The following is a 57,671-nucleotide window of genomic DNA, read 5'->3' on the forward strand; positions in this document are numbered from 1 at the left end:
GGAATCTGCTTGTCAATAGTTTTTTTAAGTTTTTTGTTTTTACTTTTCTTGTCGTTTGGTGACGACTTTATCAATATAACAGATTTTTTAATCTCTGTCAATAGCTTTTTAGAAAATTATTTGTTATTTTGTCAAAATATATTGATAGCCAATTCTTCCTTAGAAATATCAGTAATAGATAATGTATCATACTAATACACTACTAGTCAATGGTACTTTTACCCACATAAATATGTTATCTAACACATATTTATATTTATATCTTCCTCTTTTTTTATCTTTGCTTGTATCAATATCTCATGTTTGGGAAAACTCTATAAATAAGAAAGTTCTACTTCAGAGTTTCTATATAGAGAACTTAACCTCTATGACTTTTAAGCAAGTTGCCTAAATCTTTATGACTTAACCCGATTTATGATAGCTTCTGTCATAAATCAGAAGTCTTTATTATAGTGACTTATTTGGGAGGGGTAAGCAATGTCTATAAATTCTAATTCTATTTTTGCGAAATCTATGCTCAGCGATATTATCTATGAGCATTTAAAAAAATACTATGATGCTACATATGATGACCTCATAGTTCTCTGTATCGGAACTGATAGATCCACAGGAGATTGTTTAGGTCCTCTAATAGGATATAAGCTTTCACATGTTTCAAGATTATATTCTAATGTTCATGTTTTAGGTACATTAGAAGCTCCAGTTCATGCTAAAAATCTTATAGAAAATATTGACCGTATATATTCTTCATATAATAATCCATTTGTAATAGCTGTTGATGCATGTTTAGGTAAATTAGAAAGAGTAGGTTATATTAATGTAGCTAAGGGACCTTTAAAGCCTGGGGCAGGTGTGAACAAAGATCTGCCGCATGTTGGGGATATGCATATAACTGGCATCGTAAATATCGGTGGATTCATGGAATACATGATTTTACAAAATACTAGATTAGGCACAGTTATGAAGATGGCTGATATTATTTCATCCAGTTTTATCACTTCACTTTGGAAGTTCTTCAAGCAAAAAGAAAAGCTGACAACTAACTAAGTCTAATTTGTTGTCAGTCAAATAAAGGACTATATAATTTATTTTTAATTATATTATCTATTTCTTCTGTTGTTTTTCCTGCTGCATTAATTAAAATAGTTCCACTATTACTTGATATATCTATTCCACTGTTCATATTAGCTAAATTATTATGATATTCAATATCATATCCATCTGCCATATAAACTATAGCTTCGATATCACTACTGTTATTAAGGTCAACTACTTCATATCCAAGACTACTTAAACTATCTCTTAAGTTATGAAGTCCATCTTGTACTATAATCTTTTTTCTCATAAAAAAACCTCCAATATACTATAGATATATTTTTATCATTAGAGGTTTTTTTATTCTTATTTATTTGTATATACTTCTATTTTTTGCTCATCTATTATAAAATTCACTTCATCCTTTACCGGAATTACATCGCCATCTATATTTAATAATAGTTCCTTATCAAACCTTAACTTCACCTTTTTAGAACTATATACTTTAACTAAGTCAGTTAAATTTACATGTGTTCCCTTAAAGACTAAAGGAAAAAATCTAAGAAGCTTAAGTTTACTTACCTTTTTAACAATAATTATATGAAAGCTTCCGTCATCTAATACAGCCATAGGGCATATTTTCATTCCACCGCCATAATATTTTCCGTTTGCAACTGCAGTCAGCATAGCATCTATTTCCATAGTCTCATTATCAAGCTCTACTATAAGCTTCTGAGATTTATATACCATCAAAGTAATGATTAAACCTATTGTATAAGCTATTTTCCCTCTTATAACCTTCTTTACATCTTCAGTTCTTTTTACTATATCTGCATCTAAGCCTATACTAGCAACATTTAGAAAGAACTTACCGTTTATCCTGCCATAATCAATATGCTTTTTTTCACCACCTAACAAAGTATATAAAGCTTCTTCGGGATCCAAAGGAATATTCAAACTTCTAGCTAAATCATTTCCCGTTCCCCCTGGTATGATACCTAAGGTTCCATATCCTTTCTGAATGATTCCCATGGCAACTTCATTAATAGTTCCATCTCCGCCTACAGCAATTATGCTATCATAGCCTTCCTCTAAACCTTTAACAGTTAAGCTTGTTGCTTCCTTTGGTTGGCTGGTTATAGATACTTTATATTTTATATTAGTCTTGTCCATTTTTTCTTCAATAAGTGGAATCAGTTTTATAGCTCTGTCTCTACCTGCTATAGGATTTACTATAAATAACATTTTCAACAATATCACCAGCCCTATTTATAGTCTGTTAGGATACTATCTGTTTCTTTGCTCTATCTAAAGCTTGTATTTCCTCTACTGATAGTGGATAATTAGAATCGCCCTTTACTACTGGCTTTGCATAAGTTTTACTTTCATTTCTTCCATATATACTAGTTATGATAAATCCATTAAGCTTATCATCTAATAGTGCTACAGAAAAACTCAAATCACTTCCCATATCATTAAAAGCATTGTATCTTATAAATCCAATTCGCTGTAAACAAAACTGTAGTCTATCATCTAGATTCTCACAGCGTTTCTTAATTTCTGCAATCTCTTCTTTTGTGCTTCTTATTTCTTCAATATGCTCAAAAAGTATGCTTTCTAAAGAATGGGTAGTAGACCCCTGTACTAAGCGATCATATTTCTTCGTAATACTAGAAATCTTGATTCTGCTTATAATGAACAATAATAGCAATATAAAATTAAGCAAAGACATTACTATGACTATTTCTGTAATATAATCAGTGAAAATACTAAATATAAGTTCCATGTTTTCTCCTTTCCATTAATAATCTATATATGTATTCTACTTTAATTCTATTATAATATGAAAAATCCTGCTATGAAATTAATTTTTGATTACAATGAAAGCAAAAAAATAAAAGAAAATCTCATGTCTGATGTAACTTCAAACCAAGCACATAAATGAACAATATCCATTTAGTGCTCTAAGATTTTCCTTTATAACTCGATTTTCTGAATATCTTTGTCAGAAATTAAACGAGAACCAAATTTTAACAACTGAATGGAAGTAAACAAACTTGTGCTTTTAAATTACAAATTTTATTTAACTTCACACTACATTTCCTTTGATATAGTCTTTATTGCGAAAATAGCTGTCTCTATATCATTAAGAGTATTGAATGGTCCCACACTAAACCTGATGCACCCTTGCTCATAACAATTTATGGTCTTGTGTGCAAGAGGTGCACAATGTAGTCCTGGTCTCACTGCAATATTAAATACTTCGTCTAATATATAGCTTACTTCTGAAGAATCTTCTTCTCCAATATTAATTGAAATCACTGGAGCCTGCTTTTCTATATCACAAGGTCCATAGATTTTGATACCATCTATTTCTCTTAATCCATCTATAAAGGTTTTTGCCAATTTTCTTTCATGTTCTCTTATATTCTCTATACCTTTATCAAGGATGTATTTTATTCCTGCTCCTAGCCCTACTATTCCAGGCATATTAGGAGTCCCACTTTCGAACTTATCAGGATAAATATCAGGCTGGATTAAAGAATCAGATCGGCTTCCTGTTCCCCCTTCTTTCATTTGGGATATTTCTAAACCCTGTCTTATATAAACTCCTCCAGTACCCTGAGGTCCAAGTAAGCTCTTGTGGCCTGGAAATGCTAATATATCGATATTCATATCTATTACATCTATATCGTATACTCCTGCTGTTTGAGCAACATCTACCATATAGATTATGCCATGCCTTTTGGCAAGACTTCCAATCTCCTTTACTGGAAATATTGTTCCTGTAACATTAGATGCATGTGTGGTTACAATAAGCTTTGTATTGGTTTTAATATTAGCTTCAATATCCTTAACATCAATACTTCCAGTTTCATCGCATTGTATTATGGAAGTTTCTATACCGTTATTTTCCAATGCTTTTAAAGGTCTCAATACAGAGTTATGCTCCATTGATGTGGTTATAACATGATCATTGGGCCTCAATAATCCTTTAATCGCAAGATTTAATCCATCAGTTGCATTTGAAGTAAAGATAATTCTCATAGGATCTTCTATATTAAAGAAATTTGCTAAAAGCTCTCTAGTTTCATAAATAGCTCTTCCTGCCTTCAAAGCTAGTTTATGACCAGACCTGCCAGGATTTGCTCCATATTCTCTCATGGCTTCCATCATTGCATTATACACCAGTTCCGGTTTAGGAAAAGATGTTGCTGCATTATCTAAATATATCAAGGTTTACACCCCCAAATGATAATTTATACATATAGTATATTATATACCTATACTATTATAATACTTATATAGATAGAAAACTTGAATAATTAACTTTTTTGCAAGACTTAACAGCCCCTATAGTATGATGCAGCTAAGTAGTATAGTAGCTTTTTCTATTTACTATTTTTCTTCTTAAAATATAGTATAGCTTCAAGCACTGAACCTCCTATTGCCCTAGCTTTTTCTGAGATGGAATAGCAGTGTTCTATAATTCCTCTAGGATCAATATCAGCAATCTTTAATCCTTTGTATACTTCCAGTCCTTCCATAATTAGTCCTCTTAGAACACCATCAAGAGTAGCTCTTACGGGAACATCATCTACATAGGCGATAACATCTTGTTTTTTTACTAGTTCCCCTATTTTAGAAACATGTCTAATAACTCCATCTGCTGGAGATTTAACTACTCTTTCTTTTCCATATCCACTGATCAGTCCTGGAATACCTGTATTAGGCTCTGCTGTTCCTTCAAATATTAAATAACCTAAATAATGTCCCCTATTAGTTTCAATAACCACATCCACATCAATTCCTGCTTCAAAACCTGGTCCTAATCCTATAGTAATTGGAGCTAGGTCTTTACTAGTCCCTAAATTCTCTTTAGCAAGTATTCCATCTACTAATACATCTGCCTTGATGTTATTTAAGATATCTAACTTCTCATCAATAATAATAGGTATATTTTCTTCCTCCCAGCATTTATGTATATCTTCTATTTTATTTACTTTAATAGCTTTTACATCCTCTACTACTACTTGTCCATCAAATACTGCTTGTGCAAATGAAACAGTTCTCCTTATGACTGTAGGCTTTTCTATTTCTAGGAGTAAAACTTTAAATCCACTTCTATGAAGTCTATGTGCTACTCCTGTTGCAATGTCTCCTGCACCTCTAATTATTACTATATCATTCATTATTTTTCATCTCCATTTCAACTAAGTGTTGATATTCATCCCAAGTATCTATATCTAATCCCACTTTATAATCATCTATAGGCACATATTCTACTTCGTGAGGATTCTCCTTAATTATTATTCTTCCACCTTTATCTCCTTCTACTTCTAAAAGCTTATCCCTTAATTTTGATGAAAATATTGTGGGACTTCCTTTTTTTCCGTTGTAGCTTGGTACTATGATTTTTTTCTCACTATTATTAAACACTTCTATAATTTTATTTATTGTTTTAAAGTCCAGCAAAGGCTGATCCCCTACAATGAACATAAAAGCCCGAGTATTTAAGTTTGATGCTCTAATCCCTAACTTCATAGACTCACTTTGTCCTTTTTCAGGGGATGAATTAAAAACTGTCTTTATATTATATCTGTGACCTAAATCTCTAATAGATTCATTTTGATAAACTAATATAACCTCATCTAGCTTAGATTCCTTTGTAGCCTTTATTACCTTTTCTATTACTAGCTCTCCTCCAAAGTTTAGAGTCAACTTATCTCTGTTCATTCTCCTAGAGAATCCTGAAGCCATTATTATGCCTGTTATCATTTTAACACCTCTTAATATCATTAAGTCTTTTATTAGCCATACTACCAGCTACTAAGCCATCTATTGAAAAACCTTTATTACTAATGATATTTTCTATTTTCCTCGCTTTCTGCATCTGAAGCTCGTTGTCTGCTTTATTTAGCAATAAATACTTCTTATTGGTAGAAGGAGCACCTTTAAAAAGACCATCCTTTGATACTATTAATTTACTTATAACCTCTTCAGTTATAATATCTCCTATACTGCTGGCAGTTACTTTAGAAAATATTTCTGGTCTATGCACATTGGCTTCATCTATTAACTTGCCCAACGAATCTATTCCTATAACACCTATGGTTTTAGATGTTAAGTCTGGGATTACAGGTTCATGAGCTGCAGGAGCTTTTATAGGTCTTTCTTTAGAACCATCAGCCTCTACTAATATAAAGTCAAAAAAACCTTGCCTATATATAGTATCAATAAAACTACTGTCTACTCCTAAAAGTTTATTTTCAGGTGAAATACTTCTGCCTAATACAGTAATATTCCCTTTTTCTAAATTATGGTCTATATTCTGCCCACTTTCTAATATAATCAAATTATCATATAAATCTGAACTAGGATTATAAATTGCTGTAGTAGTAGTGATAAGAACTCTTCTACTTAGTCCCTTCAGTTCTGATGCTAGCTTAAAGATAGTTGTGGTTTTGCCACCTCCACCTATTACAGATATCATTTCCCTTGAGTTAATATCTATGTCAAAATATTCAATGATACTCATAGATGTTCTACTTCCCAAATGGACAAACTGGATAATGGCATACTTTACAATTTAGACAAAGACCTCCATGCCCTAGCCTTGTTATTTCCTTTCTTGAAAGAACTTCTCCTGTCATTATTCTAGGCAAAATCAAATCTAGAACTGTTGTCTTATGATACATGCCACAGGCTGGTACTCCAAGTATAGGAATATTTCCTTTATAAGCTAGCATGAACATAGCCCCTGGAAGAACTGGAGAGCCATATGTGATTACTCTATCAGATATATTTCTAATTGCTGTAGGAGTTAAGTCATCTGCATCAACTGACATACCTCCTGATGTAAGAATTATATCAGCACCTTGCCCTATTAATTCATTTATGGAAGCCTGTATCATGTCTATGTCATCTGAAGCATATTTGACTCCTAGCAAAGTCCCTCCATAAAATCTTACCTTTTGTTCTAGTACAGGACCAAACTTGTCAGTTATTCTACCATGATAAACCTCTGAACCTGTGACTACTATACCTGCTTTTAAAGGTTTTAGTTCTTTTACAGAAACAATGCTGCCTAAGTCTTTACAAATCTTTTCAATAGTTTCTATTTTATCTTTATTAATAGAAAGAGGTATTATCCTCGTCCCTGCCACTGATTGGTCCTTGTCTACAACAGTATTGTTATGAAGGGTTGCAATGATTATCATCTCAATATCATTAACTTCATCTAAAGCATCTAAGTTTATCTTCAATAATCCTCTCTCTTTTGCCTTTAGGGTTACCTTGCCTTCTGAAGGCTGTGTAGTATATACTCCCTCACCAGATATAGCCATACCTATTCTAATAGCCGCATCATCTTCATGTAAATCATTCTCTGAAAGCTCTAATACGTTTATATGGTTTTTCCCCATATCTTTTAGCATAGGAATGTCTTCTGGTCTTATAATATGCCCCTTCTTAAATGCTGCTCCCTTAAATTGACCTGGTACTATTTTAGTTAAATCATGTGCCAGCACCATTCCAATTGCATCTTCTACATTTACTATTTTCACATTTATTCCTCCTAGTTTTTCAAACTCTTTCTTAATTAAGTTACAGTCCAATTTCCTTTAAGACTAAAACCAAGCTGTAATAAGAAGCGATATATGTTCAAATATATAACGCTATGGCAAATAGGTAGAGGATTAACTCTACCTGTATTGTTCTTATCAGTTATTAAATCTAATAAAGTTACATAATTAAAACTTTAATAGGGAATTGATTGATACTCCTACTTGATATAATATATCATTTTCATCTAACATGGCAAGGAATTTAAATAGCTGATTGTCTTCAACTCTTCTTTTTATAGGAGTTGTGACATATAATTTTTGTTTTGATCTAAGCTGCTCAAAAGATGAATCTAAATCATATAAGTTCAATCCAATAGACTGTTTATCGTTGCTATACTTTACGTTACCCTTATTATCTGTGATATACAATACATCTACTCCAGTTTCCTTTATCAATGTGTTTAATAAGTTATTATCAATTACCTTACCTTTAGTTCTGTCTATTATATACCTTACATCCTTGAGCATCTTGCCTTCCATTACTTTAGTAGTTACATACTCTTGCATTTCGTCTGCGGTGCTACTGAGCTCATCGATTATATTATTTAAAGTTGTCAGTTTCTCATTCTGTAACACTACTTGTGCTGATGTCTCCTGCATCTCTGAGGTTATATCCTTTGAAAAATCTGTAACCTCATCTATGTTCTTTTGAATTTCAATACTCTTATTGCTTATTTCCTTTATGTTATCACTCATTAAATTTATCTTTTCTACACTGGACTTAAGATCTTCTTGTACTTTGTTAAAGCTATCCACAGTTTTTTCTATGTAGCGATACTCTTCCTCTACATGAACAGTTTCTCTCTCCATGTCCTTAGAGATATTTAATATTTCTTCTTTTAAAGTAGCTATGACTTCTTCTATTCTTGCTGATGCTTCGCTTGTTTCTTTTGAGAGTTTGCTCACCTCTGTAGCAACTACCCCAAACCCTTTGCCGTGCTCTCCTGCTCTTGCAGCCTCTATAGATGCATTTAAAGCTAGCATATTAGTTTGTTCTGCTATTGAATTAATTAAATCTATCATGCTGACTACATCTTCATAATAATCTATTAGCTTGTCCACGTTTATTGCCGTATTCTTTACTAAGTTTTTTGTAACTTCAATCTTCTCTTTTACTGTAGTTGTGTCCTCTATTCCCATCTGAACTCTTTTAATTGAATCTATAGTAAATGCAGCTGTGCTTTCCATTTCTTTGTTTATTTTATGTAGAGTATTTACAATATCATGGGTTTTATCAGATACATTACTCAACATATTAAGCTGCTGCTCAGTACTTTGACATGTAACTTCTGCAGAGGTAGCCACTACCTCCATGGCTGACTGTGTCTCGCATGAAATTACATTAATTTTCTCAGACATATTAGCTATTTGAATAGAAATATCTACTTGACGTTTAAAATTAGATTTAGTCTCTTCAAGCATTTTTCTAATTTCTTTTATAGCTTCATTGTTTGAATTTTTGACCTTCTCATCAATCTTTATCATTAAATCATTTTTATTCATACTTTTAAGAAAGAAAAGCATCTGCTCCATAACCTTATCATAGATTTTATTTAATACCAAAGCAGTAGCTAATGATATGAGAATAATCGCTATCAAACTTATAATCCAACTTTTAAAAAATGCAACCAAAGATACTAATATGCTAAGACTTATAAATAGTATAATAAATGTTCTTATGATGCTAAGAATACTTCTTTTGCTCATAATTCTTCCCCCTTGAATAAACTCAATCTTTTTTGTCTTGAATTAACCGTTGTCTAATATGAAGAGGGAATAAAATAATTATTCCCACTTCTTGGCTAAGCTATTTATTCTTTTACTGATAAATCAATAAAATCAAACTTAGAAACGTCAAATAACCCCTTGTCAGTGACCTTGATTTCTGGAATAACTGGTAGTGCTAAGAATGATAGTGTCATAAATGGATCTATATCTCTGTTTACCCCAAGTTCCTCATAGGCTATGTTTAGCATCTCAGCAAGTTTTTCATTTACATTTTCCATTGACTCATCAGACATGATGCCTCCTATAGGAAGATTTAGACTCTTTAAAACTTTTCCTTTAGAAGCTATGGCAATACCTCCTCCAACTCTAGCAACTTCTTTTATTGCCAATAACATATCTTCGTCACTATCACCGATGGAAATCAGATTATGGGAGTCGTGAGCAATTGTTAGTGCTATTGCTCCGTTCTTAAGTCTAAAATCTTCAACGAGACCTAATCCAACATTTCCTGTAGCATTATGTCTTTCAATAACAGCAAGCTTTAGAATATCTAGTTTACTATTGTTCTTAAACTCTCCATTCTTCACATCTACTTTTCTAACTACTTTCTGAGTAACTAAATTATGAGGAAGTAGTCTAATAACATTTGCTATATCCTTGTCTAGTCTTATCCTTAAATCTTCCTTGCTTACTTCCTTAATTCTTACAGTATCAGTGACATTTGAGTTATCAAAATCCTTTACATCAAATAAAGGCTTTTTGTTTTCACCTACTATTATACCATCTTTATATACCTGAAGTACATTAAAATTCTTTAAATCATCTACTACTATTAAATCCGCATTATATCCTGGTGCTATGGCTCCAATATTTTTTAACCTATAGCATTCAGCAGCATTTATGGTTGCCATTTGTATAGCAGAGATTGGATCAATACCATTTTTAATTGCAAGTCTAACATTATTATCTATATGACCTGTCAATAGTATATCTTCTGGATGCTTGTCATCTGTGCAAAATAAGCACCTTCTCATATTTTCTCTTTTTAATCCTCTCACTAACTCCTTAAGGTTTCTAGCTGCTGAACCTTGTCTTATTAAGATATACATTCCAAGTCTAAGTCTGTTTAACATTTCTTCTACTGTAGAACATTCATGTTCTGTCAATACTCCTGCTGCTACATAAGCATTTAATTCCTTATCCTTTATTTCAGGACCATGACCATCTATAAGCTTGTTGTGTTCTCTAGCTAGCTTAATTTTATCAATAATCTCTTCATCTCCACTAACAACAGCTGGATAACTCATAAGCTCCCCTAGACCTAAGACTCTTTCATGATCTATAAGCTCAGCTAAATCTTCTGCTAATAGCTTAGCCCCGGAGGTTTCAAAGTATGTTGCCGGTACACATGAAGGAAGCATAAAATATGCATTTAATGGTAACCCTTCACTTGAATCTAACATATACTTTATTCCTTCTATTCCTTTAACATTAGCTATCTCATGTGGATCTGCTATAATAGTTGTAGTTCCTCTTGGAACTACTGCTCTTGCAAACTGTGTAGGGGATACCATGGAAGATTCTATATGAACGTGACCATCAATAAGCCCTGGTGCTACAAACTTCCCTCCTAAATCAATCTCTTTTTGACCCACATAGTTACCTATTCCTACTATTTTTCCTTGATGTATAGCCACATCTCCTTCCACAATCTCATGTGAAAATACATTTACTATTTTAGCATTTTTAAGAACCATCTCTGGCTTTATTCTACCATATGCTAAGTCTATTTTTTGCTTAATTTCAGATCTCATAAAATCAACCCCTTATACAATTATATTCTTTCATGGTTTCATTACATCAATAAAAATAAAAGTTTTTATCAATATATTAGAAATTAAGGAGACTTCTTTGAATTTCTCTGACGAAAAGAAAACCTTTAATAATAAAAAACATAAAAACAAGACTTTACTATTAGTTATAAGAAAAGCTTCTATCGAGCATTAAAAATCAAGGAGGCTTTTCTTGAAGCTCAATGAAGAAAAGTTCTTGCTTATATAGATTATAAAGTAAAGTTTTCTTATTGGTTATAACAATGCATTCAGAAGAAAAAATTTTTCTCCTGAATGCTAGTTAGTTCATATGTTATTACATAATCATTGTTTATCTATCTTTATTCTGTTCATTTAAAGCCTTTAAGAGTTTTTCTGGTGTAACTGGTATTTCAGTCATTCTGACACCTACAGCATTGTAGATTGCATTTAGTATTGCCGGTGCCACATAAACTAACACAGGCTCTCCTATACCCTTTGCTCCAAATGGACCAGTGGACTCAGGATCCTCTACTATAATCTTATCTACTTCTGGCATATCCATAGCTGTAGGTATTAAATAATTTGTAAATCTGTTATTTTTCACTTGTCCTTTTACTACATTTAAGTTCTCTAATATAGCATATCCATAGCCCATTGCAAAGCCACCATCAATTTGTCCTTCAATTAGAATTGGGTTTATAGCTTTACCAACATCTTGAGCTACTGTAGCTTTTATTATTTCAACATATCCTGTCTCTGTATCGACTTCAACCTCTACTCCACATGCTCCAAAGGTATATGGCCAATATGGTGAGCCTTGGCCTGTTTCGTCATCCATTTGGGTGGAATGTGCTATAAAGGTTGCTTCTTTTCTTAATAATTCATCACCTATTTTTTCAGCTATTTCTTTGAAGGATACTTTGTTACTTGGGAAAGTTTTATTATACACATATCCTCCCTTAACAACTAAACCAGTATCACTATTTACTCCTAGTATCTCTACTGCTGTTTTTACTATATCAAGCTTTAATGACTCTGCAGCTCTTTTTATGGCATTACCTGTATTATATGTCTGTCTGCTGGCTGCTGCTGTTCCTGAATCAGGTGTAATACTAGTATCTTCATTTATAAAAACAATATCTTCTACTTTAAGTCCTAAGACCTCTGCAGGTATCTGGCTCATTATTGTCTTTGCACCCTGTCCAACCTCTGTAGCCCCAACATAAATTGCTACCTTGCCATCTTTTCTTAACTCAGCAATGGCATTTGAAACATCTGGGAACCCATTACCATATCCTGTTCCATAAAACATTGTTGCAAAACCTATTCCTCTCTTTTTCATTGAGCTACACCACCTTTAAATCTTTCTATAAAGTTCATCTTTTTCTCTACTTCGTCTATGCATCTCTCTAGAGGAACACTCTCACTTAATATTTGTCCCGTAGCCGTTTCAGAATCTACTCTAAATATGTTCTTTAATCTAAATGTAATTGGATCCATACCTAATTTTTCTGCTAATATATCCATCTGTTGCTCATAAGCAAGAGGTGGTTGAGTAGCTCCAAAGCCCCTCATAGCACCTGCAAAAGGATTATTTGTATATACAGCATAGCTATCTACTTTCACATTTGGTATCTCATAAGGACCAGAAGCATGAACTCCTGCTTTTCTCATAACATTTATAGCCCATGAAGCATAAGCTCCTGTATCTCCTATTAATGTAGCTTCCATAGCTAATAGTTTGCCATCTTTTGTGGCACCTGTCTTATATTTCATTTTAACCGAGTGTCTTTTACAGTGTGCTTCAAAGGATTCTTCTCTTGATAGTATTATTTTTACAGGCCTACCTGTAAGCTTGGTAGCTATTGCCAGATGAATCTGTACAGTTATATCCTCCCTGCCTCCAAAAGCACCTCCAACAGCAGGGTTGATTATTTTAACTTTTTCTGTTGGCATACCTAAAGCTTCAGCAACTTCTATTTGATCAAAGTGAGGATATTGAGTTGCAACTGCAACAACTACTGTTCCATCTTCCTCCATATATGCAACTCCAGCTTCAGGCTGTAAGAAGGCATGATCAATCATTGGTACATAGTACTCGTTTTCCGCTATTACATCACATTCTTTAAATGCTTCTTCTACATTTCCTTTTCTAATTTTATAATGATATACTACATTGCTATTACCTTCATGAATTTGTGGTGCTGTTTCCTTCATAGCTTCTTCAGGGTCAAATAATGCTTCTATTTCTTCATATTCAACTTTAATAGCTTTGAGAGCCTCATATGCTATTTTTTCAGACTCAGCAACTACTAATGCTATCGGATCTCCTATTCTTCTTACTTTTTTATTGCAGAATACTTCGTGGTCTTTAAATAAAACTCCATGACTATTGTGACCAGGCACATCTTTTGCTGTTAATATCCTTACTACACCTTCTATTTTTAACGCTTCAGTTAAATCTAATGTAAAATATGCATGAGGTTTTGTAGATCTTAGAGTTTTAGCATATAGCATATTATCCATATAAATATCTTGGGGATATACTGCTTTTCCTGTAACCTTAGAAAGTCCATCTACTCTAATTACACTTTTACCTACTACATCTAGTTTCACTTCTACTCCCCTCCCTTTAAATCTTTAGCTGCCTTCTCTACAGCATTTACTATTTTATTATAACCAGTACAACGGCAGAGGTTTCCAGATATGGCTTCTCTTATTTCACTTCTATTTGGTGAAGAATTTTTATCTAATAATGCCTTTGCTGATAATACCATTCCAGGTATACAGAATCCACATTGAACTGCACCTTCATCTAAAAATGCCTGTTGAATAGGATGTATCTTTTCTCCCTTGCTTAAACCTTCTATAGTAAGTATTTCTTTTCCTTCTGCTTGAAAAGCCATTACAAGACATGAAGCCACAGTTTCACCATCCATAATTACTGTACATGCTCCACACTCGCCTTCTCCACAGCCTTCTTTTGTTCCTAGTAGCCCTAATTTATCTCTTAAGACATCTACGAGCCTCATATCTTCTTCGATTTCCACTTTATGAACTATACCATTTACATTAAGCTCTATTTTTTTCATAGCTTTCCCCTTCCTTCGATTAAATCAACATGTAAATCAAATGTTTTGCCTAATAGCATTATTTAGAGCACTTCTTAATACTCCCTTAATAGCTGAGCTTTTAAATTCAACTGTAGACCTTCCAGCTAGTCTTTCTGCAACTTTTTGCTGCATTAGCTTAAGTCCATCTTCGATGACTTCTTCAGTTAAGTTCTTACCTTTAAAGAATGCTTCAACTTCTCTTTCTCTCATACCAAATCTTCCTAGAGAACCGTTAGCTATTCTGATATTTCTACAAGAGCCATCAATATCAAATTCAGCAAATACACTAGTACATATTCTAGAAATAGCTAAAGCTTTTCTAAGTCCTAGTTTACTAAATGAAAGTACTTGTCCTTCACTGGGGTTATCAAACTTCACAGATACAAGTAATTCATCATCCTTTAATGCAACCTTTCCTTTATCTAAAAATAACTCTTCTACTTTAACTTCTCTTTGTCCACTCTTGCTTTTTATAACTGCAATTGCATCTAATGCAAGAAATGGTGGAACTGTATCAGCTGCAGGAGAACCGTTGCAGATATTACCTCCAATTGTACCTTTATTTCTAATCTGAGGTGAACCTACAGAATGTGCTGCCTCTTTTAGTCCTGCAAGTCTGCTACTCAATAATTTTGACTCAGCTATTTCCGTAAAGGTAGTAGCTGCACCTATCTCAACTTTATCTCCTTCCACCTTAATAAATGACATTTCCTTTATACTAGATACATCTATTAAAGCTTCAAAATCCACCTTATGGTTTTTAATCTCTATAACTAAGTCTGTCCCCCCAGCAATAACTTTACCTTTTTCTTTATATTGATCTAAAAGTTCAACAGCCTCTTCAACAGTATTGGGTTTATGTGCGTATTTTATAGTCATATCTATCCTCCTTAATCTAATTGGTAAAAATATTATAACCTAACATATAATATATAACCAAAATGTTCAAATGCTATGTTTTAGAAAAAACTACATAATCCTTAATTAAGATGGTTAAGAAGTTTATTGTAAAACCATAGTTTCGTAATTTATTATTCTAATGTCATAGTTTTACAATAAAAAGTGAACTCAGAATAGTATGCAGAATAAAACATGGGGTAAAGCTTATAGATATACATATTGATAGAAATTCTGAATTCAATTTTTATTGCAAGTAAATATTCTTTAAACTAATAACCTAACTCTTAGGTTTTGACTTAAAGGTCCGCTCCCTAAGAAGGGAGCGGAACTAAATTCATGAAATCTAATTTTATAGGAAAATATATTTTAATATAAACAATACTGATAATATATAAACAACTGGTGATACTTCTTTTCCTCTTCCAGCTATAAGCTTTAACACTGCATATGATACCATACCAAATACAATACCTTCAGCAATACTATATGCTATTGGCATCATAATAATAGCTAAAAATGCTGGTATAGCTTCTGTATAGTCATCAAAATCAACCTTTAATACAGATGACATCATAGATAATCCAACTAATATAAGTGCTGGTGCAGTAGCTGCTCCTGGAATTATACCAAATATTGGTGCTAGGAATAATGCAAGTAAGAATAATATAGCTGATGTTAGTGCAGTAAGTCCTGTTCTACCACCCTCAGAAACTCCTGATGCACTTTCAACAAATGTTGTAACTGTACTTGTTCCTAATAGTGCTCCTGCAGTAGTTCCTACAGCATCTGCAAATAATGCTGGTTTAACTCTTGGTAAAGTTCCATTTTCATCAAGCATATCAGCTTTTGATGCAACTCCAACTAATGTTCCTATAGTATCAAACACGTCTACAAATAGGAATGTAAATATTACTATTAACATATCAAGACTAAATATATTTGAAAAGTCAAGCTTAAAAGCTACTGAAGCTAGTGAAGGAGGCATTGAGATAAAACTACTTGGTAGCTTTGTAACTCCTAAAGGTATAGCAATAATTGTAGAAGCTAAAATACCTATTAGCATAGCCCCTTTAACTTTTTTGTGTAGAAGAATACCTGTTATTATAACTCCTAAAATAGTTACTATAGCTGCTGGTTGTGTAAGGTCTCCTAATTTTACTAATGTAGCTGGATCTCCTACGATAATACCTGCACTTTGGAATCCTAGGAAAGCTATAAATAGACCAATACCTGCTGAAACTGCATTCTTTAAGTTCATTGGTATTGCATTTACTATTGCTTCACGTACATTAACAAAGGACATTAATATGAAGATAATACCTTCTATAAATACTGCTGTTAATGCAAATTGCCATGAATAACCCATAATACCACAAACTGTGAATGCAAAGAAAGCATTTAATCCCATACCAGGTGCTAATACAAATGGATAATTAGCATAGAAAGCCATTATTAGAGTAGCTATTGCTGCTGATAATGCTGTAGCAGTAAAAACTCCACCCTTATCCATACCTGCTGCTGAAAGCAAATCTGGGTTTACAGCTAAAATATAAGCCATTGTCATAAATGAAGTAATACCAGCAATGATTTCTGTTTTAACATTTGTCTTATTCTCGCTTAGCTTAAAAGTCTTTTCTAAAAAACCTGTTTGAGCTTTACCGTTACTCATTATTAAACCCCCTATTTTTTTATTTTTCCCTTTGAAACTTTCCCTTGTATAAAAAATCTCTTAAATAACTCCCTCCCTTCTACACATTTTATAGATTCTCTAAGACAATTAGTGTCTTAGAACTCATAATTAAGCAGTTAAATTATTTTTTATTCATACTTAATTATGAGCCTGTACATTAATATTTATTATCACGTCAGTTAGTATAATTAAACAGGTATAGTGTTGTGATTATTATTACGACTAGTAAGTGCATATTTCTATTATGCACTTACTAGACATAATAATGAAAACGTTTTGCTGTTATTATCATACCCAAGTCTCTACATTAAAATGTAAAGACTTGGGGTTAAATGTTACCTAACTACTGGATCAAGTATTTCAAAGTTATCTACGTCAAGTAAGCCTTTGTCGCTTATTTTCCATTTTGGACTTGTAGATAAAGCTAAAAACGAAACGTGCATAAATGGAGCATGTAACGTTCCACCTAGCTGATTTTTTACAGTTGCCTCTAAAGCTGCTATTTTAGCACTTACTTCTGGACCAGTTAATTCATCTGTTATAAGTCCTCCAACTGGAAGTGCTAGTTCATCTAATATTCTACCATTATTAGCTACAGCAACTCCGCCGCCCATTTCTATAACTCTATTTACAGCAACTACCATGTCTCTTAAATTAGTTCCTGTTACTGTTATATTATGCGTATCATGGGCAATTGACTGAGCAAATGCACCTTGCTTCAATCCAATTCCTTTTACCATTGTCTTACCGATGTTTCCATTACGTCCATATCTTTCTAAGTTGGCTAAGTATATTACGTCTTGGTTGACATCAGCTTCTACTACACCTCTATTAACTCTAACTTGAGCTTCACCAGTTCCTGTTAGGTTTTGATCAGGTATAGCCTGGATATATCTAACTGTAGCAGTATTTCCCTCTGCCCTAATTTCTAAATCTGCTTCAGTAATAGGCGCTCTTTTCACTGAGTTTTTAACTACATCAGGATAAGTGTATTTTGGTAAATCTATTAATAGCTGTCCCTGTGAAGCTACTAATTGTCCTTTTATAAATACAGCCTCTACAGTCATTTCTTTAAGGTCACTGATAACAGCTATGTCTGCTACTCTTCCTGGTAAAAGAGCTCCTCTATCATCTAGACCCCAATAAGTTGCAGGGTTGATTGTTGCCATTTGTATAGCTTCTATTGGGTCTACCCCTTCTCTTATTGTTCTTCTGATAATATCATTCATATGACCATATTTTTCTAAGTCCTCTGCAACCATGTCGTCTGAAACTAAGATAAGTCTTCTTGAATCTAGTCCCTCTTCAGTCACAGCTCTTATACATTCAGCCATATTTCTTTGAGTAGAACCTTCTCTCATAAATACATATACGCCCTGTCTTAGCTTTTCAATACACTCTTCCTTAGTTGTTGTTTCGTGGCAGGAACAAGTTCCACCACAGCATATTATGTGAGCTGCTAAGTCAGCACCAAATAATTCCGGAGCATTCCCATCAACTGGCTTTCCTAAACTCTTAGCATAAGTAGTTGAAGTCAATAAGTCTGTTATTATTTCTGGTGTATTTTTATATACATGCTTAGCAAGAGAAAATCCTTGTAGTTCTCCTATACCGAATATGTTTGGATAATTTAATAAGTCCTCCATATCCTTAGAATTTACATCAACACCTGCTGTCTCTAAACTTGGAGCATCAGGGGTTAAAGCTGGAACTTGTAGTCTTACATAGTTTGGTACTACATTACATTCGTCGGCCATAGCCTTCATAGCTACTGGTCCCAATGCATTACCTATTTCATGTGGGTCAGCTATTAAAGTTGTTGTACCAGAAGGTATAGATAATCTAGAAAACTCAGTAATAGTCAACATACTACTTTCAAAGTGCATATGTGAATCCATAAATCCTGGTGATAGATATAAGCCTGTTACATCTACTACCTTTGTATCTGGTCCTATTAGTGATTTACAATCACCAACAAGTAGTATATAGTCTCCCTTTATAGCTATATCTGCTGTGTACACTTCTCTAGTTATTACATTTATCACATTACCGTTGTGAAGTACTATATCAGCAAAGTGTTTATCTGACATAAGTACATCTATTAACTCTCTATATTCTATTGCTCTTTTTACATCTTGTGGCTTTAGCAAACTTTTGCCTCCTTTCCTTTGTTACTCACTAATAAATTCCTTATATACATCCATATTATCTACTATGCCTACAATAGCAGCGTCTATTGCAGAGTTTTTCTTATCTGCCGCATTTCTTGATGCAGTGCCTGTTGCGAAAATCACTACTTCACCTATACCTGCACCTACTGTATCTACTGCTATTAGTGGCTTTCCTGAAGGCTTAGAATCTATGTCAATAGGTTGTGTTATTAAAAGTTTACTCCCTACTAGACTTTCGCTTTTTCTTGTTGCAACTACCGTACCTACAACTCTGCCTAATTGCATTTTATCACTCCCTTACTCTAATGTCCCTTGACTATTTTAATTCCTAGCTCTTTTGCCCTGTCATATGCTAGAGGAGTTATAATTGATCCTATAGGTACAGTCACTTCATTGTTGATGGTTTTCATGTTAATTAAGTCTTTTTCAGTTATAACCTGACGCGTACTATGGCTTTCTCCAGCAACTGTATTTTGTGAGCTTTGCCCAGTAACAGTAGTGGTTTCGTCCATTGGACTGTCTCTGAAGACATTTAACATCTCTAACACATAATCTTTCTTATCAACGCTTTTTATTCCCATCATCTGAAGTTTTTCTACGTAATCATTCATTATTTGCTGGAGCATTGGTACTTTAGATCTGTTCCCCCTATAAGCAAGTACATTGCTAAAGTCCATAAGTATCTTCTTGCCATGCCATAGCCCCTGCCATAATAAAGTTGATATAAAACAATCCTGTATACCTAAGGCTAGTTTAGTAGCAGTGTCTTGGGTCAGCATAGGTACTATAATACCGTCTACACTTTCTAAAATTTCGCCAAAGATTAATTTGTCCTTTTGTGTATAAACCTTATCTGTTTGTAGGGTAGATTTTATAGAAGCTATTCCTTGCTCACCAATAATTTCTTCCCCATTTTCAGTTAAGGCAATATCAAAAGTAAAACCATAGCGCCTTGCTTTTGAAAGTTCCCTAAGTGACTCATTTAGTCCAAAGTTAGTTCCTGTAAATACGGCTAAAATATGCTGATTTACATAGTCTTGTGGCTTACATCTGAAATCGGCTCTTTCCTTTGGACTATGACCACCATTTAATTTTTGCACCAGTTGACTAATTATGTCACTGGTTTGGTTGTATTTTTCCATACTCTAACACCTCATATGGTTTAGGCTACCATCATAGTTCTGTAGCAGCTTTTTAAGAAAAATTCTATTCGTAGTTTTTAAGAATCACTCTTTCAACTTCTGAGTGTGGTCTTGGAATTACATGTACTGAATGTAACTCTCCTACTGCTCTTGCAGCTTCTGCACCAGCATCTGTTGCAGCCTTAACAGCACCTACATCTCCTCTCACCATAACTGTTACAAGACCAAAACCAATTTTATCATATCCCACTAAAGTAACATTTGCTGCTTTAACCATAGCATCTGCTGCTTCAACAGCACCTACTAAACCTTTAGTTTCTACCATACCTAACGCTTGACTCATTATTATTCCTCCTTATTAATTACTTTGTAGTTGTCTTTTTTTTACTTTCTTCAGTATTAGCTTTTTTATCTTCATTTTCCTCTTTTTTTGATTCAACTTTTTGGTTATCTTTCTTAGATTTTAAGTTCTTTTCAAATATTGAAATTAATCTATCTACTTCTTCATGTGGTCTAGGTATCACATGACCAGATACAACTTTACCAACTCTATTGCCAGCAGACACTCCAGCTTCAACAGCTGCCTTAACTGCGGCTACTTCACCTGCAATGTTAATAGTAACACTTACAAGCTTATCTACACCAATTACCTTCTCAACTCCTACAAGCTTCACATCTGCTGCCTTACTTGCAGCATCTAATGCTGTAATGGCTGCAGTTAATCCAACTACCTCGATTAATCCAAGAGCTGATTTCACAACTACACCTCCTTATTTCCTATCACTATAGTAAGGAGCCCTTTTTTCCTATTGAGTTCAAAGAAACCTTAGGAATATAAGCTTCTAAATTGTTTATTACTCCTGTTTTTACATATACATCTTTCGTATTTTGTTGTTGCGCTACTTGATTATCTACAGTACTTACTTGATTGTTTGATTTTTTCACCTTGCTAGCTAAGTCATTTAGAGTCATCATAGTGTTTGATTTGTTGTCAATAGAATTACTGTTTTTCGGCTTTACATTTCCTTTAACTAAATCTTCAAGCCTAACTTTCTCGAATGTATTTACTCCACTGTTATACTCTGCTGGCTTAGATACTGATTTAGATGCTCTCTCAGATAATGAATTAAGAGTATCTAAAGTTCTAGAAGGTCCAGTAGCTTTTCCTAAATTCTTATTCATAACATTCAGTAGTAGTTGTTCGTCTTTTTGTCCTAATCCTGATATAGAATAAGTGTTTTTTGCAGAATTACTTCTTGTCTCGTTTATTTTACTACCTTGAGTAATGTTATTCATAATCACCCTTGCCAACGGGTTAGCCATTTTATTCACCACCCTTTAGCTAATCTAACATTTTATCTACTTCGTCATGAGGTCTAGCAATGACATTTGTAGATATAATTTCAGCTAAGCCCTTTACTACTTCTGTTGCGTTATCAACGGCTGCTTTTACTGCTGCTACTTCACCTGATACTATTACAGCAACGACTCCAGAGCCGACAAAGTTCACATCAACTATGTGTACATCAGCTGACTTAACCATAGTATCAGCTGCCTGGATAGCAGCCACTAAACTTCTGGTTTCTACCATACCTATGGCCTGTCTCATACTCTATTACCACCTTTATTTATTTTTTCATTCCTGGGAAATATTTTTGAATATCTATTTTCCCCTCAAATCCAGGAATCACTGCCATTTCATAAAAATGTGCTTTCTCACCTAAAGGCTTTGTAGCATCGATTCCCATTTTATCTGTAACTCCACGAGCCACATGGGATGCTTCTAATCCTGAACCTAAAGCTCCTGGAACTATTACCACATCCTGTGAAGCTTGAACTCTAGAAGCTAGTGCATGCTCTACACTTTTTACATTATATATATCAACATCTTCATCTACTATTACCACATGCTTAATATCATAAAATGCACCAAGTGCGCCTAATATTGCAGACTTGCCATCTCCTTCTTTCTTCTTGCTTATAGAAATAATAGCATGTAATCTGCATCCTCCGCCAACAGTTATGTTTACATCCTTTACATCTACCATGTTCTTAAGAGCCGCATATAGTTCTGCTTCTCTAATAAGCCCATTAGCAAGATGTTCCTCTCTACAAGGGAAGGCATGTTGGAATATAGGGTTATTTCTATGCATAATAGTCCTTACTTCCATAACTGGATTTGGGGCAACATCTCCATAGTAGTTCATTAATTCACCAAATGGTCCTTCAACTTCTCGCCTATTTGGAACTAATACTCCTTCGAGAACCATCTCTGCATATGCTGGAACTTCTAAATCAACAGAGTGGCATTTTACAAGCTCAAGAGGTTCACCCCTTAAAGCACTATCAACCTCATACTTGTTAAGACCATACTTTCTAGAGCCTATTTGAGATGCTAGAAGGAAAGTTGCATCATAACCAAGTACTACTGCACACTCTAACGGTTTATTCATTTTTTCAAACTCTGCAAATTGCTCCCTTAGTGCAGGAGAATGACCAGATATAAGTGCATTTATAATATTTCCTTTATGGACTTGAAATCTTCTAACTGCCATATGTGTATAACCTGTTTCAGGCTCTCTTACTATGAGCATACCTGCTGTTATGAAACTAGATGCATCTTTTTCATGAGAAGTAGGTACTGGTAACATTCTTTGTATATCAATATTTCTAGTAATGATATTTTCTTTTATTGGCCCATTACTTACTAACTTTGCAGGTTGAGGATTTGCTATTGCATTCATGTATTTAAATATTCTTTCTTCTGGTGTAGTATCGGTCATCATGTAATAGAGTTCTCTATTTCCATAAAGCCCTCCTACTACAGGCATATCGTATCCTTTTACTCTGTTAAACAGTATAGGCTTTTCATTTTCAAAATATCTTAATACTGCTCCTAGTTCATATTTAGGATCTACTTCTACATTACATACTTCTAGCTCGCCAAGCTGCTCTAGCTTACTTAGAGTAGCCCTTAGCATTTGTTTTTCCATACTCTCCCTCCTTCCAAATCTTATTCTCCCCATCTTTTTGATATATTATGTTCTATGCCAAGCTGGTCTAACACTCTACCAATAATTGAACCCACAATATCTCCTATGCTTTCAGGATGATTATAAAAGCCTGGCGTTGGAGGTAATATTGTTGCACCTGCTTGTGCTAGCTTCAACATGTTCTCTAAATGTATGGTGCTAAGTGGGGTTTCTCTAGGAACTATAACTAGCTTCCTTTTCTCTTTTATTATAACATCCGCAGCTCTTGTCAACAAATTATCTGACATACCATGTGCAATGGATGCTACAGTTTTCATTGAGGAAGGAATAATCACCATTGCATCTGTTTTAAATGAACCACTTGCTATGGGTGCTGCAAAGTTTCTATTATCATGATAATAAGTTGCTAACCCCTTTAACTCTTCAAGGGTTACACCACATTCATGTTCAACTACATATTCTCCCATGGTTGTCACTACAAGGTGAGTCTCTATGTTTAGCTCCTGAAGCACCTTTAAAAGAGCTAATCCATATATGCCACCACTTCCACCAGAGATCCCAACGATTACTCTCATATGACATTTCCTCACTTTCTGCTATTGGCCACAAATAAGTATAAGTCATAAATACTTTTATTATTTAGGCACAAAAAGTCGTCTCTATATTTTTTAGCTGGCGACTTTTTGTGTAAATAATATCTTTCATTTGCTAATATGTTAGGACTGTCCTCCTCAGAGGACAGTCATTACCATTTAATTCAAAAGTTATTTAACTTTGTTTTCTGGATCTCCTGCTCCTGCCCATGGATCTAAGCCTTTTTCAAATGCATCGATGTATTCATCTATAGTCATAACCTTTGTGAATATACTTAGGTCAACTAATCCATGTTGATGTTGTTCTTCTGTTTTTGAGTGAACTCCATCACTTAAAGTAATTACTTTATAAGCATTAGCTAGAGCATCAGCAGCTGTAGATCTAACACATACGTTTGTCCAAACTCCAGTTACTACCACTGTATCTATGCTTTCCTCTCTTAGGAATAGGTCTAAGTCTGTATGCCAGAATGCACTGTGTCTTCTCTTTTGAATTATATATTCACCTTTTTCAGGATATAGTTCTTTTATGAAGTCAGAACCCCAAGTTCCCTTAACAGCGTGAACCGGTCTTACTCTGAAGTCTGCATCATTTTCTCTATGAGCTTCTTGAACATGAACTAGTTGAACATCGTCTTTTCCTTGAGCATTTCTTTCTCTTACCCATTTAAATAGCTTTTGAAGATTTGGAACTATTTCTTCTCCACCTGGGCATCTTAAAGGTGCCTTTTCTCCTATGAAGTCATTTAACATGTCTATAACTACAATTGCGTGTTTTGCCATTTATATCTCTCCCTTTATCTTAATCTTATTTTAATTTATTATATTTTATCAGTTATGGCCTATGGCTCAGCATAAGCCATAACTGGTTAAAGCTTAAATAATTATTAGTATGTTATTGTTCTAGGTAATACTTGTATACTTTGTCTCTTAACAAATTTACCAAATCCAGGTTTAACCTTGATTCCTCTAATACTTCTAATATGTTGATCTATAACCTCTGGATGATTCTTTCTATAGCTATTTTCGTATTCTGCACTGTATAGCTGAGGATATAGATCAAAGTGCTCTTTATATTTTTCTGCTACACCTTCTGGATAGTCATGAACTAACTTCTTAAGGTCTTCATCAGTCATTTCTGATAGTACGCTAGCATCCTCATCTACATATACTAGATGACCACGAACTATAGTCTTAACTACTTTTCCCTTTAGCTCCATACCTTCTAGTGGTGTATATCCACACATTGAAGCTTGTTTCTTAGGATCTATAGTCCAAGTCTTATCAAGATCTATAATTGTAAAGTCTGCATCTGAACCTATGTTTAAAGCACCTTTCTTTGGATATAGTCCATAGTGCTTAGCAGCATTAGTAGATAGTATATCAACAAGTTTGCTTAATGAAATTCTTCCTTTATTGTATCCTTCACTTACTATAACAGGAACCATTGTCTCAACACCTGGGATTCCTGGGAATGCTGTCCAGATAGTTGTTCCTTCTTTTATCTTTTCACTTTCTAGTTCGTATGGAGCATGGTCTGTAGCTATGAAATCTATGCTACCATTTCTAATTCCTTCCCATTGCTCTTCGTTATCTCTCTTAGTTCTTAGAGGTGGAGCAATCTTAGCGTTTGCACCATGAATTGTCATAGATTCTTGATAATTTAATGTTAGATAGTGAGGACATGATTCTGAAGTTACATTTAAGCCTCTCTTCTTAGCTTCCCCTACTAATTTAGCACCTATTCCAGTACTCATGTGTACTATGTGTAGTCTAGCTCCTGAAGCTTCTGCAAAGCTGATTCCTAATTCTATAGCAACCTTTTCAGCTAATTCCATTCTTGCTTCTGCCCATGCTGGACCATCCATTCTTCCTTCTTCTCTGAATTTTTTAACATAAAAGTCACACATAGCGAAGTTTTCAGCATGAATTCCTATTGGAAGGCCTGTCTTAGCAACTGCCTTAAAGCACTCATACATTTCTGGATCAGTAACTCTTGGATAAGTTGGAACTGAAGGAGTCATGTATACTTTGAAAGCTACTACTCCTGCATCAGCTTGTTCTTGAACATTGTGTAGTCTGTTTTCTCTTACATCTTCTCCAGTTACTCCACCCCAAAGTGCAAAGTCAACTAATGCTTGAGGTGCACATAAATCTTTCTTTAAATTTAATTGATCAACGCTTCTTACAGATGGAACTGAACAGCATGGCATATCTATAACTGTTGTTATTCCACCTGCTGCAGCTGCGGCTGTACCAGTTAAAAAGTTCTCTCTATGTGGGAAACCTTGATACATAAAGTGAGTGTGTGAATCAATACATCCTGGTAAAGTTAAATGTCCGTGAGCATCTATTGTATTCTTTGCTTCTATTCCATCAATACAATCTGTGAAACCTGCTATTTTTTCATCTTTAACCAAGATGTTAGTTAATACTGTATAGTCCCCTTGAGGGATTCTAGCATTTTTAAGAATTAAATCATACATTTTTTTACTTCCTCCTCTTCTTCTATATTTTACCAAGTGTTAGCGTTTTCATGCCTTTTCTTAATAAGTTGGAGAGGGAGTCCCTCCAACTTATTAATTTATATCAATTTAGAACAGTCCAACTATAGTGCCATCTGGAAGTATATCCATCTTGTTTGCTGCCGGCACCTTTGGTAACCCTGGCATTGTCATTACTTCTCCCGTTAGCGCTACTATAAATCCAGCACCTGCTGATAATCTTAACTCTCTTACTGTTATTGTGAATCCTTTTGGTCTTCCTAAAAGTGATGCGTCATCTGATAGAGAGTATTGTGTTTTAGCCATACAAATTGGCATTTTATCTAGTCCTAAATCAGCTAATGTTTTAGCCATTTTTTCTGCACCTTTTGTGAATACTACTCCATCTGCTCCGTAAACTTCTTTTGCAATCTTTGTAATCTTATCTTTTATTGAAAGCTCTACATCATATAGCGGTTTGAAGTTAGATTCTTTACCTTCTACTACTTCTATTACCTTCTTAGCTAATTCAATTCCACCTTCTCCACCATTAGCCCATACATCTGATATAGCTACTTCTGCTCCTGATGCCTTTACTTTTTCAAATACTAGATTTAACTCTGCTTCTGTATCTGTCGGGAATTTGTTAATTGCTACTATTGATGGTACTCCAAATTTAGCTACATTTTCTATATGTTTCTCTAGGTTTTCTAATCCCTTTTCTAGAGCTTCTAGGTTTTCTGCTCCTAAGTCTGCTTTTGCTACTCCACCATGCATCTTAAGCGCTCTTACAGTAGCTACTATAACTGCTGCCGCTGGCTTTAATCCTGCAAATCTACACTTTATATCAAAGAACTTTTCTGCTCCTAGGTCTGCTCCGAATCCTGCTTCTGTTACTGCGTAGTCTCCTAGTTTTAGCGCCATTTTTGTTGCTAGTACACTGTTACAGCCATGCGCTATGTTCGCAAACGGTCCTCCGTGAATTAAAGCTGGAGTATTTTCTAGTGTTTGTACTAGGTTAGGCTTTATAGCATCTTTTAGTATTAGAGCTAGTGCTCCTGTAGCTTCTAAGTCTTTAGCTCTTACTGGATTTCCTTCCATGTTATATGCTACTACCATGTTTCCTAGTCTTTCTTTTAGATCTTCTAGGCTTGTTGCTAAACATAATATAGCCATTATTTCTGATGCTACTGTTATATCAAATCCATCTTGTCTAGGTACTCCGTCAGCTTTTGCTCCTAGTCCTATTACAATATTTCTAAGAGCACGATCATTCATATCTACTACTCTTTTCCAAACTATTCTTCTTGTGTCTATATTTAATGCATTTCCTTGATGTATATGGTTATCTAGTAACGCTGCTAGTAGACTATGTGCTGAAGTAATTGCGTGGAAGTCTCCTGTAAAGTGTAGATTTATGTCTTCCATTGGTACTACTTGTGCGTATCCTCCACCTGCTGCTCCACCTTTTACCCCAAATGATGGTCCTAATGATGGTTCTCTTAATGCTGTTATAGTCTTTTTGCCTAATTTGTTTAGCCCCATGCTTAGACCAATGTTTGTTGTTGTCTTTCCTTCTCCTGCTGGTGTTGGATTTATTGCTGTAACTAATATTAGTTTTCCATCTGGCTTATCCTTTAGTCTGTCAAATACGTCTAATGACACTTTCGCCTTGTATTTTCCGTATAATTCTAATTCATCATCTAGTATTCCTATTTGCTCAGCTATTTCTGATATAGGTTTCATTTTAGCTTCTTGTGCTATTTGAACGTCTGTTTTCACTAACTTTTCTCCTCCTCAGGCTTTAAATTTATATCTCTTTGTTCCTATTTTTCCCTACGACACCTATATACAATAACTTATTCCATTAAGTGTGTTTCTAATATTTGGCTTCTTCTAAAACCTTCTAATCCTAAGTAGTACTCTAGAGAGTTAACTATATATTCTAATTTAACTGGTCCTACTATTTCTGAACCTGTTACTGGAATACCATATCTTTTAGCTTCTTGTTTTACTAATTCAAATACTCTATATATTGGAGTGTTTGCACAGTCAAACATGTTTACTGATACTACTACTCCTTCTCTCTCTGGGAATTTGATTCCTACTGCTCTTGTTGTTGAGAATCCACCGCTTGGTCCTCTTACTGCTTTTGCTATTTTTTTAGCAATTTCTACATCTTCTGTTGCTAAGAATACGTTATATGCTGTCAATCCTTCTGCTTCTGCGCTTACTATAGTTGCTCCTGCAGTGCTTGAAAGTAGGCCGTCTTTGCTTAGATCAGGTTTTCTTGATTCATATTCTGCTTTTCTTGATTCGTCATCTTTGATTTCTTCTAGTAAAGCTTTCAATCCTTCATATTGCCCTTTTCTTATGAAAGCTAGCGCTCTTCTTTCTTCTGTTCTTGCATTTTCTGCTGCAAAGAATATTGGCACACCAGTTCTTTCATGTAATTCTTTACCTATTTCTTCTGCTAATTTAACACATTCTTCTACTGTAATATTTTTGAATGGGAATAGAGGGATAGTATCTTGAGCACCAATTCTTGGATGTGTGCCCTTTTGCTCTTCCATGTTGATTAATTCTATGGATTTTGCTGCCATATTAAGTAATGCTGTCTTAAGAGGTGCTGGCTCTCCTATAACTGTAACTACTGTTCTGTTAAAGTCATGCTCTGGCTCATAACTTACAAGCTTAACTCCTTCTACCTTTCTAACTTCATCTACTACTGCTTCAATAACTTCTTTTCTTCTACCATCACTAAAATTAGGTACTGCTAAAATGTACTGTTTGTCTAAAGACATTTTATAACCTCCTTTTCTATTTTAAAGATTTTTATAAGCATTTTATGTTGCTTTCTCTCTAAAACATTGCATCTGATTTGCTTCATGTTTATAATACCATAAATAACGGTCTTTTACCTTTGTCATTTTTATATAAATCATCAGCGTTTTAAAGTAATTTTTTGTGCAGTTTTTTGTATAAATTCTATATGTTTTCTTCAAGATTGTTGTTATTCATAGCTTTTCCTATAGATTAAACTTTTCCTCATTCATGTTGTTCTCCGTATCACATCCTTTTTTGATTTAGATATGGGTTTTATAATTTGTATAAATTTTATGAATGATTTTTTTTAAATAAATAGTATAATGATATTCAATAACATAATTAAATAGAAAGTCCAACATTGTGTTATAATATTGGCAAGGATTTAAGACTTCCAAAATATTATGCGCTATTTTTAAGTTTTAAATGCAAGTATTTCATTTGTTTTTCTACCCATTATTTAGATAAATAACTCAATGTATATTTTTATTTTTTTATGGGTAGCTAATAATTAAGTACGAATGTATTAAATTTAAATATGAAAGGAGCTTTTAAATGGGGTTAAAATTAATTGATTTGACTCAAGATATTTACGAAGGAATGCCTTTATACGGAATTCATCAGAAAACATTTATTATGACAAATCAAACTCACGAGCAAAGTCAAAAAGCTACTGGAAGCCCAACTCTAGGTTTTTATGCAAGAAATCTTCTAATAAGTGAGCACTGCGGAACTCATAGCGATGCTGTCCTAGAATTTAAGCCAGGGGGAGCGGATATTATTGAAATGCCTTTAGATTATTTCTGGGGTAGTGCTATCTGCGTAGACCTAAGTCATATAAGATATCCTAACTACATAGAAGTAAAGGATTTAGAAATGGCTGTAGCGAAATCTGGGCAAACAATTCAAAAAGGTGATATCTTTCTTATGTATACTGGTCTATACAATAGAAGTTATGGTACTCCAGAATATGAAAATTATTATACAGGTTTAAGCTATGATGCTGCTAAATGGCTTGCAGAAAAAGGAGTAGTTAATATAGGTGTAGATGCCCCTGCTATAGATCAGACTCCAGACGACTTAACTTTTGCTGGACATTTAGTATGCGGAGAATATAACATAACTAACACTGAAAACCTATGCAATTTAGATAAAGTAGTTAATAAACGTTTCTTATATTTTGGTCTACCACTAAGAATCCGTGGAGGTACAGGTTCCCCTATAAGAGCAGTTGCATTAATAGAAGAATAGTGAAAAGCGGCTAAGTTAGCCGCTTTGTTTTTTGATATCACAATGAGTGATTCTACTTGTTTAATAACTGTTTAATTTTAAGTGCTATTTCTAAGTTAAGTCGGTCGTTGGGATTTTCAAGGTCCATATTAGTTATATCTTTTATTCTTTGGATTCTGTATAGAACCGTATTATAATGAGTAAATAGGGAATCGGACATTTTCTTTAAGTTTCCATTGTTGTCAAAATAAGCGCTAAGAGTCTTAACAAGTTCAGTTGATTTTTTTTCATCATATTCAACTAAAGGTTTTAAAGTAGAGTCATAGAATTTGATTAATTCATTCTCTATGTTATCTTGACATAATATCTTAAATATACCTAGATTTTCAAAGCTGGTGATTATGTTGTCATTCAATATTCTTCCTGTTTTTATAGCTTTAATTGAATCTAAATAACTGTAATTAAAGTTCTCTAGTCCTTCATAGGCTCTTCCAATTCCTATTCGAAAATCTAAATCCTTAAATTTATTAATAATGTCTAAGAAATTTTTATTGATTTCTTCTAATAACGCCTCTAATTGTGTATCTTTTTTTAGACATAGAAGTATTTGAATTCTTTCAGTTTTACTTACAACTATTGCATTGAGCCCCATTTGTTTAATGATGTTTCTTTCAATCAGGTCATGGATTTTTGTAATATGCTGCTGTGTTTGTCCAGATGCCATATCTACCCTTTTAGAGGCTTCATCATTGTTTTTTATTTTCAAAGTTATGCTTACAAATTTATCCTTCTTACCAAAGTTAAAAAATGATGCTCTCTCTAGTGCCTTCTCTACTCTTCTTTCTTCCAGTGAAATCAGGTCATCGAAAAACTCTGATTTATATCTATTTTCAACCTCTTTAACTGAAAGCGCCTTTAATATTTCGAGGGCCATAGTTGTAGATGCAATTTCAAGTACAGATAAGTCATATCCTCCTAGGGGAGTATTTGTAGACCAAGCAACTATATGTCCATATATACTGTCCTTAGCAACTATAGGAAATACCATTCTTTTTATATATTTTCCTCCTATTAGCTCGTTGCTTTCTTCTAGTTTCTTTTCCTTATATCTCTCTGAAATTGGCGAAAAGCACTTGTCAGCATTCTCAAGTAGAAGCTCCTTCACTGAATCATCCACAGAGTCAAACTCAATAATTATTTCTTCTGGATATTCAAATCGAACATAGATAGGATTCTTTATACTATCGCTTATTAGTTTAACTATTTGGCTTGTATTGGCTCCCCTCAACATGGCATCCATAAATTGTTCATATATTTTTTCTATCTTCTTTAGTAGATAAGCTTGCCTATTGAATATATCATTAAATAAGGGAGTCATTATATCAGAAAGTGGCGTAGCATAATATAGGTCTATTATAGGAAAGTTTAAATCATCTGCTAAACTTATTACTTCCTCTGAAAGAGACTCTAAATATGGATATATTTTAATGCCTATACCTGCTAATTTCTTCTTAGCACACTCTTTAATAAGCTTTTTCTGTTCTTCTATATTATCTTTTTTAAAAGAATAGGCTGTGGTTAATAAAAGCTCGCCTTCATCTACCCAGCTTAAAATATCAGGGTCTGCCATAACATTTACTTTAGATATTGTATTTCTAATTCCTTTAAACCCTGCTATAAGCTTGCAGTTTTTCATATATTCCATATTTAAAGCATCTTCTATAGTAATACCATTTTGTCTACCCATTTGCATTCCCCCCCTTAAATTTTTTATATAGCAATCCCTCTACACAAATTTATTTGCCGACTGCTTTCCATAAATTTGGTGTTCACCCAGTTTAACCTACCAGCAACTCATTCAAGAAATTGCTGTTAGGTCATAAAAAGTAAGGAGGTTTGTATTACCTCCTTACAATCGTAGCCCACTATTATAGTTTTGAATAAACTACTTTTAATGTTTCTTCTTTAAGGTCTTTACCTTCTTTTAGTAATGCATCACATTGCTTTCTGATTTCCGCTACATAATTCTGGTCGCTTATTCCACCTAAGTTAATTAAAACGTTAAATAGTGCTCCCTCTAAGCCTGCACACGCTAATAATGCTCCAACTCCCACATCAGTGATTGCATTTGGATTCCCATAGTCTGCAAATACTTTTTGTAGTTTTAATACTTCTAATGACTCTCTAGCTGCATCAAGAGGAACTTCCATAGCCTTTTTTAAAGCTTCTTCCATTGCAGCTTTTCTTGCAGCTTTTTCTTCGTCTGTTTCTTTTGGTAACTTCAATGCTGCCATATAGTCATTAAATGCTGTTGTATCTTCATCAATCAATTCGTTTAGTCTCTCAACATGTTTAACAACTTTTTCAAAGTTTGTATCTAATTGAGCTCTTTGGTTTTCTTCTAATGCATTATAAGCTTTCTTTCCAAAAGTCAAGTTTCCTACCATTGAAGTTAAAGCTGCACCTAAACTACTTGCTAGCGCTGATACACTTCCACCACCTGGAGCAGGCTCATTGCTTGCTACAGCTGCAACAAAATCCTTAACTGTTTTTTCTACTAACATATTATTCCTCCTTATGTAGTAATACTCTTACATTATTATTTATTAATTTACTACAATATATTCATTATAATAACATAAATATTGGATAATGTCTATGTGTATTTTTTACAATTAACTTCAATGAAAAATTACTTTAACTACAATCTATAACTCTTGTAAGCCTCTAATTATCTTATGTTTATTATATAATAGATTTGATTTTTTCTTTAATTGATTAATGTTCATGTTGTTTATCCATAGCCTTTTATAGATATTTGATTTTATTGTGTATTTCTTACAAATTTTTTAAATGCTACTTTTATGACGTTTTCAAACTTCCTGTAAATTTACACATTTCCAAGGGTAGTCCACATTTATATAATTTTGAATTTTGTAATTTCCCAATTTTTAGGTCTTGCTTAAATCTAATTTATACTTTAAAATCACAACTATAATAAAAATTGTTGTTAACTTTGCTAGCATAAAGCAATCGTTTTCATCCTAAACTTTAATGAGAGGAGCAATTATAATGAGTACAACAATGACAAACAAAAAAATAATTAGCGGTACTAAAGAAAAAATTGATTCCGCTGCTGGTAGCTCTAACTTACTTTACAAAATTGAGGATAGACCACCTCTTTCTGTAGCTATTCTTCTTGCATTTCAAAATATTATAGCTGCCTTTGGTGGTATCGTAGCCGTTCCTTTAGTTGTTGCAGGAGCACTAGGGCTTTCTGTTCAGGACACCGCTTTCATGGTAAGTGCAGCAATATTTGTAGCAGGTATTGCAACATTTATTCAAACAAAAGGTATTTGGAAAATTGGTGCTAGGGTTCCTTGTATAATGGGAACAGACTTTACTTTCGTTGCGCCTTCTATCGCAGTTGGTTCTACTGCAGGACTAGCTGGAATGTTTGGTGCTACAATACTAGGTTCCTTTGTAGAAATGATTTTAAGCCGTTTCTTAAAGCCACTTATGAGATTTTTCCCGCCTGTAGTTACAGGAACAGTTGTTACACTAATAGGTTTAACATTACTTCCTGTTTCAATGGATTGGGCAGCAGGTGGAGTTGGATCAGCTGACTACGGTAGTCTTACAAACATAGTTATATCAATGGTAGTTATGATTATAATAATTTTATTGAATAGATATGCAAAAGGTATATTAAGCAGTGCTTCTATATTAGTAGGAATAGTGATAGGTTATATAATCTGTTATCCTTTAGGTATGCTGGATTTCACTGCTGTAAAAGAAGCAAGTTGGATAGCTTTCCCAAGTATATTTAAGTATGGAATAGATTTTAATCCTGTTCATGTAATTCCATTTATAGCTGCATATTTAGTTACATCTATAGAAACAGTAGGTTGTCTAATGGCTATAGGAGAAGCTTGTGAAACAGAATTATCAGGAGAACAATTAAGTGCAGGTTTATTAGCTGATGGTATAGGAAGTTTTATAGCAGGTTTCTTTGGAGCTGGTGCTAATACTTCATTCAGCCAAAATGTAGGACTTATTCCTCTTACAAGAGTTGCAAGTAGATATGTGGTAATAGTAGCAGGGGTTATTCTAGGGTTACTAGGTTTATTCCCTAAATTTAGTACACTAATTGCAATCATGCCTAATCCAGTTTTAGGAGGAGCAGGTATTGTAATGTTTGGTGTTGTTGCAGCATCTGGTATTAAGACTCTAAGTAAAGTTAAAGGAAATAACCGTAATCTGTTAATAATAGCAGTTTCTATTGGACTAGGATTAGGTACAACAATGAGACCTGATTTCTTAGCAAATCTACCAGGTGTTCTACAAAGTATTTTCTCATCAGGAATTAGTACTGGTACAGTAGTTGCACTTTTATTAAACATAATATTAAAAGAAGAAAAAGATACTGAAGAAGTTAGTGCATAGTTTTAAGTAAGATATGCAATTATAAAATAATTATAAGATTTGATTAACTCAGTTCAAATAAAATTTAAAATTTGTTTGAACTGGGTTTTTTGTTTCTCCAAATCACATTGTTAAGAATTTGTTAAAATTGATAACAAAAATGAAAATATTTTACCAGCATGCAAAAAAGTAATATTACTACTTTTATGGTTCTTCAACTCAGTTAAATCCTATACTACCAGTTAAATCTTATACTACTTTTTGTTTTTCTATTAACTCTCTTTTATATTTTATAATGTGCATACTTGTAAGCAGTTGAGTAGTGTGCTATATTGTTAACGTAAAAAAAGTTATAGTTTATGCACTAATAAAGGAGGTATTTTCATGTCAAAATCATTTTTAGCACCAAACGAAATTGCTGAATCTACCATCAACGTAGGAATTAAAAAAGCAAATAATTCTACAATTAACATGCTTATTCTAGGAATACTTGCTGGGCTCTATGTTGCCTTTGGAGGTCATGCTGATATAACTATCATGCAGACATTTTCTAAAATCGACCTAGGTCTTGCTAAATTTCTTGGTGCTGCAGTCTTTCCTGTAGGGTTATTGCTAGTACTTGTTGCTGGAGCTGAGCTTTTTACAGGTAACTGTCTCATGACAATGGCTTTATCTGATAAGAAAATTACATTAAAACAAATGTTAAAAAATTGGAGTCTTGTTTATTTCGGAAACTTCATTGGCTCTATTATATTTGCAGCAGCTTTAGTTTATGTAGGCGCGTATAAAGCTGGTACTCCAATGACAGAAACTGCCTTTTCCATTGCCACTGGTAAAATGACTGCTTCAGTTGGTCAAATAATTGTAAAGGGTATATTCTGTAATATTTTAGTTTGTCTTGCAGTGTGGATGTCATTTGGAGCACAAGATATTTCTTCAAAAGCAGTAGCTATATGGTTCCCAGTAATGACATTTGTAATGGTTGGGTTCGAGCATAGTGTTGCAAATATGTTTTTCTTACCACTTGCTAAATTTGCTGGTTATGATATAACTTGGGGACAAATGCTGTTTCATAGTATAATACCTGCTACAATAGGCAATATTATAGGTGGTGCAGTGATTGTTGCTTTATTATATTATGTAGTATATATAGTACCTCAACGCAAGGCTGATGCAAAAGTTAAATCGAGAGCTTAGAGTTTTTAATAAGGCTCTATAATAAATGTTGGGATGCATGAAAAATGATATGATACTCCCAAGTAGGTAGTCTAATTAATTGAAATTAGACTACCTACTTGGGAGTATTTTTTATGGAAAGTAAATCAAAGTTTAGTTAAGAATTAAAGGTTAAAGCTTGTCTAGATTATGAAAGAGGTAATATTAATATATTAAAAAAGTATTAATAGGGCATATTTTTAAAAATACGCCCTATTAGTAAATTTAACTGTACCTATAAACCTTTAGACATATAAAAGGATTACAAGACTTTTGATATATGAAATTTACTTTTTTGTTTTTTAGATATTTCTATCCTCCTCCTACCGGAGGAAATATTGCAATAACATCACCATCATTTAATCTTCTATCTACAGGACCATCAATACCATTAAGCAAAAGAATACTTACTTCTTCTACATTTATGTTTAGTCGATTTAATACTTCAGAGATTTCTGTACCTTCTGCTAGTGTTAAGACCTGTTTTTTCTCTCTTCCTTCTCTAAAAGTTGCAAATAATCTTACTTCCACATTAATCATATGCTCACCTGCCATTCCTGTGGCCAAATATAAACCCTTTTAATGCTGGCTAAGCTTCTACAAGGCCTAAGTATTTTATATAATCCTCTAATCCAAGCCTCTTAAGTGTTTCTTCTGTTGGTATACCATTTTCATCCCAACCTCTAGCTGCATAATATTGAGGTAATAACTCACCTAAATGATGAACATGCCCCTTAGATGGTCCTTCTGGGATTGGATCCTCTGTCAATCTCTTTGGAAGCTTGTCTTCTGAGCTAGATATACCAGCCCTTAGATTAAATAACTTCTCTAGGTTCCATATTCTTTCTCCTGCTTCAAGTAAGGTCTCTCCATTATATATGTCTCCACAAACTGCATTATACATTTCTACATAATCATTAAGCCCTAACCCAAAGGTAGTAAATAGACATAAACCTATAGAGTCAATAACAGCTGTTAAGTCATGGAATACTTTAGTATATGCAGGTTTCCCTTCTTTAGCTAATCTGTCAAGCTTCTCTGGATACCCAAGGATTTCTGGATTAATCATATATCCTTTAATATGACATCCTCCTCTATTATTTACTGCATAATTTATACCATGTCCCTGAATTCCTCTAGGGTCATATGCAGGAAGCTCTTGTTTTTTTACTGTCATAGATAACTCTGGCACTCCATAAGATTTAGCTAATCTATAGGAACCTTGTGCTAGCTTTTCTCCAAATCCTTCTTTTAATCCCATTTTCTTGACCCATCCTGTAATCGCCTTTGGATCTCCCCATTTTAAGCTTAGTCCATCAGCCTCTATTTCCTCATCCTTAATATATCCTCTTTGATATAGTTCCATAGCTGCAGCTATAGTCGCTCCAGTAGATATAGTATCTAATCCATATTCATTGCAAAGCATATTAGCTTCATTTATGGCATTATAGTCAAATACTCCACAGTCTGCGCCAAAAGACCAAATAGTTTCATACTCTGGTCCACCTACTACAGTGCCATCAGCTAGTTTTACAACTCTACCGCAAGCTATAGGGCATCTAAAGCAAGCGTTTTTCTTTACTAGATATTTTTCTGTCATTGTCTCCCCACTTATTAAATCTGCATCAGCAGTATAAGACTCCTGGAAGTTCTTTACTGGTAGTACACCATTCTCGTTTATAATATTTACTAGTACAGCTGTACCATAAGTTGGCAATCCTTGACCTGCTACAGGGTCTTCTCTTAATATCTTAATCTTTTGAGATGATACATTCTTCACTCTTTCTTCATCATACAAGTTAATCTTATTAGTTCCCTTTACTACTACAGCCTTAAGATTTTTAGAGCCCATAACTGCTCCTACTCCTCCACGACCTGCTGCTCTATCCACATCATTCATTACAGAAGCAATAAGTGAAAGTTTTTCTCCAGCAGGACCTATACAAAGTACTTTTGAGTCCTTTACCTCATCTTGTAAAATCTTAGTGACTTCCTCTGTAGTCTTTCCCCATACGTGAGCTGCGTCTCGAATTTCAACCTTATCATCTTCAATACATAAATAAACTGGTTTATCTGCTTTACCTTCAAAAATTATCATGTCATGGCCAGTTGCCTTAAAGTCCGCTCCCCATTTTCCTCCAGAGTTAGCTATTGCTATTCCACCTGTTAATGGAGATTTAGTAATTACCATGTATCTTCCACTTGTAGGAACTGGTGCTCCTGTTAAAGCCCCTGCAGCTATTATAAATTTATTATCTGGGCTAAAAGGATCTATCTTTGGGTCTATTTCATCTATTAGAGTCTTTACTCCTAGACCTCTAGAACCTAAATACTTTTGTGCTACTTTTAAGTCTAACTCTTCTGTCTGAACTTTTCTTTCGCTTAAATTTACTCTTAGAACTTTTCCCATGTAGCCGTACATATGCATCCTCCTTTTATTTTTTATTTAACTGTTTTCAGTGCTAAAGCATATTAGCACCTAAAAGTTTCTATCTATATAGGATTTATTGCATAAATCATGCCAATAAAAAAAGACTTTGTGATTATGTAATTTACCACAAAGTCTTTTTTTTCGTATCATTTTGAAACAATTTGAGGAGCTTTAGATTGTTCCTAATCGGTACAGCGTTCCAAATCAGCACAGTTAATTCTATATTTTTTTATCTTTCTATATAGTGTATTTCTACCTATACCAAGCATTTTAGCAGCTAAAGTAATATTACCAGAGCACATACTTAAAACTCTTGTTATATGTTTCATTTCAACACATTCAAGTGTTATTTCTTCTTGACTAACATAATCATATTTGTCATCATTACCACTACTTTTCATGGATTCTTGCTCTTTAAAATTATAACTTCCCGATTCAAATGGGATAAAAGCACTTTCTGTATTAATTATTAATTCCACGAAATTTTCAAGTTCTCTGACATTACCAAGCCAGTCATAGTTTTTCAGAGCTGTCATCTGCTCATCTGTTATATACACTGCCTTTTTATTTAACTTCTTAGATAGTCTTTTCATAAAGTAGTCTATAAGAAGTGGAATATCTTCTCTTCTTTCCCTTAGAGGAGGTAGTTTTATAGGTAAAACATTTAGTCTATAAAATAAATCTTTTCTGAAATTGCCCTTTAAGACTTCATTTTGTAAATCCTTATTGCTAGCCGCAATTATTCTAACATCTACTACTATCTCATTCATTCCTCCTATCCTAGAAACTGTACCCTCCTCTATTACCCTAAGTAGCCTTGTTTGCATATCTAAAGGCATCTCGGCTATTTCGTCTAAAAATATTGTTCCTCCATCTGCAATTTCAAATTTCCCAGGGTGTCCATTTCTTTTGGCACCAGTAAAAGCTCCTTCCTCATATCCAAAAAGCTCTGATTCTATTAGATTCCTAGGTATGGCTCCACAGTTAATAGCTACAAAAGCTTCCTCTCTTCTATTTCCATAATTGTGTATAGATTGAGCCAATACCTCTTTACCAGTACCACTTTCACCTGTTATCAATATAGTAGATTTACTATCAGCTACTTTTTTAGCAAACTCTATTACGCTTAGTAGCTTTTCGCTGTTTCCAATTATCTTATCAAAAGTATATATGGCTTGTCTGCCCATTATTTTATTAGCTAGCCTTCTAGGCTTCTTCACTTCATTAAATACATAGATAATATCTGTTACTTCTTCATTATTATCTAATACTGAATGTGCACTTAGATTAAACTGAAGTTTATTAGTTTTTGCATTAATAAAAACTTCTTCATCAATAAATGGCTTCTTAGAGTTAATACTATCTCTCAAAGCTTGCCACCCCTTAAACAACTCTGATACCATCATTTTTTTCATTTCATCATAGCTATACCCAAACATTTTTAAAGCATGTCTATTTATGCCTTTTATATTGCCATCTAAGTCAGAGGTTATTATCCCCATGGGAATGGAGTCTATAATTGTTTCAATGTATTTTTTGGATATCATTAACTGGCTACTAAATTCTTCTATTTCAAATATTTTTTCTATTGCTTTAGTAGCTGCTACTACCATTCCAAGAGTATGTGGGTGAACAGATTCCGTATATCCTGTAAGGTCAAGACTACCTATTATTTCGCCCTTATTGTTCAAAATTGGGCTGGCAGAACAAGTCCATCTGTGATAGGCCGTTATATAATGCTCTTCTCCTGTAACCTGTACTGGCCTCTTTTCATATAATGCTAAGCTCATGGCATTTGTGCCTATATTAGCTTCATCCATAAAAGCACCAGGAATCATCTTTAAATCGAAAGCTTCCGATAGTATCTCCTCATGACCTATAACACTTAATATGCAGCCTTCTGAATCTGTAAGTATAGCAAAAAAACTCTCTCCCTTTAAAATACTATAGAGTTGATTTATTAGTGGCTCAGAAATAATTATTAGGTCTTTATTCTTTAATAATCTCTCTTGCAATTCCCCGTCACATATGATTCTATTGCTAACTCTTTGACTTCTTTTGATGCCATTTTTTTTGCTTCTTTCATGTGATGAAATTATATACTCTTTTTTAACATCTCCTGTTATAGCATTCATATCTTTCATCCTCTACCCTAAATTGCTTTATTCTCTAAGAAGCACTTCATCTCCAACTCTAACTCTTCCTCCAAGTATTACCTTTGCAAATACAACTCCATATCTAAGGGAACATGCCTCTGTCCTTTTTACAATATTGCAATCTAAAAAGCATCTTTTTCCTATAGCTGTAATTTGAAAAATACTTTCGCCTATGACGAGCTCTCGACCACAAACAAGTTTACTTGCATCTAAACCCTGTACAGTCAAATTTTCATAAAATTTTCTAACACATAATCCATCAGCCTCTATAGTCTCTATCCTGTTTCTCCCCTCAGCAGAAAACAAGGTTACTTGTCTATCTCCTGAAAATGAATGCTTATCTCCTATGAGTCCATGATTTTCTTTAAACACCCCTTCTTCAACTGACCTGAGAGTCATTTCTTTTGGGTCACATAGATATATGGCTGTTACTTTCCCAATTATAGTAGCTTGCTTAAAATCCAATTCCATAGATTTATAACACCTCAATAATGTCCCCAGGTCTAACTACTCCGCCTTTTATAACTTTAGTAAATATTCCTTCCTTTGGCATTACACACTTACCTACTTGCTGTGCAATAGCACATCCAGTATGACACTCTTTTCCTATTTGGGTTACTTCCTGAATAGTTTCCCCTATCTTCATTCTAGTTCCTACAGGTAGCTCATATAATATGATACCTTCTGTAGTTATATTTTCTGCAAAACTGCCATGGTCTAGCCCATCTATTCCAAGAGCCTTCATTTTATTAAAGCTTTCTATACCTAATAGGCTTACTTGTCTATGCCATTTTCCAGCATGTGCATCTCCCTCTAGTCCGAAGTCTTCTATGAATACTCCTTCTTTTATAGGTTTTTTTACAACTCCCTTTTTCTCACTAATATTTATATCAAGTACCTTGCCTATTTTACTCATTATGGTGCCTCCTTAGTTATTTTAAAATATCAATTAAATATCAGTTTTAAAGCTAGAGATATTTATAAACATAAAGAAATAGCTATTATCCAAATTCTTAGAAAATTTTATTAGTTAATTGCAATAATAAACTAATCCTCTTTTCTAATATATTCTCCTGACTTACCACCAGATTTTCTTATAAGCTTTATATCTCCTATTACCATGTCCTTGTCTACAGCCTTACACATGTCATATATAGTTAATGCAGCAAGAGAAACAGCAGTTAATGCCTCCATCTCTACTCCTGTTTTGCCGACAGTCTTAACTTCTGATTGAATCTCTATACTATCTTCTAGAATGTTGAAGCTTATATCTGCACCAGTTAGGAAAATATTATGACACATGGGAATAAGGTCACTTGTCTTTTTTGCTCCCATTATTCCACCAATCTGAGCTACTGAAAGAACATCACCTTTTTTTATTAGCCCATCCTTTATCATATTGATAGTTTCTTTTTTCATTTTAATATTGCCTACAGCCACTGCAACTCTCTTTGTATCATTCTTTTCGCTGACTTCCACCATATGGGCTCTACCACTTTCATTAAAATGTGTAAACTTCATCTTAGCCTCCTATTTGATACATACTATCAGTTATATACTGACCGTCCTCTAAATGATGTGCTTCTGGTTTTTGTTTAATAGCGTTTAATATGATTTTCTCTATATCTTCTCCTTGTCTTAGCTTGTCCTTTAAGTCAATTTCTTCATTTGAATGTAAACAAAGCTTTAACTTACCTTGAGATGTTAGTCTAACCCTATTACAATAGTCACAGAACTTACATGATATAGGATTTATAATACCTACTCTTCCTTTTGCACCTGGCAGCTTATAATAAACAGCAGGTGATGATGGGTCTAGTCTTTCTACACTCTTTAATGTATTTACTTTATCTAATATTACTTCGTTGGAAACAAAGTTTTCCTCAGCCCATTTTGAAGCTTCCCCTACAGGCATGAGCTCTATGAATCTTACGTCTATTTCATCTGCTCTTGTTAGATTAACAAAATCCTCTATTTCATTTACATTGAATCCACCAATTAAAACAGTATTTATTTTTATAGGAGTAAGACCTACTGATTTAGCTACATCGATACCATCTAAAACATCCTTTAGCCTTCCACCTCTAGTGATTTGAGAATATTTCTCTTCATCTAATGTATCCAAGCTTATGTTTACTCGATTAAGTCCTGCAGACTTTAAGTCTCGTGCATATTTTTTTAAGAGAATACCATTTGTAGTCATGGCTAAATCCTTTATTCCATCTAGGTTTCCTAGTTTTTCTACCAGATTAACAAACCCTTTTCTTGTAAGTGGCTCTCCACCAGTTAACCTGATTTTATTAATTCCTAATGAAACAAATACTTTAGCTATCTCATATATCTCTTCTAGTGATAGAATGTCTTTGTGTTCAACCTTACATATGCCTTTTTCAGGCATACAATATTTACATCTTAAGTTACACAAGTCTGTTACAGATATACGAAGGTAATTAATACTTCTTCCAAATGAATCCTTCATCTATTCACCTACTTTTCTTAGTCTTATGCTAATAATCATAGTGTAGCGGTATTTTAACATTAGTATAACGATAGTGTAGCAAGCATAGCAGTAGTTAAACGGTTATGTCTACAGCTTAGCTACTGTCACCTACTGGTTTATTAAAATTATCTGTCCAGTTTGCTCAAGCTCATAGCCTCCAAGTACCATAACTCTTTCTTTGAATTCATCTGATTTTATTGTTTCAATGAATTCTTTAATTCTTTCATCATTTAAGGATTCTTGTGTGACTAAAAAGTCATAATCCTCATAACCTACACTTACAAATTCTAGATCTAATGCTTTTGCAGCAGAATAAATCCCTAGGCCTGTTGTAGCAGAGCCTGTCTTCACCGCTGTAGCCACTGCCATATGTGTAGTCATTTCTCTATCATAACCTTTTATGTCAGCAGAGTCTATATTATGTTTATTGAGAAAGTAATCTAGTAGTATTCTAGTCCCTGCTCCTCTTTGTCTGTTTACAAAAACTATATCTTTTCTTAGCAAGTCTGTAAAGTCTTTTATTCTATTTTTGTTTCCTTTCTCTACAATAAAACCTTGAAGTCTTTTAACACCTTTTATGATAGCCATTTTATTTCCCGGGAAATATTTTTTTACATAGCTTATATTATACTCTCCAGTATTCACATCAAGTAGATGAATTGGTGCTATATGACATTCCCCTCTTCTCATGGCCAATATTCCACCCATGCTTCCTACATGTCCTGAAACAAGCCTGATCATATCTGCAATTATATCCATAATCAAATCATGACTTCCTATAGAAACTAAAGTTTCTTTAATATTACTTAAAGGCTTTAGTAGTTTAACATCAACTTCATCTCCAGCTTCTATGCCTTCAAGATTACGAGGGATTACAGCGATGCCATCAGCCTTAACTAAGCTCATAGTGACACCTGCTCCTCCTGGTAGTGGAGTGGCCACTAGCTTATTATTTACATACCCTAAGTTTACCCTAATTAATTCTCTATTTTTTAATGAGGAAACTATTCTCTTTGATACAGTTGCTTTGACTATTTCTTCTTTTTCTTCTTCAAGCCCTATATGTTTTAATATTAAAGGCTTAACAAATGTATCAAAGACTAAATAAGCAGAAACTGGATATCCTGGGATTCCTATGACAGGTTTGCCTTTAACTACTCCAAGAATTGTAGGCTTACCTGGTTTAAGGGCGATTCCATGAACTATTACTTCTCCAATTTCCTCTATTATCTTTACAGTATAGTCCTTCGTTCCTGCAGATGAGCCTGCATTTACTAATAATATATCATTCTCCTCTATTCCTTTAAGTATTGAATTCTTAAGAAGCTCATATTCATCTTCTACTGGTCCATATCTATTTGGAGTTCCACCATACTCTAATATTAATCCTTCAAAAACTCTAGAGTTAGAATCTAGTATTTTACCTATGGTCAAACTATTAATATCGTCTATTATCTCTGTTCCTGTTGGTATAATTCCAACCCTCGGTCTTTTATACACCTTTAAGGTTTGAATTCCACCTGATATAAGAGCTCCTATGTCTATAGGTCTTATTTTATGTCTTGATGGTATTATCATTTCTGTAGCTACTATATCTTCTCCTATAGGTCTTATATGCTGCCAAGGGTGAGCCGCTTTAAGAATCTGAACCTTACTGTCACCTAATTCTATTACATCCTCTATCATAATAACTGCATCAAATGGTTCAGTTACTGGATTGCCTGTATTTATATAAATAAAGTCTTTATTTAGCTCTAACACTTTAGGATTTACATCACTAGCTCCCTCTGTGTCTTTAGATTTTACTAATATTCCGTCCATTGCTGCTGCATTATAATGTGGAGATGAGGTTTTTGCATAAATTGCTTCATAAGTTATTCTTCCTAAAGCTTCTAGAACTTGAATTTCTTCGTGTTCAAATTCTTTAGCTAGCCTTTCATAATATAGTCTTCTGGCTTCATCAACATCTGTATTACCTATATAAATACTTCTATCTTCCTTTTTCAATAGTCTCCCTCGCTTTCTATCATTCTACCTTAACTCGAAACATAATAGAAATATTAAGCGAACTTCAGATTAAATCTACAACTCTTAGCGAGTGTAGATTTATAATCCATTAAGTATCTACGCTTATGTTTCTTAGCATTTCTTTATCTAGCAAACTATAAGAAATATACCTCTCTTATCTCTCCTTTTAATATCCCTTCTTCATGTGGCTTTAGTACAATATATCCATCTGATTTAGAAAGTAATGTAATCATTCCCGACTTCCCAAAAGTTGGTATTGCATATGTTTTTCCTTCTCTTTCTACCACATTGACCAATTGATATGTTTCTTTTCCTGGTGATGAGGGAAAATTGAAATCAAGTATTGCAGTAGTTTTGCTAACTTTATCTTTTATATTCAATAAATTTCTTATGAAATACTCTATAAATACCTTGAAAACAATTATTGAAGAAACAGGATGTCCCGGCAGTCCAAATATTGCTTTCCCTTTTCCTTCTCCTATAATTGTAGGCTTTCCTGGTTTTATAGATACTCCGTGCACAAAAACACCTTTACCGTCAAATGAATTTATTACCTTGCTAGTATAATCTCTAGTTCCTACTGAGCTTCCCCCAGAAATTATTACTATGTCTGAGACATCAAGTGCCTTTTCCACACTTCCTCTTAACAGTTCAAAGTCATCTCTCACAATGGACCTACCAGCAACCTTACCACCTAACTTCGTAATCAAAGAATGAAGTGCATAGCTATTTATATCTCTCACTTTTCCCATAGTGAGTTCTTCCTCTAAGTCTACTATTTCGTCACCAGTTGAAATTATAAAAAATCTAGGCTTTTTATATACCTTTATATTTGATACACCAAGGGCTGCTAAAACTCCTATATCTTGAGAAGATAATCTTTTTCCCTTTTCAATTATTCTCTCTCCTATTTTTATGTCATCACCTTTTAATATAACATTCTCACCAACTGATAGAGGTCTATATACCATTAAGGTTGAGTCATCAAGTTTTTCTGCATATTCAATCATTATTACTGCATCTGAGCCTTCTGGTACCATACCGCCTGTAGGCACATAAATAGCCTCACCGTTGGATAACTTTATATTTGTTTCTTCACCCATTCTAATTTCTCCTAAAAGAGTTAAGAAGCTTGGAATAGATTCACTTGCTCCATGGGTGTCAGAGCTCTTAACTGCATATCCATCTACTGTTGAACGGTTGAACTCAGGTACATTTTCTTTAGCTACTATATCCTCAGCAAGTATTCTATCTGTTGCTTCTAGTATATTAATCTCTTCTATTTCAATACTATACTCGTTAAAAGCCTCTAGCATCATTTTCCTTCCAGCTTCAACTGAAACTACATTGAAAAAGTCCATTCTAATAGGTCACCCTTCCCTTTTCAAGATAAATAATATTGTCACATATTCTATTTGACTGCTCTAGATTATGTGTAACAATTATAACCGTTGCTCCTGTTTCCCGATTAAAGTTTAATATTTCTCTTTCTAAAACCTTAATGGATTCTGGATCTATATTTGATGTAGGCTCATCTAGTAATAAAAGCTCAGGTTCAAACACTAGTGCCCTTGCCAAAGATACTTTTTGTGATTCTCCTCCAGAAAGTAAATGTGCCTTTTTATCTCTAAGTCCTTCAATCCCTAACCTACTGATTACTTTATTGACTCTGTTTTTTATATCTTCTTTATTAAATTTTCTAATTTTTAAAGGATATTCAATGTTTAGATAAACTTTTCTTTTAAAAAGATAGGGTTTTTGTGAAACTAATGTCATCCTGTCATATGGTTTCGAATTAATGACTGATTGGTCATACGATACTGTACCCGTATATTCATCATCCAGTCCTGCGATTATGTTAAGCAATGTACTTTTACCAGAGCCATTAGGACCAATTATCCCTGTTATTTTTCCTTTTTCTATTTCTAGCTTTTCTATATCTAGTACTAGTTTATCATTGTAATATTTTTTTATATTATTTATAGATACTTTCAAATTAATCCTCTCCTTGATAGGAGTATATTATGCTATTTACCCCAAAAGAAATTATTAAAAGCACAATTCCTAAAGCTATTGCCATAGGATAATCTCCCATAGAATTCATCATTGAAATAGTTGTTGTAATAACTCTTGTATGGTTTTTTATATTTCCTCCAACTATCATAACTGCTCCAACCTCAGATATGGCTCTTGAAAAAGCTGTTGCAATATTAACTAAGATATCTACTTTTAGTTCTTTTATTATAAGTATTATTATATCAAGCTTCCCTGCACCTAAAGTTTTTCCTACCTTTTCAATAGTCTTTCCACGGTTTTTTGAAAGACTGTATGTTAGCCCAATTATTAGAGGAGTTACTAATAATGTTTGAGCAATTATCATAGCTGTAGGAGTATATAGTAAGTCAAGAAATCCTAATGGCCCCTTTCTTGAAAGTAATATAGCAACTACCAATCCCACTATTACTGAAGGAACACTCATCATTGTGTATACTAATCTTGAAAATAGGCGTTTACCTTTAAACTCCTTTATTCCTAAATAAATACCTAAGGGTATAGATATTATTGAAGAAAGAATAGTAGATAAAGAGGATACAAATAATGATAATAATATTATCTTATATACTTCTTTATCTAAACTTATTAGTAAGTATCCTGCTTCTTTAAAACCATTTAAAATATAGTCCATTTAATTCTCCCCTTTGTAAAAATCCTAGCATAGCATTGTTTGCTACATACCATTGCACTTTCCTTGAGCTATGCAGTTCCGACTCTAAGCTAGGCAAGCATGAATCCCTAAAATAATTATTATAGAAAAATAGCCGCATGCTGCCAGTGAGGCTAAGCATGCAGCTAGTATAACTTCTTATAGCTCTTAATTATACTACTTGAGTAAATAACTTTTATATTATTTTAGCTTATAATATATGATTTCAATTTTTACTTTCCATTAGGTACGAATAATGGCATTCCATACTTATCTACACCAAATTCACCTATTAGTTTTTGTCCTTTTTCAGACAACATCCAATCCATAAATGCTTTTGCTCCCTCAGCATTTATTTTATCACTTTTTTCTGGGTTTACTGGTATTATACCATATTGATTAAATAAATTCTCGTCTTTTTCTATTATTATATCAAGATCTAATGTATCTCTTAAGCTAAGATAAGTTGCTCTATCTGTTAATGTATAACCTTGTTTTTCTGAAGCTATTTTCAATACATCGCCCATTCCACTACCTGCTGATAAGTACCAATCTCCTTGTGGTTCTATGCCAGCTGTTTTCCATATTTCTAATTCTTTCTTATGAGTACCTGAATCGTCACCTCTTGAAACAAATTTAGCTTGGTTTTCAGAGATAGTAGTTAAACCTGTAAGAATATCATTTGGTGAATTTTCCTTTAACTTTAGAGGATCGTCTTTTGGTCCAACTAGTATAAAATCATTATACATTACATCATGTCTTTCAGTACCATGACCTTCTTTAACAAACTCTTCTTCTGATGCTTTAGCATGTACAAGTAGTATATCTGCATCTCCATCTTTCCCCATTTGAAGAGCTTTACCAGTTCCTACTGCTATAACCTTAACTTCTATACCTGTATCTTCAGTAAATTTAGGAAGCAAATAATCTAAAAGTTTACTATCTTGTGTACTAGTAGTTGTAGAAAGTATAATACTTCCACCTAATTTTTCTTCGTTATCATTTCTATTGCCATTAGATTGATCTACGGAATTTTCAGGTTGATCTGTAGATTTAGGTGTACATCCAACTAATAAAGAAAATACAAGTAAGATACTTAAAGAAATTAACAAAAACTTTTTCATGAGTATTTTTTCCTCCTTTTATTATGTAGTTTTTTTAACCGCAATTTCCGAATGCAAATTTATTTGTGACTACCCTCCATAAATTCGGTGATTGGGATATTTGACCTGCTAATCACTTCCTGATAAAAGAATTCAACAAGTAGGGATAAGTCGTTTACCGCAATCTCATAATTTAAATTTATTGGCTCGCTATCACTCGCATAAATTTGATTCTCCTTGCGTTTGACCTACCTACGATTCTTTTAAAAAGGCATTCAAATCAATCGAGTTAGGTCATTAGCAGTCAAATAACTAAATCTGCTAACTCCCTTCGGTCGTTCAAACTTGGTGCTTGATACATTTGACCTACCAGCAATTTCTCGATTAAAGCATTCGAAAAGTTAGGTTAGATCATAAAAAAAGACAGTCCCAAAAAGGACTGTTTTAAACTAGTGGCAAAACATTAAATTTTACCAACAGGTTAAAACTTTCCTTTCCAAATACGGGAGGCACAAGAATTTCTCCTTATACCCATCGGCTAGACTTCATGGTCAACATTGACTTTAGAAGTTTAAGCTCGGAAAATTTGAGTAGATATTCATTTTTTCTCCTCTGGCAAAGCCTATGAGGGTTATATTTAATTCTCTTGCTAATTCTACTGCAAGACTAGTAGGAGCTGCTCTAGATACTAGTATAGGAATTTCTCTTTTTGCAGTCTTTATAAGCATTTCAGACGATATCCTTCCACTAACTAGAAGTATCTTGTCTGTTAAGGGGATATCCTCCACTAATGCTCTTCCTAGTACCTTATCTAATGCATTATGTCTTCCTATGTCTTCTTCAAAGATAAGTATATCATTAAAGCTACATAGGGCACAACTATGAACCCCTCCTGTATTTAAAAAAAGCTCTGAGTTTTTACTAAAGGCTTTTACAAGGTTCTTTATTTCATCTAAGGTTATAGTTAAGTAATTATTTATCTTCTTAGACTTAAAGGAATCTAATACATTATAAAACAGTGTACCCTTACCACAGCCTGATGTAATAGTTCTTTTCCCATACAGTTTTTCTATTAATGAGCTTTTATTTTTTAACTCAACATAAGAAAGACCTTTTTCTTCGTCTATTTTTAGATTAACAATGTCTGAAGTAGAACTTATAAAACCTTCTGAATAAAGAAAACCTACAGTCAAATATTTAAGAGATTTTGGACTACATAGTAGTGTTATAAATTCTTCATCATTTATAAATATAGTAAAAGGATATTCTGAAACTACTATGTCTTCTTCTTTTAATATATTGTCACCCTTCACTCTTATTATATCTACTTTTTTTGTATCATTCATAGGATTTACCTCTTTATTCATTAGCAATTTTAATCAAATAGTTATTTAAGTCTTCCTTTGTATTGAGATTCAAAAACATATCCCAATTAGGACTAAACCTTCTAGCCTCTTCTTCACTTATATAGTATACATCCACCTTCTCTAATAGTGAATTAATAGATCTATTACCACTAAAAAGATGCTTCTCTATTTCAATTTTGAGTTTTTTAGAATAAAAAGCATTAAAAGGCTCTATCCAACTACCAAATCTAGTAATACAAGCAGAAGTATCTATGCATCTAATACTATTCTTCATATATCTTATATAATCAAAATTTATATTAGGCATGTCACATGCTAGAAAGTAGGAAAATTCATTTGAAGCCATGGTTAATCCTGCATGTATGCCGCTTAACGGGCCTCTTCCGACTATTATGTCACTAATTATCTTATCCCCAAGCCCCTTATAGCACTCAGGTCTATTAGTTACTATAATAATCTCATCAAACTCCTGGTTGAGTTTCATTATGAGACTATCCATAAGTCTTCTTTCATTAATTTTCAGTAGTTGCTTATCAAAGCCCATTCTAGAACTTTTACCACCTGCTAGTATGACAGCAGTACCAAACTTCTTCATATATATCACCTATCTAGCACATTCACCTGTTTTACCTGTTAATATCTCAAGACCATGATGTATACTATCAATAATATATTCTAAAGATTCTCTTACAGCCTTTGGACTTCCAGGCAAATTAACTATAAGTGTCTCTTTTCGTATTCCTGATGCTGCCCTTGATAGCATAGCTCTTGGTGTAATACTCAAACTATAGTATCTAATGGCTTCTGATATTCCTGGAGCCATTCTATCACATACCTTAATAGTTGCTTCTGGAGTTACATCTCTTTTACTAAATCCAGTACCACCTGTAGTTAATATTAAATCTAGCTTCAGTTCATCTGACATATGAACCATTTCTCTTGATATACTGTCCTCATCGTCTGGAAGAATAACATACCTCTCAACAGTATACCCCTTTTTCTCCAAAATATCAGAAATAACCTTACCACTTAAATCTTCTCTTTCACCTTTTGAGCCTTTATCACTGGCTGTAATTATTCCAACTCTAAACATTTTTATCCTCCCCAAGGAAGATTCATATATTCCTTCATTCTTCTGTCATATTCAGATTTGAATAATCTTTCATGACCATCTTCCCACTCAGCTAATTTATTGAATAAAGTTTTTGCTACTTCATCGTCAGCACTTTCTGCTGCTTTTCTATAGAATTCCGCATAATCTCTTTCAATTAAATAAGCCATCCTTAGCACAGTTAAATCTGGAATATCAGATTCCATTAAAGTCTCAGCTATATGTTCAGACTTTTCTCTAGACTCAAAAATATTTTTTTCATCTCTATTAAAGCCCTCTGACTTAATATTAAATGAGTCTGTTTCAAGATATTCCTCTAATTGTTCTTTTATGAAGTTGTAGTGCTCCATTTCTACATCTGCTAAATCTAAAAATAGCTTTCTTGTAGTTGGATTATTAAACTTTTCTGCTTTTTCTTTGAAAAAATTATATCCATCAAGCTCCATTTGCATAGCATATTTCATTATTTGCTCATACTTTTTCATAGACATCTCAGCTCCCTATCTTTTGAATTTTAACAGCAGCCACTTTAAGCTCTGGTATTTTTGCTATTGAATCTAGTTTACTATTAGTTAGGTAGTTAGCAGCACCTTCAGCAAAGTGGAATGGCATAAATAGTACATTTTCTTCTATTATATCAGTTACCTTTGCTGTTGTAGTTATTTCTCCACGTCTTGAAGCTAACTTTACCTTTTCTCCGTGAGATATTCCAAGCTTAATAGCTGTCGCTTCATTTATTTCAACATAGGATTCAGGAGCTATTCTATTTAGTCCTTCTACTTTACCTGTCATAGTTCTAGTATGATAGTGATACAATATTCTTCCTGTCGTAAAGATAAATGGATACTCTGAGTCAGGAGTTTCAGCACTTACTGTATAATCTATTGGCATAAATAAGCCTTTACCTCTTGCAATAGAAGCCTTATGAAGATATTTTGTACCAGGATGCTCTTTGTCTGGACACGGCCACTGAATGCCAACTTTCTCTAATCTATCATAGCTAATACCCGCATATGATGGAGTTACACTAGCTATTTCATCCATTATTTCTGACGGATGGCCATATTTCTTATTATATCCTAGTTTATTCATTATCTCCATAATTATTTGCCAATCTGGTTTAGATTCTCCAACAGGATTTATTGCTTTTCTAATTCTTTGAACTCTTCTCTCAGTATTAGAAAACGTTCCGTCCTTCTCTGCAAATGATGCGGCAGGAAGTACTACGTCAGCAAGCTCTGCAGTTTCAGTTAGGAATATGTCCTGAACTACTAGAAAATCAACATTATTTAGAGCTTTTCTTACATGGTTTATATCTGGATCAGAAACCATTGGATTTTCTCCCATTATATATAGAAATTTAATGTTTCCATGCTCTGCCCCATCTAAAATTTCAGGTATAGTTAAACCAATTTTATTTGAAAGTTTAGCATCCCATGCTTTTTCGAACTTTTCTATTACTTCTGGCTTGAATACCTTTTGGTATCCTGGTAAATCTGATGGTAATCCACCCATATCACAAGCACCTTGAACATTGTTTTGTCCTCTAAGTGGATTTACTCCCGCTGATTCTTTTCCTATATTCCCACATAGCAGTGCAAGGTTTGATATAGACATAACAGAATGTGTCCCAGTAGTATGCTGTGTAATACCCATTGCATAATATATGCCTGCTTTTTCTGCTTCTGCATATATTAAAGCAGCCTTAATTATGTCTTCTGCTCTTACTCCACAAATTTTTGCAACTGCTTCTGGTGTATAATCTTTTACAGCTTTAACTAGTTCTTCATAATTTTCTGTTCTTTCTTCTATATAGGCCTTATCCTGTAAACCTCTTTCTATGATTACATTCATCATAGCATTTAGTAGTGCAATGTTTGTTCCTGGTTTAATTTGAAGATATACATCTGCATAATCAGCTAGTTCTATTCTTCTTGGATCTGCTACAATTAGTTTTGCACCTTTTCTTTTAGCTCTCTTAATCATAGTACCTATTACGGGGTGGTTCTCAGTGGTGTTAGAGCCAATTACAAACATGGCATCAGTATTTAGTATTTCCTGAATGCTATTTGTCATAGCACCACTTCCTAATGTAGTTGCAAGACCTGCAACTGTTGAGGAGTGTCAGAGGCGCGCACAGTGGTCTACGTTATTAGTTCCTATCACCGCTCTAAATAGCTTCTGGAATAAATAGTTCTCTTCATTAGTACATCTTGCAGATGTAAGACCAGCTAGTGAGTCTGAACCATGTACTTTTTTAGTTTCTTTTATTTTATCAACAATAAGCTCATATACTTCTTCCCAAGTAGCTTCTTCAAACTTTCCATTTCTTTTTATAAGAGGTGTCTTAAGTCTATCAGGATGATTAACAAATGGATAAGCAAATTTCCCTTTTACACATAATAAACCATTATTTGACGGTCCTTTAGCAGGCTCCACTCCTACTACTTTTTCACCTTTTACTATTAAATCCATTTGACAACCTACTCCACAGTAGGAGCATGTAGTTCTAACTTTTCTTGTTTCCCATAATCTGAATCTTTCCTTTGATTTAGGCTCTAAAGAACCAACTGGACAAACTGAAACACAGTTTCCACAAGATACACATTTTGAATTCACTAAGCCTTGGTCAAAAGGAGTAGTTACCTTAGTAATAAACCCTCTATCACTTAACCCAATGGCATTTGTGCCCTGTAATTCTGAACATACCCTTACACATTTGCCACAAAGTATACACTTGTTAGGGTCACTAATGTAAAAATGATTTGAATCGTCTATTGGGTAGTTTTTCTTTTCACCTTTAAAGCTTCCTTCTGTAATGTCATATTCATAACAATATTTTTGTAGACTACAAGCTCCAGATTTACTGCAAGTTAGACAATCAAGTGGATGATTTGAAATCATTAGGTTTAGAATCTCTCTTCTTGATTTCATTACCTTTTCACTATGAGTTTCTATGACCATGCCTTGCTCTACAAAAGTAGAGCAAGCAGTCATAAGGTTTCTTCTTCCTTCAATCTCCACTACACATAATCTACATGCAGCATGGGGTTCTAGTCTATCATCATGACATAAGGTAGGTATTTCTAAGCCAATTTCTTTACATACCTCAAGTATTGTTTTGCCTTCTGAAACTTCATACTGTTTCTTATTTATGGTGATAGCAACCATGACTTTTATTCCCCCTTACCATCTTTGCCTTCAACTACAGCAATCTTTTCCATGATATCCGTTAAGTTTAATATGTTGATCCAGTTGTCTTCGATGAACTTTCCATCTTGCTTTGTAAAAGGCTGTTGAGGGCTATCAACATGTAATAATTCAGTGGTCAACCTTCCCTTTAAGCATAAAGGTCTACCCCCACTAGGTTTCTTAGCCTTTAGTGCAACATTTTGCCCATTCTTTTTCATGACCTCAAAGTCACAGCCATAATCACATCTGTTACATGTCACTTTTTCTGTTTCGAATTCCCATATCCTTCCTATGGATGTAGCCCTTCTATCTATAAGGGCTCCTGTTGGGCATACAGATACACATCTATTGCATGAAACACATTTAGACTCTTCTAAGCTAAAACCTGCATCTGCTACAACCCTAGTTGCAAATCCTCTCTCTGCAAATGATAGTACTTGTCTATCAGAAACTTCTGCACAGGTTCTTATGCATTTACTACATAGTATACACTTGCTGCCATCCCTTAAAATATAAGGACTAGACGTATCAGTAAATTCTTTCCTTCTTGCACCTTGGTGCTCTCTAAACTTGACATCATATCTATAAGAATATCTTTGCAGTAGACATTCACCAGCCTTTTCACAAGTTAAGCAATCATTAGGATGATTATCCAGTAATAGTTGGAGAATAGTTCTTCTCATTTTAACTACCTTTTCACTTTCAGTGTAGACAACCATCCCTTCTGATACTAAGGTAGAGCATGATGTTTGAAGCTTTGGACTTCCCTTTATCTCAACTATACATAGTCTACATGAGGATACTATTTCCAAATCTTTATCATAACAAAGGGCTGGAATTTCGATGCCAAGCTTTTCAGCAGCCTGTAGTATGGTAAAGTTATTAGGTACTGTGACTTTTTGTTCATCTATAGTCAATGTAACATAGTTCATTTCCTATCCTCCTATTTTTATCTTTTGATTATTGCATTTATTGGACAAGCTGCTTGACATGCTCCACATTTAATACATTTTTCAGAATCAATTATGTGTAGTTCTTTCACCTTTCCTGAAATACATGAAACTGGGCAATTTCTAGCACATTTTGTACAACCAATACACTTATCTGTAATATAGTATTGTAATAGTGATTGACATGCACCAGCAGGACATTTTTTATCATGTACGTGAGCTTCATACTCATGTCTGAAATATTGAAGCGTCGATAATACAGGATTCGGAGCTGTCTGACCTAGTCCACAAAGTGAAGCTGACTTTATAGTTTCAGCTAAGTTTTCAAGCTTATCTATATCTTCTGGTTCTCCTTCTCCGCTTGTTATTTTTTCTAATAACTCAAGCATTCTCTTTGTACCTTCTCTACATGGAGTACACTTACCACATGACTCTTCTACTGTAAAGTCAAGGAAAAATCTTGCTATATCAACCATACATGTATCTTCATCCATAACTATCATTCCACCAGAACCCATCATAGAGCCTAGTGCAACAAGCGTTTCATATTCTATAGGGGTATCTAAATGTTCTGCTGTAAGACATCCACCTGATGGTCCACCAGTTTGAACTGCCTTAAATGCTTTACCATTTGGTATTCCACCACCTATATCATAAATAACTTCTCTCAAGGTTGTCCCCATAGGTATCTCAACTAATCCTGTGTTGTTTATTTTTCCTCCTAATGCAAATACTTTAGTTCCTGGAGACTTTTCTGTACCTACTGCTTTAAACCATTCTGGTCCATTTAATATGATTTTAGGAATGTTCGCAAAGGTTTCAACGTTATTTATTAGTGTAGGCTTTTGCCATAATCCTTTATTGGCTGGGAATGGTGGTTTATTTCTAGGCATTCCTCTTTCACCTTCAATAGATGCAATAAGAGCTGTCTCCTCACCACATACGAAGGCACCAGCACCAAGTCTGATTTCCATGTCAAAGCTAAAATCTGTGCCAAAAATATTTTTTCCAAGTAATCCATGCTCCCTAGCTTGGTCTATTGCAATCTGTAATCTCTTAACAGCTATTGGATATTCTGCTCTTATATACACATATCCTTGGTTTGAGCCAATAGCATAACCAGCAATAGTCATAGCTTCTACAAGAGCATGAGGGTCTCCCTCTAGAATACTTCTATCCATAAATGCACCTGGATCTCCCTCGTCAGCATTACATACAACATATTTTTGATCTCCTTTCGCATCAGCAGCAAACTGCCACTTTAATCCTGTAGGAAATCCTGCTCCTCCCCTACCGCGTAAACCTGAAGCCTTAATAGTATCTATAACTTGCCCAGGTGTCATTTCAGTTATTGCTTTTCCTAAAGCCTCGTATCCATTATAGGCAATATATTCTGTAATATCTTCAGGATTAATAACACCACAGTGACTTAATGCAATTCTCTTTTGCTTACTATAAAAGTCTACTTGATTAATAGATTTGATTACGTTTTCCTCTACTGCATCTTTATATAATAACCTTTTAACTATTCTTCCTTTATATAGGTGTTCTTCCACTATTTCATCTACATCTTCAATTTTTATATGGCTATAAAAAGCCCCTTCTGGATAAACTATTACTATAGGTCCTGCTTCACAAAGTCCAAAGCATCCAGTTCTAACAACTTTTATTTCATTATCAAGTCCTCTTGCCTTTAACACTTCATTGAATTTCTCTTCTATTTTATCTGACCTTGAAGAAGTACAACCTGTACCTCCACATATCAAGACATGCGATCTGAACATTTCCATTATTTTCCCCCCTGCTTTGTTTGATTCAAATATTTTAAAGTTCATAACATATTGCCTAACAAAAGATGCTAACTATTTTAATGAATAAAATTCATTTTGCTTGTTTTTTAGATTATCATAGTCTATGTATATAGAATAGATAGTCTAAAATACTATACTAGTTCTAATTTGGATTTTGTTATTTATGATTATTAATTATTGCTTATACTTCTTAAATATTTTCTTGTGCTCCAATAGTATATTCTTTTACAATTCTATTATTTACAATATGCTCTGCAATAACTTTTCTTGCTTTCTCAGGATCCATATTTACGTAGGTAACCTTTTCCTCACCATTTCTATATACTTCAACTAT

54 protein-coding genes and 1 riboswitch (1 of these 55 running past the window's edge) are annotated in these 57,671 nt (G+C 33.8%); of the genes, 4 read left to right on the plus strand and 50 right to left on the minus strand.

What is annotated here, in order from left to right; translation table 11 throughout:
* Window positions 1-513 precede the first annotated feature (513 nt).
* Window positions 514-1,047 carry a spore protease YyaC gene (gene yyaC / locus DW1_RS14670; protein ID WP_242942519.1) on the plus strand — a complete coding sequence of 178 codons (534 nt, stop codon included), beginning with the start codon at window positions 514-516 and terminating at the stop codon, window positions 1,045-1,047.
* A gap of 13 nt (window positions 1,048-1,060) precedes the next feature.
* On the opposite strand, the gene DW1_RS14675 is transcribed toward yyaC, so the two are convergent.
* From DW1_RS14675 to ftcD, 28 genes are all read right to left on the minus strand, one after another.
* A complete protein-coding gene (locus DW1_RS14675; protein ID WP_074351686.1) occupies window positions 1,061-1,345 on the minus strand; it encodes a YkuS family protein in 285 nt (94 codons plus the stop codon).
* A 56-nt stretch (window positions 1,346-1,401) separates the two neighbouring features.
* On the minus strand, window positions 1,402-2,280 hold the full coding sequence (locus DW1_RS14680; RefSeq protein ID WP_074351687.1) for a diacylglycerol/lipid kinase family protein: 879 nt from the start codon (window positions 2,278-2,280) through the stop codon (window positions 1,402-1,404).
* 34 nt (window positions 2,281-2,314) lie between these two features.
* Window positions 2,315-2,821: a DUF4446 family protein gene (locus tag DW1_RS14685; RefSeq protein WP_074351688.1), complete on the minus strand. Its 507-nt coding sequence runs from the start codon at window positions 2,819-2,821 to the stop codon at window positions 2,315-2,317.
* 308 nt (window positions 2,822-3,129) lie between these two features.
* The gene (locus tag DW1_RS14690; protein WP_074351689.1) at window positions 3,130-4,272 is read right to left on the minus strand and encodes an aminotransferase class V-fold PLP-dependent enzyme; all 1,143 of its coding nucleotides are present in this window, start codon (window positions 4,270-4,272) and stop codon (window positions 3,130-3,132) included.
* A gap of 155 nt (window positions 4,273-4,427) precedes the next feature.
* A complete protein-coding gene (gene yqeB, locus DW1_RS14695) occupies window positions 4,428-5,228 on the minus strand; it encodes a selenium-dependent molybdenum cofactor biosynthesis protein YqeB (protein ID WP_347499888.1) in 801 nt (266 codons plus the stop codon).
* Window positions 5,221-5,814, minus strand: coding sequence for a molybdenum cofactor cytidylyltransferase (gene mocA / locus DW1_RS14700; RefSeq protein WP_074351693.1), 594 nt, complete (start codon window positions 5,812-5,814; stop codon window positions 5,221-5,223). Before mocA ends, yqeB begins: the two co-directional genes overlap by 8 nt.
* Before the next feature lies 1 nt (window position 5,815).
* The gene (gene yqeC / locus DW1_RS14705) at window positions 5,816-6,574 is read right to left on the minus strand and encodes a selenium cofactor biosynthesis protein YqeC (protein WP_074351695.1); all 759 of its coding nucleotides are present in this window, start codon (window positions 6,572-6,574) and stop codon (window positions 5,816-5,818) included.
* 7 nt (window positions 6,575-6,581) lie between these two features.
* Entirely contained in the window at window positions 6,582-7,601 is a 1,020-nt protein-coding gene (locus DW1_RS14710; RefSeq protein ID WP_074351696.1) for a molybdopterin-binding protein, read from the minus strand.
* Window positions 7,602-7,787: 186 nt separating this feature from the next.
* The gene (locus DW1_RS14715) at window positions 7,788-9,368 is read right to left on the minus strand and encodes a methyl-accepting chemotaxis protein (RefSeq protein WP_074351697.1); all 1,581 of its coding nucleotides are present in this window, start codon (window positions 9,366-9,368) and stop codon (window positions 7,788-7,790) included.
* Window positions 9,369-9,472: 104 nt separating this feature from the next.
* Window positions 9,473-11,203, minus strand: a complete 1,731-nt coding sequence (gene ade, locus DW1_RS14720; protein WP_074351699.1) for an adenine deaminase — start codon at window positions 11,201-11,203, stop codon at window positions 9,473-9,475.
* A gap of 349 nt (window positions 11,204-11,552) precedes the next feature.
* Window positions 11,553-12,545, minus strand: a complete 993-nt coding sequence (locus DW1_RS15980) for a xanthine dehydrogenase family protein molybdopterin-binding subunit (protein ID WP_074351701.1) — start codon at window positions 12,543-12,545, stop codon at window positions 11,553-11,555.
* Window positions 12,542-13,819, minus strand: coding sequence for a xanthine dehydrogenase family protein molybdopterin-binding subunit (locus DW1_RS15985; RefSeq protein ID WP_074351702.1), 1,278 nt, complete (start codon window positions 13,817-13,819; stop codon window positions 12,542-12,544). Before DW1_RS15985 ends, DW1_RS15980 begins: the two co-directional genes overlap by 4 nt.
* A 2-nt stretch (window positions 13,820-13,821) precedes the next feature.
* Window positions 13,822-14,295 carry a (2Fe-2S)-binding protein gene (locus tag DW1_RS14735; RefSeq protein WP_074351704.1) on the minus strand — a complete coding sequence of 158 codons (474 nt, stop codon included), beginning with the start codon at window positions 14,293-14,295 and terminating at the stop codon, window positions 13,822-13,824.
* A gap of 36 nt (window positions 14,296-14,331) precedes the next feature.
* Complete coding sequence (locus DW1_RS14740) at window positions 14,332-15,195, minus strand: FAD binding domain-containing protein (protein WP_074351706.1); 864 nt, start codon at window positions 15,193-15,195, stop codon at window positions 14,332-14,334.
* A gap of 370 nt (window positions 15,196-15,565) precedes the next feature.
* Window positions 15,566-16,885 carry an NCS2 family permease gene (locus DW1_RS14745; protein WP_074351708.1) on the minus strand — a complete coding sequence of 440 codons (1,320 nt, stop codon included), beginning with the start codon at window positions 16,883-16,885 and terminating at the stop codon, window positions 15,566-15,568.
* A 356-nt stretch (window positions 16,886-17,241) separates the two neighbouring features.
* Entirely contained in the window at window positions 17,242-19,056 is a 1,815-nt protein-coding gene (locus tag DW1_RS14750; RefSeq protein ID WP_242942517.1) for an adenine deaminase, read from the minus strand.
* Between the two features lie 21 nt (window positions 19,057-19,077).
* A complete protein-coding gene (locus DW1_RS14755; RefSeq protein WP_074351709.1) occupies window positions 19,078-19,362 on the minus strand; it encodes a EutN/CcmL family microcompartment protein in 285 nt (94 codons plus the stop codon).
* Between the two features lie 17 nt (window positions 19,363-19,379).
* The gene (locus DW1_RS14760) at window positions 19,380-20,219 is read right to left on the minus strand and encodes a hypothetical protein (protein WP_074351710.1); all 840 of its coding nucleotides are present in this window, start codon (window positions 20,217-20,219) and stop codon (window positions 19,380-19,382) included.
* 64 nt (window positions 20,220-20,283) lie between these two features.
* Window positions 20,284-20,565 carry a BMC domain-containing protein gene (locus DW1_RS14765; RefSeq protein WP_242942520.1) on the minus strand — a complete coding sequence of 94 codons (282 nt, stop codon included), beginning with the start codon at window positions 20,563-20,565 and terminating at the stop codon, window positions 20,284-20,286.
* Window positions 20,566-20,581: 16 nt separating this feature from the next.
* Window positions 20,582-20,977, minus strand: a complete 396-nt coding sequence (locus tag DW1_RS14770) for a BMC domain-containing protein (RefSeq protein ID WP_074351713.1) — start codon at window positions 20,975-20,977, stop codon at window positions 20,582-20,584.
* A 25-nt stretch (window positions 20,978-21,002) separates the two neighbouring features.
* Entirely contained in the window at window positions 21,003-21,542 is a 540-nt protein-coding gene (locus tag DW1_RS14775) for a hypothetical protein (protein WP_074351715.1), read from the minus strand.
* 19 nt (window positions 21,543-21,561) lie between these two features.
* A complete protein-coding gene (locus DW1_RS14780) occupies window positions 21,562-21,828 on the minus strand; it encodes a BMC domain-containing protein (protein WP_074351717.1) in 267 nt (88 codons plus the stop codon).
* 19 nt (window positions 21,829-21,847) lie between these two features.
* Complete coding sequence (locus tag DW1_RS14785) at window positions 21,848-23,212, minus strand: UbiD family decarboxylase (protein WP_074351718.1); 1,365 nt, start codon at window positions 23,210-23,212, stop codon at window positions 21,848-21,850.
* Window positions 23,213-23,232: 20 nt separating this feature from the next.
* Window positions 23,233-23,787 carry a UbiX family flavin prenyltransferase gene (locus DW1_RS14790; RefSeq protein ID WP_074351720.1) on the minus strand — a complete coding sequence of 185 codons (555 nt, stop codon included), beginning with the start codon at window positions 23,785-23,787 and terminating at the stop codon, window positions 23,233-23,235.
* A 189-nt stretch (window positions 23,788-23,976) separates the two neighbouring features.
* A complete protein-coding gene (locus tag DW1_RS14795; protein ID WP_074351722.1) occupies window positions 23,977-24,588 on the minus strand; it encodes a cysteine hydrolase family protein in 612 nt (203 codons plus the stop codon).
* Between the two features lie 104 nt (window positions 24,589-24,692).
* Complete coding sequence (pyrC, locus tag DW1_RS14800) at window positions 24,693-26,291, minus strand: dihydroorotase (RefSeq protein ID WP_083605705.1); 1,599 nt, start codon at window positions 26,289-26,291, stop codon at window positions 24,693-24,695.
* A gap of 108 nt (window positions 26,292-26,399) precedes the next feature.
* Complete coding sequence (locus tag DW1_RS14805; RefSeq protein WP_074351723.1) at window positions 26,400-28,070, minus strand: formate--tetrahydrofolate ligase; 1,671 nt, start codon at window positions 28,068-28,070, stop codon at window positions 26,400-26,402.
* Window positions 28,071-28,147: 77 nt separating this feature from the next.
* Window positions 28,148-29,092: a glutamate formimidoyltransferase gene (gene ftcD, locus DW1_RS14810; protein WP_074351725.1), complete on the minus strand. Its 945-nt coding sequence runs from the start codon at window positions 29,090-29,092 to the stop codon at window positions 28,148-28,150.
* A gap of 577 nt (window positions 29,093-29,669) precedes the next feature.
* On the opposite strand from ftcD, the gene DW1_RS14815 reads away from it, so the two are divergent.
* Window positions 29,670-30,365, plus strand: a complete 696-nt coding sequence (locus DW1_RS14815) for a cyclase family protein (protein ID WP_074351727.1) — start codon at window positions 29,670-29,672, stop codon at window positions 30,363-30,365.
* A 52-nt stretch (window positions 30,366-30,417) separates the two neighbouring features.
* Here DW1_RS14815 and DW1_RS14820 read toward each other — a convergent pair whose 3' ends face one another.
* On the minus strand, window positions 30,418-32,091 hold the full coding sequence (locus DW1_RS14820) for a PucR family transcriptional regulator (RefSeq protein ID WP_074351728.1): 1,674 nt from the start codon (window positions 32,089-32,091) through the stop codon (window positions 30,418-30,420).
* Window positions 32,092-32,272: 181 nt separating this feature from the next.
* A complete protein-coding gene (locus DW1_RS14825; protein WP_074351729.1) occupies window positions 32,273-32,908 on the minus strand; it encodes a cyclodeaminase/cyclohydrolase family protein in 636 nt (211 codons plus the stop codon).
* A gap of 508 nt (window positions 32,909-33,416) precedes the next feature.
* Between DW1_RS14825 and DW1_RS14830 the strand changes: the two genes are divergently transcribed.
* Both DW1_RS14830 and DW1_RS14835 read left to right on the plus strand, forming a co-directional pair.
* Entirely contained in the window at window positions 33,417-34,790 is a 1,374-nt protein-coding gene (locus DW1_RS14830; protein WP_083605706.1) for a nucleobase:cation symporter-2 family protein, read from the plus strand.
* 363 nt (window positions 34,791-35,153) lie between these two features.
* Window positions 35,154-35,966, plus strand: a complete 813-nt coding sequence (locus tag DW1_RS14835) for a formate/nitrite transporter family protein (protein ID WP_074351730.1) — start codon at window positions 35,154-35,156, stop codon at window positions 35,964-35,966.
* 330 nt (window positions 35,967-36,296) lie between these two features.
* Here DW1_RS14835 and DW1_RS14840 read toward each other — a convergent pair whose 3' ends face one another.
* The 20 genes from DW1_RS14840 to DW1_RS14935 all read right to left on the minus strand — a co-directional run.
* Window positions 36,297-36,521 (minus strand): MoaD/ThiS family protein, encoded by a 225-nt coding sequence (locus DW1_RS14840; RefSeq protein ID WP_074351800.1) that lies wholly within the window; start codon window positions 36,519-36,521, stop codon window positions 36,297-36,299.
* Window positions 36,522-36,573: 52 nt separating this feature from the next.
* Entirely contained in the window at window positions 36,574-38,406 is a 1,833-nt protein-coding gene (locus DW1_RS14845) for an aldehyde ferredoxin oxidoreductase family protein (protein ID WP_074351732.1), read from the minus strand.
* 191 nt (window positions 38,407-38,597) lie between these two features.
* A complete protein-coding gene (locus DW1_RS14850) occupies window positions 38,598-40,559 on the minus strand; it encodes a sigma-54-dependent Fis family transcriptional regulator (protein ID WP_074351733.1) in 1,962 nt (653 codons plus the stop codon).
* Between the two features lie 18 nt (window positions 40,560-40,577).
* Entirely contained in the window at window positions 40,578-41,060 is a 483-nt protein-coding gene (locus tag DW1_RS14855) for an MOSC domain-containing protein (protein ID WP_143474443.1), read from the minus strand.
* A complete protein-coding gene (locus DW1_RS14860; RefSeq protein ID WP_200800540.1) occupies window positions 41,047-41,478 on the minus strand; it encodes an MOSC domain-containing protein in 432 nt (143 codons plus the stop codon). The genes DW1_RS14855 and DW1_RS14860 overlap by 14 nt, the downstream gene beginning before the upstream one ends.
* A 140-nt stretch (window positions 41,479-41,618) precedes the next feature.
* Window positions 41,619-42,092, minus strand: coding sequence for a cyclic pyranopterin monophosphate synthase MoaC (gene moaC / locus DW1_RS14865; RefSeq protein ID WP_074351737.1), 474 nt, complete (start codon window positions 42,090-42,092; stop codon window positions 41,619-41,621).
* Between the two features lies 1 nt (window position 42,093).
* A complete protein-coding gene (gene moaA / locus DW1_RS14870) occupies window positions 42,094-43,050 on the minus strand; it encodes a GTP 3',8-cyclase MoaA (protein ID WP_074351739.1) in 957 nt (318 codons plus the stop codon).
* Window positions 43,051-43,179: 129 nt separating this feature from the next.
* On the minus strand, window positions 43,180-45,078 hold the full coding sequence (locus tag DW1_RS14875) for a molybdopterin biosynthesis protein (protein WP_074351740.1): 1,899 nt from the start codon (window positions 45,076-45,078) through the stop codon (window positions 43,180-43,182).
* 155 nt (window positions 45,079-45,233) lie between these two features.
* Window positions 45,234-46,460 carry a molybdopterin molybdotransferase MoeA gene (gene glp / locus DW1_RS14880; RefSeq protein WP_074351742.1) on the minus strand — a complete coding sequence of 409 codons (1,227 nt, stop codon included), beginning with the start codon at window positions 46,458-46,460 and terminating at the stop codon, window positions 45,234-45,236.
* A gap of 1 nt (window position 46,461) precedes the next feature.
* Window positions 46,462-47,094, minus strand: a complete 633-nt coding sequence (locus tag DW1_RS14885) for an ATP-binding cassette domain-containing protein (protein ID WP_074351744.1) — start codon at window positions 47,092-47,094, stop codon at window positions 46,462-46,464.
* 1 nt (window position 47,095) lies between these two features.
* Entirely contained in the window at window positions 47,096-47,785 is a 690-nt protein-coding gene (locus tag DW1_RS14890) for an ABC transporter permease (protein WP_074351746.1), read from the minus strand.
* 251 nt (window positions 47,786-48,036) lie between these two features.
* Window positions 48,037-48,927, minus strand: a complete 891-nt coding sequence (locus DW1_RS14895; protein ID WP_074351747.1) for an ABC transporter substrate-binding protein — start codon at window positions 48,925-48,927, stop codon at window positions 48,037-48,039.
* A gap of 452 nt (window positions 48,928-49,379) precedes the next feature.
* Window positions 49,380-49,501, minus strand: a riboswitch (molybdenum cofactor riboswitch).
* Window positions 49,470-50,252, minus strand: coding sequence for a formate dehydrogenase accessory sulfurtransferase FdhD (gene fdhD, locus DW1_RS14900; protein ID WP_159433602.1), 783 nt, complete (start codon window positions 50,250-50,252; stop codon window positions 49,470-49,472). (Overlaps the previous riboswitch by 32 nt.)
* Before the next feature lie 13 nt (window positions 50,253-50,265).
* Window positions 50,266-50,868 carry a molybdenum cofactor guanylyltransferase gene (locus DW1_RS14905; RefSeq protein WP_074351749.1) on the minus strand — a complete coding sequence of 201 codons (603 nt, stop codon included), beginning with the start codon at window positions 50,866-50,868 and terminating at the stop codon, window positions 50,266-50,268.
* A gap of 9 nt (window positions 50,869-50,877) precedes the next feature.
* Entirely contained in the window at window positions 50,878-51,366 is a 489-nt protein-coding gene (locus DW1_RS14910; protein ID WP_074351751.1) for a MogA/MoaB family molybdenum cofactor biosynthesis protein, read from the minus strand.
* 2 nt (window positions 51,367-51,368) lie between these two features.
* On the minus strand, window positions 51,369-51,869 hold the full coding sequence (locus DW1_RS14915) for a ferritin-like domain-containing protein (RefSeq protein ID WP_074351802.1): 501 nt from the start codon (window positions 51,867-51,869) through the stop codon (window positions 51,369-51,371).
* Between the two features lie 7 nt (window positions 51,870-51,876).
* Entirely contained in the window at window positions 51,877-54,555 is a 2,679-nt protein-coding gene (gene fdhF, locus DW1_RS14920) for a formate dehydrogenase subunit alpha (RefSeq protein ID WP_083605708.1), read from the minus strand.
* Between the two features lie 5 nt (window positions 54,556-54,560).
* Window positions 54,561-55,508, minus strand: coding sequence for an NADH-quinone oxidoreductase subunit G (locus DW1_RS14925; protein ID WP_074351752.1), 948 nt, complete (start codon window positions 55,506-55,508; stop codon window positions 54,561-54,563).
* Window positions 55,509-55,525: 17 nt separating this feature from the next.
* Entirely contained in the window at window positions 55,526-57,316 is a 1,791-nt protein-coding gene (gene nuoF / locus DW1_RS14930) for an NADH-quinone oxidoreductase subunit NuoF (RefSeq protein WP_074351753.1), read from the minus strand.
* A gap of 211 nt (window positions 57,317-57,527) precedes the next feature.
* Window positions 57,528-57,671, minus strand: the 3' portion of a protein-coding gene (locus tag DW1_RS14935) for a (2Fe-2S) ferredoxin domain-containing protein (RefSeq protein WP_074351754.1). Its footprint extends 228 nt past the window's final position; only the last 144 of its 372 coding nucleotides appear in the window; its start codon lies off the right edge, out of view; it ends in the stop codon at window positions 57,528-57,530.

This window comes from Proteiniborus sp. DW1 (genome assembly GCF_900095305.1).
In the GTDB taxonomy this organism is placed as follows: domain Bacteria; phylum Bacillota; class Clostridia; order Tissierellales; family Proteiniboraceae; genus Proteiniborus.

Excerpts from the sequence above, each read along its gene's own strand:
- yyaC (WP_242942519.1), top strand. The coding sequence starts at position 514 with ATGCTCAGCGATATTATCTATGAGCATTTAAAAAAATACTATGATGCT.
- DW1_RS14675 (WP_074351686.1), bottom strand. The coding sequence starts at position 1,345 with ATGAGAAAAAAGATTATAGTACAAGATGGACTTCATAACTTAAGAGAT.
- DW1_RS14680 (WP_074351687.1), bottom strand. The coding sequence starts at position 2,280 with ATGTTATTTATAGTAAATCCTATAGCAGGTAGAGACAGAGCTATAAAA.
- DW1_RS14685 (WP_074351688.1), bottom strand. The coding sequence starts at position 2,821 with ATGGAACTTATATTTAGTATTTTCACTGATTATATTACAGAAATAGTC.
- yqeB (WP_347499888.1), bottom strand. The coding sequence starts at position 5,228 with ATGAATGATATAGTAATAATTAGAGGTGCAGGAGACATTGCAACAGGA.
- mocA (WP_074351693.1), bottom strand. The coding sequence starts at position 5,814 with ATGATAACAGGCATAATAATGGCTTCAGGATTCTCTAGGAGAATGAAC.
- yqeC (WP_074351695.1), bottom strand. The coding sequence starts at position 6,574 with ATGAGTATCATTGAATATTTTGACATAGATATTAACTCAAGGGAAATG.
- DW1_RS14715 (WP_074351697.1), bottom strand. The coding sequence starts at position 9,368 with ATGAGCAAAAGAAGTATTCTTAGCATCATAAGAACATTTATTATACTA.
- ade (WP_074351699.1), bottom strand. The coding sequence starts at position 11,203 with ATGAGATCTGAAATTAAGCAAAAAATAGACTTAGCATATGGTAGAATA.
- DW1_RS15980 (WP_074351701.1), bottom strand. The coding sequence starts at position 12,545 with ATGAAAAAGAGAGGAATAGGTTTTGCAACAATGTTTTATGGAACAGGA.
- DW1_RS14735 (WP_074351704.1), bottom strand. The coding sequence starts at position 14,295 with ATGAAAAAAATAGAGCTTAATGTAAATGGTATAGTTCATAAAGTGGAA.
- DW1_RS14740 (WP_074351706.1), bottom strand. The coding sequence starts at position 15,195 with ATGACTATAAAATACGCACATAAACCCAATACTGTTGAAGAGGCTGTT.
- DW1_RS14745 (WP_074351708.1), bottom strand. The coding sequence starts at position 16,885 with ATGAGTAACGGTAAAGCTCAAACAGGTTTTTTAGAAAAGACTTTTAAG.
- DW1_RS14755 (WP_074351709.1), bottom strand. The coding sequence starts at position 19,362 with ATGCAATTAGGCAGAGTTGTAGGTACGGTAGTTGCAACAAGAAAAAGC.
- DW1_RS14760 (WP_074351710.1), bottom strand. The coding sequence starts at position 20,219 with ATGGAAAAATACAACCAAACCAGTGACATAATTAGTCAACTGGTGCAA.
- DW1_RS14775 (WP_074351715.1), bottom strand. The coding sequence starts at position 21,542 with ATGGCTAACCCGTTGGCAAGGGTGATTATGAATAACATTACTCAAGGT.
- DW1_RS14780 (WP_074351717.1), bottom strand. The coding sequence starts at position 21,828 with ATGAGACAGGCCATAGGTATGGTAGAAACCAGAAGTTTAGTGGCTGCT.
- DW1_RS14785 (WP_074351718.1), bottom strand. The coding sequence starts at position 23,212 with ATGGAAAAACAAATGCTAAGGGCTACTCTAAGTAAGCTAGAGCAGCTT.
- DW1_RS14790 (WP_074351720.1), bottom strand. The coding sequence starts at position 23,787 with ATGAGAGTAATCGTTGGGATCTCTGGTGGAAGTGGTGGCATATATGGA.
- DW1_RS14795 (WP_074351722.1), bottom strand. The coding sequence starts at position 24,588 with ATGGCAAAACACGCAATTGTAGTTATAGACATGTTAAATGACTTCATA.
- pyrC (WP_083605705.1), bottom strand. The coding sequence starts at position 26,291 with ATGTATGATTTAATTCTTAAAAATGCTAGAATCCCTCAAGGGGACTAT.
- ftcD (WP_074351725.1), bottom strand. The coding sequence starts at position 29,092 with ATGTCTTTAGACAAACAGTACATTTTAGCAGTACCTAATTTTAGTGAT.
- DW1_RS14815 (WP_074351727.1), top strand. The coding sequence starts at position 29,670 with ATGGGGTTAAAATTAATTGATTTGACTCAAGATATTTACGAAGGAATG.
- DW1_RS14820 (WP_074351728.1), bottom strand. The coding sequence starts at position 32,091 with ATGGGTAGACAAAATGGTATTACTATAGAAGATGCTTTAAATATGGAA.
- DW1_RS14825 (WP_074351729.1), bottom strand. The coding sequence starts at position 32,908 with ATGTTAGTAGAAAAAACAGTTAAGGATTTTGTTGCAGCTGTAGCAAGC.
- DW1_RS14830 (WP_083605706.1), top strand. The coding sequence starts at position 33,417 with ATGAGTACAACAATGACAAACAAAAAAATAATTAGCGGTACTAAAGAA.
- DW1_RS14835 (WP_074351730.1), top strand. The coding sequence starts at position 35,154 with ATGTCAAAATCATTTTTAGCACCAAACGAAATTGCTGAATCTACCATC.
- DW1_RS14845 (WP_074351732.1), bottom strand. The coding sequence starts at position 38,406 with ATGTACGGCTACATGGGAAAAGTTCTAAGAGTAAATTTAAGCGAAAGA.
- DW1_RS14850 (WP_074351733.1), bottom strand. The coding sequence starts at position 40,559 with ATGAAAGATATGAATGCTATAACAGGAGATGTTAAAAAAGAGTATATA.
- moaC (WP_074351737.1), bottom strand. The coding sequence starts at position 42,092 with ATGAAGTTTACACATTTTAATGAAAGTGGTAGAGCCCATATGGTGGAA.
- moaA (WP_074351739.1), bottom strand. The coding sequence starts at position 43,050 with ATGAAGGATTCATTTGGAAGAAGTATTAATTACCTTCGTATATCTGTA.
- glp (WP_074351742.1), bottom strand. The coding sequence starts at position 46,460 with ATGGACTTTTTCAATGTAGTTTCAGTTGAAGCTGGAAGGAAAATGATG.
- DW1_RS14890 (WP_074351746.1), bottom strand. The coding sequence starts at position 47,785 with ATGGACTATATTTTAAATGGTTTTAAAGAAGCAGGATACTTACTAATA.
- DW1_RS14895 (WP_074351747.1), bottom strand. The coding sequence starts at position 48,927 with ATGAAAAAGTTTTTGTTAATTTCTTTAAGTATCTTACTTGTATTTTCT.
- fdhD (WP_159433602.1), bottom strand. The coding sequence starts at position 50,252 with ATGAATGATACAAAAAAAGTAGATATAATAAGAGTGAAGGGTGACAAT.
- DW1_RS14905 (WP_074351749.1), bottom strand. The coding sequence starts at position 50,868 with ATGAAGAAGTTTGGTACTGCTGTCATACTAGCAGGTGGTAAAAGTTCT.
- DW1_RS14910 (WP_074351751.1), bottom strand. The coding sequence starts at position 51,366 with ATGTTTAGAGTTGGAATAATTACAGCCAGTGATAAAGGCTCAAAAGGT.
- DW1_RS14915 (WP_074351802.1), bottom strand. The coding sequence starts at position 51,869 with ATGAAAAAGTATGAGCAAATAATGAAATATGCTATGCAAATGGAGCTT.
- DW1_RS14925 (WP_074351752.1), bottom strand. The coding sequence starts at position 55,508 with ATGAACTATGTTACATTGACTATAGATGAACAAAAAGTCACAGTACCT.
- nuoF (WP_074351753.1), bottom strand. The coding sequence starts at position 57,316 with ATGGAAATGTTCAGATCGCATGTCTTGATATGTGGAGGTACAGGTTGT.